This window comes from Pigmentiphaga sp. MLSB6-MA01 (assembly GCF_058793475.1).
The window spans coordinates 110,779-167,040 of the sequence record NZ_JBXAFV010000014.1; the positions used below are offsets into that span (position 1 = coordinate 110,779).

A 56,262-nucleotide genomic window follows, 5' to 3' on the forward strand; every position below is an offset into this window, starting at 1 on the left:
TGGTGCCGCCCGTGCCGCGTTCGATGAAGAGCTTGGCCGCGGCGTCCAGGATGGCGCCGCGCAGGACTTCCCCTTTCATCGTTGCCTTGGTGGGAAGCTCGTTCACGGATAGGGACTTTCCAGGATATGAGGCCGGAGCGGGTGCCGGCCCAGGAGCCGATTATGGCATGTCGAAACCCCGTCTTCCCAGGGAAAATGGGTATGTCCATGAACATTTTTGACACTGGTGTCTGAATTTCTACGCGTATTGACAGTTAAGTCAAAAAATAGTCGAATGTGACAAAAGACGGTTGCAGCAGCCGTCCGCGTCATCAGGAGACCCATCGTGAGCATCGGCGCCAACGCCCCCCAGCACGTCACCGCAGGCTTCTTGAACACCGACTGGAACCCCCGCGATCTTCCGGCCGGCGCCTCCACCCGCAACGTCGTCCTGCGCACCGACGACGATGCCGCCACCATCGGCTCGCTCTATCTGCCCGCAGGACCCCGGCCCCGCACCGTGGTGTGCGTGATGCACCCGCGGGAATTCATGGCCTGCCACTACCTCATCCCCGACATCGTCGGCGCCGGCTACGCCGCCTGGTCGCAGGGCGCGCGTTCGGTGGGCAACGACCTGCGCCTGGAGCACGAGACCGCGCTGCACGACGTGGCCGCCGGCCTTGCCTTCCTGCGCGGGCAGGGGTTCGACCACATCGTGCTGCTGGGCAACTCGGGCGGCGCCGGCCTGTACTCCTTCTATGTCCAGCAGTCGTCGCTGCTGGCCGCCGAGCGCATCGTCCGTACGCCGGGAGGCAAGCCTTCCGGCCTGGCCGGGCTGGCGATGCCCCAGGTCCAGGGATTGGTGCTGGTGGGACCGCATCCGGGGCAGGGCGCGCTGTTGATGAACTGCATCGATCCTTCGGTGCTGGATGAAGGCGACGCGCTGTCGGTCGATCCCACCCTGGATCCGCTGAATCCCGACAATGGCTACCGTCCCGGCGGGCAGGCGCGTTACGCGCCCGGATTCGTCGCGCGCTACCGGCAGGCCCAGCGCGCCCGCGTCGAGCGGCTGGACGCGCTGGCGCGCCAGTCGATCGCGCGGCGGCTGGACGCGCGCAAGGCGCTCAAGGGCCGCGAGGATGCCTCCCAGGCCGAGCGCCGCGTGGCCGCCCATACGCCGGTGATGACGGTCTGGCGCACCGATGCCGACCTGCGCTGCCTGGATCTCGGCCTGGATCCGTCGGATCGGCATCCTGGTTCGCTATGGGGCCGCGACCCCTATGCCTCGAACTACGGCGCCGTCGGCTTCGCGCGCTTCTGCACCCCCGAGAGCTGGCTGTCGACCTGGTCCGGCCTGTCGTCCAACGCCAGCCTGGCCGCCGCCGCGGGCGCCATCGCCCAGCCCACCCTGGTCATCGAATACACGGGCGACCAGGCCTGCTTCCCGGGCGACGTGCGTGCCATCCACGACGCCCTGGCCACCACCGACAAGCGCCATCTGCGGGTGCGCGGCGACCACCATGGCCGCGCGCTGGCCGAGGGCGAGGAGCCCGGGCGCCACGAGGCTGGCCGCCAACTGGCCGCCTGGCTGCGCGAGCGTTTCGCGCATTGACCATCATCCATATGCAAGGGGAAACGACATGAGCAGCAGCCCGAACGCCAGCGCCACGCTGGAAGGCAAGACCGCCGGGACCGCTTCCGCGACGCCGTCCGCCCACGGGCTCGCGCTGCGGGGCGTCGACCACACCGCGCGGCCCACCTGGAAACTGCGCGAGACCGTGGCGTTCTATCGGGACATCCTGGGCCTGCCGCTGATCCACGTGATCTCCGCGCGCGGCTGGGGGCCGGCCACGCACCCGGACTTCCTGCATTTTTTCTTCGATAGCGGGAAGGGCAGCACCATCGCCTTTTTCTATTACCTGGGCTCGGAGCCGCCCGCGGCCATGCGCGACCGCCCGGCCATGGCGCCCGTGCCCGACGACCACGTGTTCGACGCCACCCATACCGCGTGGCTGGTCGAGGGGCAGGACGAACTGCGCGCCTGGAAGAAGAAGCTGGAGGATGCCGGCCTGCAAGTGTCGGTCGAGACGACCCACGAGGTGATCGAGTCGATCTACGTGCGCGATCCCAACGGCTATTTCATCGAGTTCACCCACAAGCTTCGTCCGTTGACCGAGGTGGATGCCCTGGACGGGCGGTTGACGCTGCAGGCCGCGCTCGAAGCCGAGGACGCGGCCCGGGCCGGACAGCGGCGCGTGTCGGACATTGCCGAGATCTGGTCGCGCAAGGCCCGGCTGGTGGCCGGGCACGTGCGGTCCGGCGATGCGCGGCCATCGCCGGCGGTGCGCATCTACGTGCCCCGCGTGCGCGAGTTCGCCGCCATCGTCGACGATGCGCGCGGCCGCGTCGATTGCCGCGTCGAGACCCTGGGCGACTACGACCGCATCGAGAGCGACGGTCCCATCGAGTTTCGCCGCAGGACGCTGGGACTCAAGCCCGCCATCTGGTATGGCCTGTTCACCGGCGGCGTGCAGGGCCGCATAGAAACGCTGGACCGGGATTGCGTCCGTATCGTTCCGGAATGAATCCCACCCCCTACACCCTTCGGGCGCCCCCTCAAGGGGGCGGCGCTGGCGGACCGGCAAGGCCGGATCCGCGGCGCCCTGGATCGGAGCGCGGATCGAGCCGCGATGGAGATCTGGAGAGACTGACATATCGGAGGAGGAGACCACCATGCAAGACATACGGCACCCGATAGAAGGGGTCATCTACCATCCGGCCGAGCGTGCCGCGTCCTACCTGGACGGCGGGGCGTGGATGCGGTCTTCGGTGGGCGATGCCTTGCGCGCCACCGCGCGGCGCCTGCCAGGCAAGGCGGCGTTCATCACCGACGAAGGCAGCCTGAGCTTCCAGGAACTGGACGAGCAGTCCGAACGGCTGGGGGCGGCGCTGCTGGAGATCGGCCTGGCGCCCGGCGATCGCGCCATCTTCCAGATGGGCACCACGCTGGAGACGGTGCTGGCGCTGGCGGCCTGCTACAAGGCGGGGGTCGTGCCCGTCTGTTCGCTGCCCCAGCACCGCGAGCTGGAAATCGGCCAGTTGATCCGGCAGACGCAGGCGCGGGGATATTTCGTGCAGGCTGATTTCCATCCCAGCTTCGACCTGGCCGCCTTTGCCCGCAAGATGGCCGAGGGCAGCCAGACGCTGCGCCACCTGATCGTCGCCCGCGGCCCGGCGGGCGAGGGCGGGGCGTCGCTGCGCGGGCTGATCGAGGGCATGCCGCTGGAAGCCGCGCGCAAGCGCCTGGCCGAGGCGCCGCCGGGACTGGGCGACGTGCTCAGCTTCCAGCTGTCGGGCGGCACGACCGGCGTGCCCAAGGTCATTCCCCGCTTCCATGGCGAGTACCTCGGACATTCGCTGGCCTGCGCCGGCATGTACAAGCTGACCGAGGCCGACCGCTACATGTGGGCCTTGCCGCTGTTGCACAACGCAGCCCAGGTATACGTGCTGATGCCGGTGTTCGCCATGGGCGCGTCCGCCGTGCTCATGCCGCGCGTCGAGCTGGCCAGGATGCTGGAATTGATCGAACTGCACCGGGTCACCCATGCGGTGTCCATCGGTCCCATCGCGCCGCAGATGATGACCTACCCGGACCTGGCCCGCCACGACCTGGCATCGTTGCGCCTGTTCATCACCATGAGCCGCGCCGACCGCCTCGAGGCGCACCTGGGCGTGCCGTGCTCGAACCTGTTCGGTATCACCGAAGGCCTGCTGCTGGGATCGCCCGCCGACGCGCCGATCTCCCGGCGCCACCAGACCCAGGGCTGCTCCGGCTGCCCGCAGGACGAGCTGCGGCTGCTGGAGCCCGATTCGGAAAAGCCGGTGGCGCCTGGACAGATGGGCGAACTGTGTTTTCGCGGGCCCTCCACGCTGCCCGGCTTCTACAACGCGCCGGAGGCCAACACCCAGGCCTATACCTCGGACGGTTTCTATCGCACCGGCGACATGATGACCGCCCACGTGGTGGACGGCGTCACCTGCTATACCTTCGAAGGCCGGCTGCGCGACAACATCAACCGCGGCGGCGAGAAGATCGGCTGCGAAGAGGTGGAAGGGCTGGTGGGCGCGCATCCGGCCGTGGCCGAGGCGCGGCTGGTGGCCATGCCGGACCCCGTCTACGGCGAGAAGGGCTGCATCTACATCGTGCCGCGTCCCGGACAGGCCGCCCCGCGGGTCAGGGAGCTGGCGGACTTCCTGGTCGCCCAGGGCCTGGCCAAATACAAGTGTCCGGAGCGGGTCGAAGTGATCGACGCCTTTCCGGTGACCAAGGTCGGCAAGCTGGACAAGCCCGCGCTCAAGCGCATGATCGCCGAGAAGCTGGCGGCCGAGACCGGCGCGGACGGCCAGGATCCCGCAACCGGGAGGCCGGCATGACCAGCACCGAATACGTGCTCTCGACCACTCCCTTCGTCGTGCGCCGCCGCGTCAAATGGGGCGACTGCGACCCGGCCGGCGTGGTCTACACCGTGACCTTCGGCGAATACGTCATCTCCGCCGTCGAACTCTTCTACGGCATGCTGTTCGGTTCGACTCCCCAGCGTATCAAGGACGAGTTCGGCTTCGGTACGCCCAGCCGCGCGCTGTCCTTCGATTTCCGCACGTCGCTGTGGCCGGACGACGAGATCGACATCCGCGTCGCCGTCGCGGACATCCGCACGCAGACCTATGTGCTGGACCTGACCGCCACCACGGCCACCGGCCAGATTGCCTTCGTCTCCAGGCTGACCCCCATCTGCGTTCCGCGCGGCGAGCGCCGGGCCATTCCCGTGCCCGACGTGCTGCGCGACGCCTTGACCTCTTATCAGGCCGCCTGCGGCGCAGCCGCGACGGCAGGGAGCCTTGCATCATGAAAATCGCCGTCATCGGAGCCGGTCCCGCCGGCCTGTACTTCTCGCTGCTGGCCAAGAAGCACGATCCGTCCCACCAGATCCAGGTCTACGAACAGAACCCCGCCGGCGCCACCTACGGCTGGGGCGTCGTGTTCTCGGACGTCGGCCTGTCCTTCCTGCAAGAGGCCGATCCCGCGTTCTTCAAGGCCTTCGTGGCCCACCACGAACGCTGCGACTACATGGAGATCGTCCATCGCGGCACCCACGTCCAGGTCCATGGCAACCACTTCTCGCGCACCGCCCGCATCGACATGCTGCGCGTGCTGGAAGACGCCTGCCGGCGCGAGGGCGTCAAGATCGAATACAACCGCCGGATCGACGACGTGTCCGTGCTGGCCGGGGAAGTGGACCTGGTGGTGGCGGCCGACGGTGGCAACAGCGCCGTGCGCAGGCAATTCGCCGACCGGTTCCAGCCCAGCTTCGAGAAGCGGCGCAACAAATTCGCCTGGTACGGCACCCGCCAGCGCTTCCACCCGGTCTCGCTCATCTTCCGCGAAACGCCGCACGGCGTGTTCATCGCCCACAGCTACCAGTACAGCCCCGAGTTGAGCACCTTCCTGGTCGAGGTCGACCCCGACACCTGGCAGCGCGCCGGCCTGCACGAAGCGAGCGAGGACGATAGCCGCCGCTACTGCGCCGATGTCTTCCGCCCCGAGCTGGGCGGCAACGAGCTGCTGACCAACCGCTCGCTCTGGTTCGAGGCCAATATCGTCCGCAACGAACAATGGACCCACCGCAATATCGTCCTCCTGGGCGATGCGCTGCGCACCGTGCACTTTTCGCTGGGGTCGGGCACGCGCATGGCCATGCAGGACGCCATCGCCCTGCACCAGGGGCTGGTCCGCCATCCCGGCGACCTCCCGGCCGCCTTCGCCGCCTTCGAGACCCAGCGCCGGCCCGCCTCATCCAGCTTCCAGAGCGCCGCGGCGCGCAGCCTGGACTGGTACGAGAACGTCGCCGACAAGATGCACCTGGACCCGGTTTCGTTCGCCTACGACTACATGCGGCGCACCGGCCAGGTCAGCCACGACGACCTGAAACTGCGCGACCCGCATTTCGCGTCCGCGTGCGAGGCGCTGTCCTGCCACCAGCGCGCGCCCGCGCCCGCCTGATTTCCACGCCAACGAAACAAACCACGAGGAGACACCATGAAAACCATCCTGCGCGGCGCCGCCGCCCTGCTCCTGGTCCTGGGCGCCGGCCAAGCCGCTGCCCAGGCCCCCGCCTACCCCGCCAAGCCCGTGCGGGTCGTCCTGCCCTACTCGGTGGGCAGCGGTCCCGACGCCGTCACCCGCCTGGTCGGCGAAAAACTGTCCAAGACCTGGGGCCAGCCCCTCATCGTCGAGAACAAGCCCGGCGCCAACGGCTGGCTGGCCATCGGCGACGTCAAGCGCGCCGCGCCCGACGGCCTGTCCCTGGTCGTGGTCGACAACACGCACATGACGCTGCACCCGCACCTGTACAAGAAACTGCCCTTCGACCCGGTCGCCGACTTCGAGCCGGCCTCGCCCGTCTACACCACCAACTTCTTCATCGTCGTCTCGGCCAAGTCGCCCTGGAACAACGTCGCCGACCTCATCGCCGACGCCAAGGCCAAGGGCGGCAACCAGACCTACGGCACCTGGGGCCTGGGCAGCGTCGCCCACATCGGCGCCTCCATGTTCCAGACCCAGACCGGCACCCACATGACCCACGTGCCGTTCAAGGAACTGCCGCAGCTCTATACCGCCGTCGCCACCGGCGAAGTCGACTGGGCCTTCGGCACCGCCGCCACCGTGGCCCAGCTCTACCAGGCCAAGAAGGTCAAGCTGCTGGCCCTGGCCGCGCCCAGGCGCCTGGCCTTGTATGGCGGCATTCCCACCGTCTCGGAGGCCGGCGGCCCCGCCAACTTCGAACTCAAGACCTGGGTCGCCCTGTTCGCGCCCAAGGGCACCCCCAAGGCCGCCATCGACGCCATCAACAACGGCGTCGCCAAGGCCGTGGCCGAGCCCGACGTGCGCAAACAATTCGACACCTTCGGCTTCGAAGCCTGGCCCGCCTCGGCCGCCGACCTGGCCCAGGCCGTCAAGGCCGACACCCAGCGCTTCGAATCCGTCGTCAAGCTCGCCAACATCACCCTCGACTGAACCCGCGCAGGAAACGCCATGACATCCCGCCTCTATCGCATCGGCCAGATCGTCCCCAGCTCCAACACCACCATGGAGACGGAAATCCCCGCCATGCTGCGTGCCCGCGAGGCCATCCGGCCCGAACGCTTCACCTTCCATTCCAGCCGCATGCGCATGCACAAGGTCACCAAGGAAGAACTCGAGGCCATGAACCGCGAAGGCCTGCGCTGCGCCGCCGAACTGGCCGACGCCCGCGTGGATGTCATGAGCACCGCCTGCCTGGTGGCCATCATGGCCATGGGCCTGGGCTACCACCGCCAGACCGAACGCGAGCTGACCGAGGTCGCGCGCGCCAACCACTGCGACGCGCCCGTCATGACCTCGGCCGGCGCGCTGGTCGAGGGGCTGCACCGGCTGGGCGCCAAACGCATTTCGCTCATGGCTCCCTACATGCGCCCGCTGACCGACCTCGTCGTGAAGTACATCGAGAACGAGGGCATCGAGGTGATCGACGCCAAGTGCTTCGAAATCCCCGATAACCTGGAGGTCGGCCGGCGCGATCCCATGCGGCTGGTGGAGGACGTGAAGACGCTGAACACGCGCGGCGTCGACGCCGTGGTGCTGTCGGCGTGCGTGCAGATGCCGTCGCTGCCGGCGATCCAGGTGGTGCAGGACAGGCTGGAGGTGCCGGTGGTGTCGACGGCGGTGTGTACGGTCAGGGGGATGCTGGAGAGATTGGGGCTGGAGGCGGTGGCGCCGGGGGCGGGGGCGTTGCTGGCGGGGTAGGGGCGGTCAGGGCTCGTAGCCGTTCGGGTTCCGGGATTGCCAGCGCCAGCCGTCGGCGCACATGTCTTCGAGGGTGCGGGTGGCTTTCCAGCCGAGCAGGGTCTCGGCGGTGGAGGGGTCGGCCCAGCATTCGGCGATGTCGCCCGGGCGGCGGGGGTGGAATTCGTAGGGTATCTGCCGGCCGCAGATCGTACCGAAAGTGTGCAGCAGCTCCAGCACGCTGGTGCCACGGCCCGTACCCAGGTTGATCGCGACAAAGCCGCCGGTCGTTCCCTGTGCGTGCTCCAGCGCCTTGACGTGGCCGACGGCCAGGTCCACGACATGGATGTAGTCGCGTACCCCGGTTCCATCCGCAGTGGGGTAGTCCTTGCCGAAGATGTTCAGGTGCGGGCGCTTGCCGATGGCAACCTGGGTGATGAATGGAAAAAGATTGTTGGGTATGCCCTGGGGCGCCTCACCCAGCATTCCACTGGGATGGGCGCCGATGGGATTGAAATATCGCAGACAGATGGCTCGCCGCTCGGGATGCGCCACGCACCAGTCTCGCAGGATCTGTTCCACCATGGCCTTGGTCTGGCCATACGGATTCACCGGCGCGATCGGATGACCTTCGGTGTACGGCTGTTCGCGCGGAACACCGTAAACCGTCGCGGACGAACTGAAGACGATGGTGCGGACCTGCGCCCGGTCCATCGCCTGGAGCAGTGTCAGCGTGCCGGTGACATTGGTCTGGTAGTACGCTAGAGGCGCGGCGACGGACTCGCCCACGGCTTTCAGGCCGGCGAAGTGCACCACCCCCTGGATGGGGATTCCGCGTGCCGAGGCCTGGCGGAACACCGTATCCAGCAGGGCGCCATCCCTGACGTCACCTTCGACTACCTCGAGCGCATGGCCGGTCAGCGATTCGATGCGCTTGAGCGCATGTACCGAACCGTTCGAGAAATCATCGAGGACGATCGGGCGATAGCCCGCCTGGATGAGTTCGATCAGGGTATGGGGGCCGATGTAGCCGGCACCGCCTGTGACGAGCAGGGACGGGCTGGAAGCTCGCTGCAAGGAGTGACCTCGAAGGCTGGATGACATGACGCTCACCATACCGGACGGGCGCGTGGGCATTGTAACGAAAAGCGCGGGTATTCCCGTGGATGAGCGGGATAGCCGGGTTAAACTGCGGCTTCGCCGTTGGCCGGCACCGTGTCGGGCTTTTTCTTCGTCTTCTAGGACTACTGCCAGATGGGTCTTGTTCCAATCATCCTCTCCGGAGGCAAGGGTACGCGCCTGTGGCCGGTGTCTCGGGAACTGCATCCCAAGCCGTTCATTCGTCTGGCGGATGGCGAAAGCTTTCTCCAAAAGGCGTATCGGCGGGCCATCGGGCTGGACGGCGTTTCCCGGGTCGTCACGGTCACCAACCGGGTGCTGTCGTTCAAGACGATGGACGAATACCGGGCCCTGGGACAACCCCAGATCGAATGCGGGATGCTCCTCGAGCCCGAGGGGCGCAATACCGCGCCCGCCTTCGCGGCCGCGGTAGCCGCGGTCTCCCGGCGGTTCGGGGCGCAGGAAGTGTTGCTGTTCCTTACCGCTGATCACCTGATCCAGGATTTTCCCGCGTTCAAGCAAGCCGTTGAGCAAGCGACTCGATTGGCGGAAGCTGGCAGGATCGTGACCTTCGGGATTCGCCCCGAGTCTCCGGAGACCGGGTACGGCTATATCGAGGCCTCCGGGACGGATGTGCTGCGATTCGTGGAAAAACCGTCGCTCGACCGTGCGCAGGAGTTTCTCGCCAGCGGCCGTTATCTGTGGAACTCCGGCATGTTCTGTGTGCGCGCGGACGTGGCGGAGGAAGAATTGAAGCAGCATGCCCCCGATGCCTGGCAGGCCGCCGAGCAGAGCCTGGCGGCAGGGCGCACGCTGGAGGGCCAGCACGAATGGCAAATCATGCTGGACGAGAAGGCCTTTGCCCAGGCGCCCGACATTTCCGTGGACCATGCCCTCATGGAAAAGACGGGGCGGGCTTCGGTCGTGCCTTGCGACATCGGCTGGAGCGACATCGGTTCCTGGGCCGCGTTCGGCAATCTGTTCCCGAGTGATGGCAAGGGAAACCAGGTCGACGGCGACGTCATCGCGGTCGATACCGAGAACTGCTATGTCCATAGCGACGCCCGGGTGATCGGTGCGATAGGCCTCAAGGACCTCGTCATCGTCGATACGCCCGACGCCCTGCTGGTCGCCCGCAAGGACAAATTGCAGGACATCAAGAGCGTCGTGGCCCAGCTCAAGGAGCGGGGCGATGACGCCTACCAGATCCATCGTACCGTTCATCGACCCTGGGGCACCTATACGGTCCTGGAGGAGGCCGAGCGCTTCAAGATCAAGCGCATCGTCGTGCATGCCGGGCAATCGCTCTCGTTGCAGATGCACCATCATCGAAGCGAACACTGGATCGTGGTGAGCGGCGTTGCGCGCGTCACCAACGGCGATGACACATTCCTGGTGAACAGCAATGAATCCACCTATATTCCAGCCGGCCACAAGCATCGGCTGGAAAATCCGGGCATCATCGATCTCGTGATGATCGAGGTACAGAGCGGCGAATACCTGGGAGAGGACGATATCGTCCGGTTTGCCGACATCTACGGCCGCAATTGATTACTCGTTTATCTCGAATACTCGTCAAGGTTCCAAATGTTTTTTCATAGCATGCGGCATGAGCTCGTCGAGACGGTCCGCAAGCCTCACCTATGGGCGCTGCTCGCCTGGTACGACATCAAGCAGCGTTATCGACGCTCGGTGCTTGGCCCGTTCTGGTTCACGATCAGCACCGCGATCCTGATCGGTACGCTGGGCCTGTTGTGGGCCACGCTTTTCAAGATGAACCTGCACGAATATCTGCCGTATTTCGCGGCAGGCAACGTGATCTGGACTTTCATCGCCATGCAGTTGAACGAGGCGACGACGGGCTTCACCCAGTTCGAAAGCCTCATCAAGCAGACGCGGCTGCCCTATCCGTCCTATGTGTTGCGGCTGCTCTGCCGGAACTTCATCATCTTCCTCCACAACTTCATCATCGTCATCCTGGTGGTGACCTTCGTGGGCAATGGCTGGGGCTGGGTGTCCCTGCTTGCCATCCCGGGTTTTCTCTGTCTGGCCGCCATCACGCTGAATGTGTCGTTCATCTTCGCCATCATCTGCACCCGGTATCGGGACATGATTCCAGTCGTGCAGAATCTGGTCACGGTCGCCTACTTCCTGACGCCCATCATGTGGCAGTCCAGCACGCTTCCTCCCCAGCATCAATGGGTTGCCCAGCTCAATCCGGTCAGCCATCTGCTCGATGTGGCCCGCATGCCGCTGCTGGGCGAAGTCCCGTCCATGGTGAACTGGATGACGGCCCTGGGGCTGTGGTTGGTATCCGCGGGATGCGCGTGCTGGCTGTTTGCGCGTACGCGGCATCGTGTCGCTTATTGGATCTAGCATGTCAGTACATATTCGTGCCGAAAACCTGTCGGTCGAATTCCCGATCTACAACGCCTCGCACCGCTCGCTGAAGAAAGCGATCATCAGCGCGAGCACGGGGGGCCGGATTGCATCGGACGCCAGCCATCGGGTCTCCGTCCGCGCCATCGATGGCTTGAACCTCGACATTCGTCCGGGGGACCGGATCGGACTGCTCGGGCACAACGGCGCCGGCAAGACGACCTTGCTGCGGGTCCTGTCGGGGGTCTACCCGCCGTCATCCGGCTCGCTTTCCGTCCAGGGAAGAGTGGTGGCGCTTACCGATATCGCCTTGGGCATCGATGGCGAATCCACGGGGTTCGAGAACATCGTGCTGCGGGGCGTCATCATGGGGCTGACCCCTCGGGAAATCGCGGAAAAAATGGACGAGATCGCCGAGTTCAGCGAGCTTGGTGAATACCTCAACATGCCGGTCAGGACGTATTCCAGCGGCATGCAACTGCGGCTGGCCTTCTCGGTGTCGACCTGCATGAGCGCCGATATCGTTCTGATGGACGAGTGGCTGTCGGTGGGCGATGCGCAATTCAATGCCAAGGCCTCGCAGCGGCTGGAGTCCATCGTGGCGAAATCGTCCATCCTCGTGATCGCATCGCACGACCGTGGCACCGTCGAGCGGCTGTGCAATCGCACGCTTACGCTCGAACACGGCCGCGTCGTGGAACAGACCTAGGCGGACGGGCGCCCGCAGGTCTCAGGCGGGGGCTCGCATGTGCTCGAGGTAGTAGGCTTCCAGCCGTTCTACCATCAGGTCGGCGGTATAGTCGGTTTCGTATTTTCGCCGTGCGGCCCGGGACAGGGCCGCACGCAGCGGCGCATCCTCGATGGCGAGTTTCAGGGCCGCTGCCAGGGCCTGGGCGTTTCCGGGTGCGAAAAGCAGTCCGTTTTCGCCGTCGGTGATGATTTCCTTCACGCCACCCACGTCCGGCCCGATAACCGTCTTTGCGAAGACGGCCGCCTCGACAAAAATCAGGCCGAAAGATTCGTACCGGCTCGGTGCGACGAAGATATCGCAGGCTTGGTAGGCGCGTTCCAGTGCCTCGGCCGATATCGGGCCCGCGAAACGGATCCGATCCAGCCAGAGGGCGCCGGCATGCCGGGATTCGAAGTCGCCCTTGTAGTCTTTTTCCCCGGCAACGGGCCGGTTTTCGCCCACCAGGGTGAAAGTCAGCCCGGGATGGGCGGACGCCAGGCCTGGAATCGCTTCCAGCAGCAGGTCGATGCCCTTGCGGTACTCGAAGCGGCCGACATACAGCACGTTGAGCCGGTCCGTGGGAACGGTGGGGGCCGAAGCCTGGCAGGCATCGCCCAGGCCGTGCGGGACGACTGTCGCCCCGGTTGCCGCCAGGCCGTAGCAGTCCTGGATGTCCGCCAGCACGGAATGGCTGTTGGCCAGCAAGGGAATCCCGCTGCGCAGGACCTGTCGTTCGGCGGCGACCATCTTATCCACCAGCGTCGAGCGTATCGTCGCATTGCGCTGCCATTCCGGTTTGTGCGGCAGGGCCAGACCGTAGGTGGTATGCAGACTCATTACCGTCTTGAAACGGCCGCTCGTGGCGCAGGCCAAGCCTTCCACGTCCCAGATGGGGAAGGAGACCAGGTCGAGGCCGCGGTGCGCGGCAATGCGCAGCGCCTCGTTGTAGACCGCGTAGCAGCCTGCGCGGATGTCGTCGGGCAGGTCGGGCAGGGACGGGTTCGTCTGTGTCGTGAACCTTGGGGCCGAAATCCGGTGCACCCATACGTTGTTCACCACGTCCACGGTGGGATCCTGCCCCTCCGCCGCGCGAGTGATGACGGTCACCTCATGGCCGCGCCGGGCCAGGCCTTCGGCAACCAGCCGTGTCCAGACCGCGATGCCCCCCACGGCCTCACCCAGATACTCCCGGGAAACCAGCGCGAGCCTGAGCCTGTCCGTGGGTGGCAGCAGAGGTGGGAAGGCTTTGAACGGCAGAGGGGCGGGGGAACGGTATCGGGCCAGGGTATGCTGGCCGTCCGGGTGCTTCGCGGCATCTTCCATGCCGTCCGCCACCCCTTTCTCCAGTTCCTGGACGAGGCGGTCGCGGGTGGTCGCGTCGATCTTGCCTGCCAGGTGCAGCGTGCGCATGTCGCCGCTCGTCTCCGCCTGGTATGCCGCGACGCGCTGTCTGGCGGCGGCCTCTTCGCCAGGCAGCGCGAATTTCATGCAGAAATACGCCTTGCTCCGAGCGGGATAGTACAAGCTGGTCGGCAGCCGTTCTGCATTGCGCAAATGACTGGCTGCATACTTGTGCAGCACTTGTGCCGCGCCTGCCATCTCGAGGCCGTAGCCCGCTTCGACCACCCTCAGGCAGACGTCGGTTTCGTCCAGAAAATAGGCATATTCTTCATCGAAGCCACCGATTTCCTCCAGCACCGAGCGGCGGAAGCTGGAGTTGCAGCCGGTCAGGCTGAAATACCGGCGGGTGCCGGGGCGATGGACCGCACCCGCGGCCTCGGGACTGGGGAAGCCTTGGTTGTCGCCATAGCGGTCGCACACCACGACCTGGGCCTGGAACAGGAGGCCGGTGTGGTTGCGGATGAAACCGCCTACTCCGCCTACATCCGGCGCGCGGTATCCGCGCGCGAGCTTGTCCAGCCAGTCGGGTTCCGGGATGCCGTCGTCATCCAGGAATGCCACGATGTCGCCGGACGCCTGGGCGATGCCGATGTTCCGTGCCTTGGAAAGGTTGGTGATGTCGCAATGCGCCAGTTTGATGTCCGGCAGGTACGCGGCCAGCATCTCTTCCGAACCGTCGGTGCAAGGCCCCAGCACCACCACGACTTCGAAGTCGGGGTATCGCAGATACCTGAGAGCATCGAGGGTGACGCGTAACGCCTCTTTCCGGTTGTAGGTACAGATGACAACCGATGCTTTCACCGAGGGCGCTCCACGTCTTGTCGCCCGGAGCCGGTCTGCGCCGGCGCATCGTCGGTTTTCGAGGCAAGCTGCGCCTTCAGCTGGGCGAGCTGCGTGCGCAGGTCGTCCTGTTCGCGTTTCAGGTCGACGATGCCGGCTCGCAGGGAATTGATGTCTTCCAGCAGATACATCTGGCTGCGGCTATAACGCAACCATGAATGCATCCGCTTGGCCGTGCGGTGGATGCCGGGCGTGACCAGGCCCGAGCGCAGGCAGGCTCGATAGGTTTTTTCGAGGATCTGGATCATTTCGAGATTTATCTAAGACGCCTGAGCAGGCGAACCGCTTTTCCGGCGATCGTGCGCGCAGCCGTCAGGGCAGGGCCGGCGATGGGCAGATCATACAGGCGCAGGTACATTTTCCAAATGCGATAGCCCTTGGAGAGCTGGAAGTCCAGCGGCTCGAAGGGGGCCGTGCGCAAGGCGTCGAGACCGGCACGCTGGTCGGCTTCTTCGGCGTATTTGAGCAGCCGTTTTCGGAGATGCTGGATTTCCTCCTGCAGGGCCCGTATTTCTTCATCGCGGGGCGCAGGGCATGCGGACGGAGAGTGAGACATGGAATTGAGGATCATCGTTACGATAGCGTAAGTCCGTTCAACTACCCGTTGACGCAAAAATCGAAGCGACGCGTCGACGGTGCGTTTCCTCCGAATGCCGTTCTTCAATCAGGCGATGGGCATTGCGGATAAGAGGCAGCGGTTGGATGCTGCCGTTGGCAATGGCGGCCAGGGCATCGGCGTAGTGTGAGATCAGGACTTCATCGTCCGCGTCATGGGCAATGAGGACGCCGGTCTCGGAGCTGATGGCTTCCCGCAGGCCGCCCACGTCGGGCGCGACTACAAGCATGCTACAGGAAAGGGCCTCCAACACCACGTTGGGGAGCCCATCGTAGGACGATGTGTACAGGAACAGGTCATACTCGCCGTGGGGAAGGCTGCCGAATCCCCGGAATGGTCCTCGATGGCGGACAGGTCCGTCACGGCCTATTCCCGCAGGCATGGGGTAGCCGAATACCGAGCTTCCGTACATGTCTATGGATGCCTTCACCCCACGTTCCTCCAGCCTTTGCGAGATCCTGGGGACCAGGTCGGGCCGTTTCTGGGTATCGATGCGAGAAGCCCACAGGATCCGCAAAGGCCCGGAGCCGGGTGAGTACGGCAGCCGTGCGATTGATTCCGCCGGGGGCGGTACCGGGGCATAGATCGTTTCGGCCTTTGCCGGCGCCAGATGCATCATTTTTTCCAGATCGTGGAGGATCCGAGCATGGTCGGATATGACCCAGCTTATTCCGGGCAAAGCCTCCGAAAGGAAGTTTAGCGAACTGCCGTAGGTGAAGTGTAATTGCTGGTGGGATAGCGTTTCCGCACAGAAATAGTAGTAGGCAATGGGGTTGTCCGGAAGGGCACGGTAATAGCGGAGCAGGAAGTCGACGGCAAAGTCGGCGCCGCTTGTATGGAGCCGCGCGCGGGGGGCGGATGATTGGATGATGCGCAGCAGGAGCGTGCCGAGGTTCTGGACGCCATGCCTGTCCGCCAGTTTCCGCAGATCGAGGAAGTCGATATTGGCGGGTAGCTGGTCAACGCCCTCGTGGTTCTCGAAGTTCCCTCCCGTCATGATCAGAATACGTTTTGCCACGTTCGTGGCAAGCAGCGATTTCAGGACTTCCAAGAGGTACTTCTCGGCGCCGCCATTCGATAGGAAGGGCAGGAGGACGACATCGTCGTAAATGCCGCCGTTCAGTTTCTGGAGTGCTTCGAAATAAGCAGAAGCTAGATCAAGGGACTGTTGATAGGGCCAGCCGACGTTGGCTCCCATAGGCATGTACTTCAGATGTTCGTAATCGATGCCTGGTTCGATCCGGTTTGCCGCATACAGCAGTTCGAGAAAAATCCGGGAGTTCATGCAGTACAGCCGCGTGCCTTCCGGAGCATATTTCGGAGCCTTGGGCACTGGTTGGGCGGTGTTATGGACGGCCCGCAATCCCTTCAGGAAATGATCAGCTGAAAAATATCGGGAGTAAGGACACAGCTTGTCGTGTCCTTCCTGAGCCATGATGCTGGTCGAACGCTGGCGATAGAAAAGAATGGTGTTGGCCGCCGTGTGGAACTCATATCCGGCGGCAATGGCTTCGCAGTTGAAATGCCAATCTTCGTAGGCAAAAAAGCGAGTTTTCTTTGTGTCGACGTACTGGATGTCTCGTGCGAGTTCCCGGGGGAAAAAGACTCTGGAGCAAAATGGGTGGAGTCCGAAAAAAGCGAGCTTGGAAACCCGGTCCGTGCCAAAGTACTGCCACAGATGGTAGCGAGTGCCAAAGGCGTAAAGAAATTCAGGGACGATGATGGCCCGCGGATTCCGCTCTGCTTCCTCCATCATTGCCGAAAAAAAATTGAACGAAACAAGATCGTCGCCATCCGCGGTGGCAATGTATCGGCCTCGTGACGCCGCAATGCCTGAATTGCGTGCAGGGCCGAGCGAACCGTGCGATACCTCGATGAAGCAAACCTGGTCGATCCCGCTGAAATCCATGGCCGTGGTTCTGGCCGCGGTTTCCCGGGTAGCGTTGTCCAGCACGATGACGAGCTCAATGCTCAATCCGTCGGCGCGCGCGTAGGCCACGGCTTCGCGCAGGGACGCAACCGTCCGGTCAAGGAAGCGTGCCTCGTCATGAAGGTTGAGTACGATCGAGATGTCGATGCTGGGCAGGGCAGGGGAAGACAATGGGGATTCCCGCGAGTGGATTCGGCTTGTCGGAGACGGCGGCGGAGGAAGGACTCCCCCCGCCGCCGTCTCCTGCCGCGAGGCACATGAGTGTGATTATCCTGCATGTCGTGGACATGCCGCGGGCTTGGCTTCACTGCGATGAACGCCAAGCCTTGGCAAACCGGTGAATAGATCACTCGGTATCACGTGGATAGCAGGGATATTGTGAAGCGAACTGGCAATGGAGTCGATGCAGTGTGCGACAAAAGGTGAGCGTCATTTTGCCGGGAACCGGTTTCATCTGGAGGGATCACGGCTGACAACCCCTCATTGCAAGATGTGAGTGCTTACAAGATACCATCGGTTTCGATACGCATGCCAATGGGGAGATCGAGCGGGCCGGTTCTCATAGAAGACGCCTGATATTTCCGATGAGCCGTCCGGATCTTGTTCTGGCCCGGCGAAGCAAGCGGTATACGAAGTTTTCGGGTTGTCGGGGTTGGATGATGGTTTCGCCAACTTCCTGTGGCGGAGTGGTGACGAGTGCCTTGACGGGAAGCATCGTGCCGCTGTCTTCGATGCGCGCGGCCAAGCTGAACAATATGTTGGCATCGAGACGCGATATGCCATCGATACTGTGTACGAGGCGGCGGCGCTTCAGGAAAGAGCTTGTTGCCGTCGTCCCGTCGCCGCTGGGATCGGGAGCGAGGTGCCCCGGCAGGGGAATCAGCGAGAAGCGTTTCTCTTTCCATGCAAGCCGGGTATAGGCTGCCAATACTTCCCAGTTGTCCGGGTCCATGTCATTCCAGCCTCCCGAGTCCCGCAATGCCGACGTTCGAACCATCGCGCTGGCGGCCATGTACTGGTTTTCCTTGAGTGCCAGAACCCGCGCTTCCGGAATGCCCAAAGGCTTCCACGACCTGCTTTCCGCGGGCCGGCCGCCTGAACGGGGAAAGGCTGAGGTGTCGGCTGAGTTCACGGCGAAGCCGGTGGCGGCGATCAATGCCGGGTCGGTGGACAGCGCGTTCCAGCCATCCTCCAGCGTGCGGGGTAAAAGTGCCGCGCCGTCATCCAGAAAGAAGGCGAACTCGGTCTGGACCTGCCGCAGGCCGGTGTCGCGTGGTCCGAGCTTGCCGGCCGCGCGCAGATGCAGGCTGATGTTCAGATCTGCGTGCTTTTCGTCCCGTGCCCACGCATCCAGGGCTGCATCGGACGGCTCGTCGGACCTGCCGTCGATCAGGATGACCTGGGAGGGTTTCAGCCGCGAGCGGCGAACGGATCGTATGAATTCGTCCAACTGATCGAGTGACCGGTTGCCGGCGAAGGCCACCACGGCGACCGCCGGCGATGGCAGCGCTATCGAACGCGGCCACTCGAGGCTGTGTGGCGGAACATCCTTCCGCCCCCACCACGCATTGACTTCACGCTGCCGCCGCCGGAGACGGTCGCGCGTGCAGTCCACCTGGACCTGATGTTCAGCCGGTCGGAGCCGCAGGACATCTTCGATCTTGCGAGCCAGGGCATGGGGCGTCGGATCGCAGAAAAAGCGCGAGACATAGTCCGGGTTGTCCGCGACCTCGACCACTCCGCCCGTGTTGTAGGCGATGACACGCGCGCCAAGCAGCAACTGCTCCAGCACGACGTAGGAAAAACTCTCCCCCCGCGATGGAACGACGAACAAGGTGTCTTCGAGATGCCCGCTGATGTATTCCAGCAATCGCTGGTGCGAGAGGTGGGTCCAGCTGTAGCTGGCGAGGCTGCCCAAAGTCGCCGCGTCTTCGTCGGAGGGGGCGCCGGGTGCCAGCGAGACGATCTCCTGTATCTGCCCCGGGGCGAGGAGTGCCAGTGCCCGGACGAAATCAGGCCATCCTTTCAACTGTAGGTATTTGCCGATGAAAGCGATGCGTTTCACGGCCGAGAAGCCAACCTGACGAGCTTCCGGCAGCAACGATAGATCAAACGGCAGGCGGACGATGGTCTGGTTGGCGACCTGATAGCCGTACTCCTGCTGCATCAGATGCTGGCCCAGATACCTGGAAGGGGCGTAGCAGCTATCCGCATGCTTGAAGATATAACTGTCCCTGATCGCCAGCGATGCTTCGAAGGGGGTGTAGTTCATCGCGGCTTCATCGCGGAAGCCGTATTTCAGGTAGTCGATGGCGCCGTGCATGAAAATGCGCAAGTGCAGCCAGGACGGAAGCATGCCCGTGTGTTTGGCCTGCACGATGCGGAACAGGATGGACTGGTAGTCCTGGGCTTCCACCAGCGTCACGTTGGGCAGCAGGTACAAGGCGTTGCGCAACACTTCCAGCGAATCGTGCCCGATGTGAAAATCTTCGAACCTGACGTCCGCGAGCGATCGAGGGGCCAATGTCAGGCGGTCCAGATCGAGGGGCTCGGCCCTGGCGTCGCACATCAAGACGGCGACCCTTGGATCCAGGAGCTTGATGTTCCGGACATAGGTGCCGATTCCGCCGGCGGGCCCGAGTCCCGCATCCTCGGTGGTCAGGAGCAGCCAGTCCGCCCCGGCCAGCCGTCCGTCCCAACCGAGATCTTCCAGATAGGCGGCATAGCCTTCAAGAGTAAGTGTGGTGGCCATCCAGCCGCCGTCGCCGGGCTGGGCGGCAAGGCCGCTGGCAGCGAGAAAGCCGGAGAACGCGTCTCGCGACCAATGCCTGAATCGACCGGGGGCGTCGTCGTGGACGAACATGATCGTGCCGTTGCGCGAAAGGCAGACACGTTTCAGCGCCGCAAGAAGCGGCCGAGGGTCGGCAAGATCTGACAGGAACCGCGAACCGAGGACCCAAAGTGTGTCGTGTTGGTCGTATGCCCGGACGAACGCGTCGACCTGGCCACTCCAGTTGTCCACGAGCCAGTCGGCTGGCAGGGATCCTGTCGCGAAGGCCTCCAGGGGACGCTGAATGCCGGTCTGGTCGAGACATGGTTCAGACAAGGTGCCCAGGACGACGGCGGAGCGGCAGGTCGAACTGCGGAGTGTTTCTCGGAGCCGATCCGCATCGATGGGGCAGGAGTGGTCAGCGGAGACGTCCGGCGCCGATAGCGGGACGGGGCGTGCGCCAAACTCGGAAAACGCACTGGTCAGATGCAGATTCATCTTTCTTCCGCGGGTCCGTTCGATTCTTTGGCAAGCTGGCCGTGCCCCCAAGGTGCTCGCAGGGGGCTCGCGATCCGGGGATTGTAGGGGGAGTTCGGGACGAAACGATGGCGGCCACTACCCGAGTGACATTCGAGGAATCGGCGCAACGGCGATGAAGGTGTTGCGGGCCGTCCTTGTTGCCCTTCTTACCTCCCCCCGGCGACTGGCCTCCGTCCAAACAACCTCACCACCCACTGCCCGAAATCATCCACGAACAAAAACACCACCGGTATCACCAGCAAACTTAAGAACGTGGACGTGATCAACCCCCCCAGCACCGCGATCGCCATCGGCGACCGGAAGCTCGGATCCGCGGCTCCGTAGCCGATCGCGATCGGCAGCATCCCCGCGCCCATCGCCATGGTGGTCATGATGATGGGCCGCGCCCGCTTGTGGCAGGCGTCGATCAGGGCATCCCAGCGGCTCATGCCCGGCACCGCCGGCCGCACGTCGGTGGCGGGGTGGCCGCGCCGCGCCAGGATGGCGTATTCGACGAGCAGGATGGAGTTCTTGGTGGCGATGCCCATCAGCATGACCAGTCCGATCAGCGAGGGCATGGAGAAGCTCTTGTGCGCGATGAGCAGGCCGACGAAGGCGCCCCCCAGCGACAGCGGCAAGGCGGCCAGGATGGTGACGGGGTGCAGGAAGTGCTTGAACAGCAGTACCAGCACGACGTAGATGCAGAGCACGCCGGTCAGCATGGCCAGGCCGAAGCTCTGGAACAGTTCGCCCATGACTTCGGCGTCGCCCACGGTGGCCTGGCGCACGCCGGGCGGCAGGTTCTTGAGGGTGGGCAGGTCGGCCACGCGCTGCGCGACGTCGCCCAGGTCCATGCCGGCCAGCTCGATCTCGAAGTTGATGTTGCGCGAGCGGTCGTAGCGGTCGATGACGGACGGTCCGGCCGAGAAGTCCAGGGTGGCGACCTGTTCGAGCAGGACGGGGCCGCGGGTGCCGGGCACGGACAGGCGGCCGAGCAGGGACAGGTCTTCGCGCGCGGCTTCGTCCAGGCGCACGACGATGGGGACCTGGCGCTGCGACAGGTTGAGCTTGGGCAGCGAGATGTCGTAGTCGCCAACGGTGGCGATGCGCAGGGTGTCGGCGATGGCGCTGCTGGTGACGCCCAGGTCGGCGGCGCGGGCGAAGTCGGGGCGCACGGCGATTTCGGGGCGGATGAGGCTGGCGGTGGACGAGATGTTGCCCAGGCCCGGGATGGTGCGTAGTTCCTTGGAGACGGCCAGGGCTGCCTGGTTGAGCGCGTTGGGGTCGTCGCCGGTCAGCACGAGCACGTATTTGTTGTTGGAGCCGCCCAGGCCGACGCGGCTGCGCATGCCGGGGATCTCGTCCAGGGCTGCGCGCATGTCCTCTTCGATGCCTTGTTTCTTGGGCCGGTCTTCGCGCGGGTCGAGCTGGATGGTCAGGGTGGCCTTGCGGACTTCCGCCGCGCCGGCCATGGAGAAGGGGTCGCCGCCGGCGGTGCCGCCGCCGATGGTGGTGTAGACGCTGCGCACGTGCGGAACCTTGGCCAGCCGCAGGCGCGCGAGCTCGGCGGTGTCCAGGGTCTGGGCCAGGGTGGAGCCGGGCGGCAGTTCGACCATGACCTGGGTCTGGGAGTTGTCGTCGGCGGGCATGAAGCCGGCGGGCAGCAGCGGGATCATGCCTATCGACAGGATGAAGAACACGGCGGCGCCCAGCACGGTCAGCCAGCGGTGGCGCAGGCAGGCGGCGACCCAGCGCATGTAGGTCTGCAGCCAGCGGGGCTCCTTGCCCGCGTGCACGATGGGCTTGAGCAGGTAGGCGGCCATCATGGGCGTGAGCACGCGCGCGACGATGAGCGAGGCGAACACGGCCAGCGAGGCGGTCCAGCCGAATTGCTTGAAGAAGCGTCCGGCCACGCCGCTCATGAAGGCGGTGGGCAGGAAGACGGCGATCAGGGTGAAGGTGGTGGCGACCACGGCCAGTCCGATCTCGTCGGCGGCCTCCATGGCGGCCTGGTAGGGGGTCTTGCCCATGCGCAGGTGGCGCACGATGTTCTCGACCTCGACGATGGCGTCGTCCACCAGGATGCCGATGACCAGGGACAGCGCCAGCAGGGTGATGACGTTGATCGAGAATCCCAGGAGGTACATGCCGGCGAAGGCGGGAATGACCGACAGCGGCAGCGCGACGGCGGAGATGAGCGTGGCGCGCCAGTCGCGCAGGAACAGCCAGACGACCAGCACCGCCAGCAGCGCGCCTTCGTACAAGAGGCGCATGGAGCCGTCGTATTCTTCCTGGACCGGCGTGACGAAGTTGAAGGATTCGGTGATCCGCAGGTCGGCGTGCCGGGCCTTGAGTTCGTCCAGCGCGCGCTGCACGCCCGCGGCCACGTCGAGTTCGCTGGCGCCGCGGCTGCGGGCGACCTCGAAGCCGACGACGGGCTGGCCGTCGAGCAGGGCGGCGGAGCGGCGTTCGGCGATGGTGTCGGTCACGGTGGCGACGTCGGACAGCCGGATCGGCCGGCCGTCGCTCAGGACCAGCCGCAGGCCGGCGAGTTCTTCGGCGGTGCCCACGGTGGCCAGGGTGCGCACGGGCTGTTCGGCGTCGCCGATGTCGGTGCGGCCGCCGGAGCTTTCGCGCTGCACCTGGCGCAGTTGGCGCGAGATGTCGGCGGCGGAGGCGCCCAGGGCCTGCAGGCGCTGGGGATCGAGCGCGATGCGTATCTCGCGGGTCACGCCGCCCACGCGGTTGACCGCGCCCACGCCGGGCACGTTCAGCAGTCTGCGCGCGACGTCGTTGTCGACCAGCCACGACAGGGCTTCGTCGTCCATGCTGGCCGCGCGCACGGTGAAGGCCAGCACGGGCTGGCCGGCCAGGTCGACCTTGTTGATGATGGGGTCGCGCAGGTCGGCGGGCATGTCGGCGCGCACGCGCGAGACGGCCGAGCGCACGTCGTCCACCGCTTCCTGCAGGGGTTTCTCCAGTTCGAACTCGGCGGTCAGGCTGACGCTGCCGTCCTGGATCTTGGTGTAGACGTGCTTGAGGCCTTGCAAGGTGGCGATGGAGTTCTCCAGCTTGCGGGCGACGTCGTTTTCCAGTTGGCCGGGCGAGGCCCCGGGCAGCGAGGCCGTGACCATGACCATGGGCAGGTCGATGTCGGGGAAGTTCTGGACCTTCATGGCACTGAACGACAGCAGGCCGGCGAAGGTCAGCAGCACGAACAGCATGACCGACGGAATGGGGTTGCGTATGGACCAGGTCGAGACGTTCATCGCGTCGGCTCTCAGCGCGTCACGGCGGTGGCGGGGGTGGCGGCGGGAGCGGGCGTGTCGACCACGCGCACCACGTCGCCGTCGGTCAGGAAGCCGGCGCCGCGCACGGCGACGCGGTCGGTGGGCGCGAGGCCGTCCAGGACCTCGACCCGGTCGCCGTCCCGCCGGCCGACCTGGATCTTGCGCTGGGCCACCCGGTTGTCCGCGCCCACGACGAAGACGTAGTTGAAGGCTTCGCGCATGACCACGGCCTGCTGCGGCACGGTCAGGCCCTGCGCCGCGCCCAGTTCGAACTCGCCGCGCGCGAACATGCCGGCCTTGGCCGAGGAGCCTGGCGCGCCGGCGCCGGGCAGGTCGACGTAGACCAGGGTGTTGCGGGTCTGCGGATCGACGGTGGGACCGACGGTGCGGACCTTGCCCCGCAGGCGTTCGCCGCTGGCCGCGACGATGGTGACGGGGTCGCCCACGCGCACGCGGCCGACCTCGGCCGAGGTGACCTCGCCGCGCCATTCCAGGCGGCCCTTGCGGATCATGCGGAAGAGTTCCGTGCCGGCGCCGACGACGGCGCCCACCGTGGCGGTGCGCGACGAGATGATGCCGCTGTCGGGGGCGCGGACCTGGGTGAATCTAAGCCGCAGTTCTTGCGCGGCCAGGCTGGCGCGGGCGGATTCCACGCGTGCCTGGGCGGTCTGGCCGCCGGTCATGTACTGGTTGATCTGCGACTCGCTCAAGGCGCCGGAGGCTTTCAGGGATTGGGCCCGCTCGGCGTTGGCGCGCGCCTCGGCGGCGCTGGCCTCGGCCTCGGCCAGCGCGGCGCGGGCCTGGGCGATGTCCGCGCGCACGGTCTCCTGGGCGAAGGTGGCCAGTACCTGGCCGGCCTTGACGGTATCGCCCACGTTGACCAGCACGTCCTGCAGGCGCAGGCCGCCGATCTCGGCGCCCAGGCTGGCTTCCTGCCAGGCCATGATGTTGCCGTTGGCCTGCAGGGCCACGCGCAGGGATTGCATCCGCGGCTGGGCGACCGTGACGGTCAAGGCCGGCCGGACGGCCGGCGTGGCGCCGGAGTCGGCGGCCCGCAGGGTGGGGGCGAGGAAGGCGCCGGCCAGGATGGCGCCGAGCACGGCGGCGGCGATGAGAGGGCGTAGCGGCATGGACGGGATCATGGTTGGGGTGGGGCCGGGGCCTGGAGAGGCCCTGCGGCGATGCGGTTCGTGGGGCGTTCCGTCAGGAGGGATGGGTGGCCGGCGCGGTGGAGGCGGCTGGCGGCGCGTCCGGCGGCACGGGCGCTTCCTGCCGCCAGCCGCCGCCCGCCGCGCGGTAGAGCGCGATCCAGGCCGCCATGCGCTCGCGCTCCAGCGCGGACTGGGTGGTGCGCGCCGTCAGCAGCATGCGCCGCGACTCCTCCAGTTCCAGCAGGCTGGCCAGGCCGCCGCGATAGCGCTGCTCGGTGGCCTCGAACGAAGCCTGGTAGCCCTCGACCGCGGCGCGCGCGTCGGTGGTGCGCGCGGCCGTGCTTTCCAGGTTGACCAGGGCTTCTTCCACTTCGCGCACGGCTTGCCGGGCCGTGGCCCGGTACTGGGTGACGGCTTCGTCGTAGCGGGCCTGCGCGGCGTCGATATCGGCGCGGCGCCGGCCGCCGTCGAACAGCGGCAGCGTCACCGCCAGCGGACCGATGGACCAGGTCGAGACGTCGACGTTCGTGCCGCGCGCCCTGAACGTGGCCGCGCCCACGCTGCCGGCCAGGGTCAGGCGCGGGTAGCGCCTGGCCTGCGCGCTGCCGACCTCGGCGCTGGCCGCCGCCACGTTGCGGTCGGCGTTGAACAGGTCGGGGCGCTGCGCCAGCACGGCGGCGGGCAGGTGGTCGATGGCGAACAGGGTGTCGGACGGCGGTTGCGCCGGCGCGGCCAGGCGGGCGCGCAGCGCGGGCTCGTCCAGTGCCGTCAGCGCCACCAGGGCCTTGACGCTGATGTCGCACAAGGCGCGCTGCTGGCGGGCGCGGGCGGCGGCTTCGGCGCTGCTGGCGCGCGCCAGCGCGGCGTTGGCGGTGGACTGGAAGCCCGCGCGCATGGCGAGGTCGGTCAGGCGCGCGCTTTCCGCGCGCGAGGCCGCGTCCGATTCCTGGATGGCGAGTTCGCGGCGGCAGCTCCGGAAATTGTTCAATTCGTTGGCCACTTCGGCGGCAACCGAGATGCGCGCGTCGTGCCACTGCGCCTGCGCGCCTTCCAGGCGGGCCTGGGCGGCGTCGCGCGTGGCTGAATTGGCGCCGAACAGGTCGATCTCCCAGGACGCCTGCAGGCCGGCCTGGTTCTGCGTGGCGATACCGCCGGCGATCTGGGAAAAGCCCCGGCTGGTCTGGGCCGTGGCGTCCAGCGTGGGCCCCAGCGCGGCGCCGGCCGACATGCGGGTGGCCCGGGCCTGCAGGAAGCGCGAGCGCGCGGTGCCCACGGTCGGGCTGGCCGCCTGCGCGGCTTCGATCAGGCCGGGCAGGGCCGGGTCGCCGGCCTGCTGCCACCATTCCAGCAGGCGCTGCTGGCTGGAGTGGTGGGGCAGGGTGGGTTCGGCGGTGGCGGGCAGCGGCGCCTGCCACCCGCCCGGCGCGGCCAGCGGCACGGACGGCGCCGGCGGTTGCAGGCTGCAACCTGCCGCCAGCAGCAGCGGGGCCAGGCCCGGCAGGCGGGGGCGCGGGAATGAAAAATGGAAGGGTTTGATGCGAGCGAGAGACATGCCGGGAGGCGGATGCCGGCGGGATCGCCGTCGGTCCGCACAGTCAGGGTGCATGAACGACTCGATAGCGTAATCGAAAAGGTATTAGGAAATCGTGAATATCGAGAATATTTCTCGATACGGAAGGGGCTCGACGGCGCATCGCGGGGCGGGCGGGACGCCCGCCCCCGGGACCTACCGGGACAGCGATGCCAGGTCGTAGCCCGCCACGCGCTTGTAGCCGTTGGAGATGGCGGCCAGCTCTTCCTGGCTGATGACGTCGTCGATGTGCCGGAAGGGACGGTCGCCCGTGCGCTCGTAGACTTCCTTCAGGATGGCGTCGGGAGGCGTCTTGCGGTTGGTCAGCACGATGTCCGTCGTCGCGGGGCGGCGCAGGGCTTCGTACTGCGCCAACGCGGCCGGCACGTCCGGTTCCGCGGCCAGCGCGGCGGCCAGGGCGCGCGCGTCCAGGATGGCCTGGCCCGCGCCGTTCGAGCCGCGCGGCACCATCGGGTGCGCCGCGTCGCCCAGCAGGGTGACCCGGCCCTGCGTCCACCAGGGCAGCGGATCCTGGTCCACCATGGGGAATTCCAGCAGGGTATCCGCGGCCCGGATCATCGCCGGCACGTCCAGCCAGTCGAAGCGCCAGTCCTCGAAGACGCCGATGAAATCCTCCAGCCGTCCGCGCCGGTTCCAGTCGCGCCGCTCGTAGCGGGGCGTCGTCACCTCGGCCACCCAGTTGATCAACTGCAGTCCATCGCCGTCCAGGGCGTTGCGGATGGGGTAGATGACCATCTTGCCGGGCGTCAACCAGCCGCCCCGGACGTAGGTCGCGCCGTCGAAATAGGGCTTCCAGCGGGTGACGCCGCGCCACATGTTGACGCCGGAATAGACCGGCTCGCCTTCGCCGGGATGCAACTGCTTGCGGATCACCGAGTGCAGCCCGTCGCAGGCGATCAGCGCATCGGCCGTGCGGGGCGCCAGGGGATTGCCCACGGGATCGACGAACGAGGCGGTGACGCCGCCGGGCGTCTGCGTGAAGCCGGTGCAGCGATGGCCGGCGACGATGCGGTCCGGACCCAGGCGCTCGCGGCAGGCCTCCAGCAGGATCATCTGCAGGTCGCCGCGGTGGACCTGGAACTGCGGCCACGCGTAGCCCGCCTGCCTGCCGGTCGGCTCGGAATAGACATGCTGACCGAAGCGGTTGAAGAAGGTGGTGGCGGTGGTGGTGACGGCCACGCGCGCCAGGGCTTCGTTCAGGCCGAGCTCGCCCAGGACCCGGGTCGAGTGCGGCAGCAGGCTCACGCCCACGCCCAGCGCCTGGATTGCCGGCGCGGCTTCGAAGACCCGGGCGGCGATGCCCGCCTTGTGCAAGGACAGCGCCAGGGTCAGGCCGCCTATGCCGCCGCCCACGATCATGACTTCCATGAAGACTCCTCTTGGTGTTGTAGGGTATCCGTGTCTACTGGGACGAGAGGCCGGCCTGCCGGATGACGCCGGCCCAGCGCTTCAGGTCGTCGCGCGTCAGCCGGGCGAGATCGTCCGGCGTGCCGCCGCTGGGCTGCAGGCCTTGCATGGACAGGCTCTTGACGACGTCAGGCATCTTCAGGATCTGCGCGACTTCGGCGTTCACCTTGGCGACGATGGAAGGCGGGGTGCCGGCGGGCAGGTAGAGGCCGTACCACATGTCGACGTCGACATCGGCGATGCCGGAGGCCTCGGCCAGCGAGGGAATGTCGGGCGTGACGGCGGTGCGATGCGTCCCGCCGGCGGCAAGCATCTGCATCTTGCCGGCGCGGGCGAATTGCAGCGCCTGGTGGACGGGAACGAAGGCCAGGTCCACCTGGCCCGACAGCACGTCGTTGACCAGTCCCCCCGAGCCCTTGTAGGGCACGTGGACCACGTCGATGCCGGCGCGCTGCTTGACCAGCTCCATGGCCAGGTGATGCGGCGTGCCGGTGCCGGGCGAGCCGTAGTTGAGCTTGTGCGGTTGCTTCCTGGCCAGTTCGATCAACTGGGGCACCGATTTGGCGGGGAAATCCGGGCGGGTCACGAGGGCGAGGCTGCCGATGGCGATGGGCATCACCGGCGCGAAGTCCTTCACCGGGTCGAAGGTGACGCCCTGCATGAAGCTCGGCGTCATGATGATGGTGTTGGCCGTCATCAGGTAGGTGTAGCCGTCGGGCGCGGCCCGCGCGGCCATCTCGGTGCCGATGTTGCCGCTGGCGCCGGGACGGTTCTCGACCACCGCGGCGGACTGCCAGGCCTCGGACAGCTTCTGGCCGATGGTCCGGCCTAGCACGTCGATGCCGCCGCCGGCGGAGAAGGGCACGATGATGCGGATGGAGCGTGTGGGATAGGGCTCGTCCGCCTGGGCCGCGCAGGCGACCAGCGCCAGCAACCAGGCACTACAGAACGAACGAGGGGAGAAGCAGCGGCGGGTGGGCATATCGACCTCTCTGGTGGGACAGGAACGATCGCCATTCAATACGAGCTTTATACGCGAGTGAAATATGAATAAAGTATGAATTGATCAGGTATCTGCATCAATGCACCGATATGAACATCTCCCACCGCCAGCTCAAGGCCTTCCTGCTGCTGGCCCAGCAGCGGAATTTCTCCCGGGCGGCCGAACAACTGCACATCGCCCAGTCGGGCCTGAGCCTGATGATCCGGGAACTGGAGGGGCAACTGGGTTTCCGCCTGTTCGACCGCACCACGCGGCAGGTCACGCTCACGCAGTTCGGCGCCGAGTTCCGTACCGTGGCCGAGCAGAACGTCAAACGGATCGAAGAGATCGTGGAACAGGTGGGAAAGTCGGCGCAGCGCGCCAATACCACGCTGTCGGTCGGCGCGCCGCCGCTGACCTGTTCCTACCTGCTGCCTCCGGTCGTGGCGGCATTCGAGCAGCGCCACCCGGGCGTGCGGCTCACCATCGTGGACACCGACCTGTCTTCCGTGTCCAGCATGGTGCGCGCGGGGCACCTGGACATCGGACTGGGCATGTTCATCAAGGCGGCGCCGGGGCTGTTGCGGCAGCCGTTGTTCCATTTTTCGCTGGTGGCGGCCAGCGCCGCGCCCAAGTTCCAGCTGGCCCGGTCGCCCCGTCCGTGGAGCGCGCTGGCGGGTGGGCACTTCATCAACCTGCCGTTCGACAATCCCCTGCAGCAATTGATCGACAAGAACCTGACCCTGGCCGGCCACGATGGCCCGCCGCGCTTCGTGGTCAATTTCATCGAAACCCAGATCGGCCTGGCCGAGGCCGGGCGCGGTATCGCCATCCTGCCCTCGACCGCCGTTCCCGCCTGCCGGGGGCGCGGCATCCGGCTCGAACCCCTGGGGGCGCCGCTGATCGAGCTCGAGTTCTACGAGTTGCGCGACCGCGGGCGCGAGTTGCCGCCGTGCGCCGACGATTTCTGCGATTTGCTCAAGCGTTCCATTCCCCGCGCGGTGCGTGGCGGATAGGGCGGAGCGCGCAAAAGAAAACCCCGGGCCGTTTCCGGTCCGGGGTTTTTCCAGCATGCGCCCAGGGGGTTCTGGGCGCATGCGAGAGCGCCCGGGGGCGCTCCCGCTGCCGACTTAGAACATGTGACGCAGGCCGACGCCGAACTGGCGGGTGGTCTTGTCGCCGGTCGTGACGGCGCTGCCGTAGTGACCAACGTTGTCCATGTTGCTGAAGAAGGCGTAGGCGTTGGTGCGACGCGACAGCGGATAGGTGTAGCCGACGCTGAAGCCCTCGATGTCCCAGTCCTTGGCCTTCTGGTACGAACCGAACAGCGAGCCGGAGCCGACGGGCGCCGAGGCGCCGACCATGTACGACAGGGTCTTCTTGGCGAAGCGGCCGTTCCAGCCCGGGATGTCGCCAACGTTGACCGCGACGTTGCGCTGGTCGGCGATGGCAGCGTGCAGCTTGACCACGCCGAAGTCATAGGTACCGCCCAACTGGGTCGAGCGGCCGACGTTGCCGCCGGTCGCGGGTTCGACCTGGTCATAGGTCAGGGCGACTTCGACGGGGCCGTTGGCATAGCGCAGGCCCGAGGTGATGGCGCGGTTGTTGGTGCCGGAAACCGGGGTTTCGTTGGTCGAGCGGTTGAAGCTGTAACCGACGGCGGCCTGCAAGCCGTTCCAGGTCGGCGAGAAATACATCACGCTGTTGCTGTTGCGGATCTGGTTGGCGGCGATGAAGGTCGAGCCCATGCCGGCCTGACGGAAAGTCGTGCCGAACGGATCGATGTTGGTGAAGAATTGCGAGCCCAGGATGAACTGGCGGCCCAGGCGGATCTCGCCCAGCGTGTTGGACGACAGGCCCACCCACGATTGGCGGTTGAACAGGCCCGACTGCGACGAGGTGCCGTCGTCGGCGTTGATGCCGGCTTCCAGCAGGAAGTTGGCTTTCAGGCCGTTGCCCAGGTCTTCCGTGCCGCGCAGGCCGAAACGGGATTCGCTTTGCAGGCCGCTATCCAGCGCGTTGCGGGCCTTCAGGCCTTCGGTCTTGGAATACAGGTAGCCCATATCCATGATGCCGTACAGGGTGACCGAGCTTTGCGCGTGCGCGGTACCAGCCATGCCGGCCAGAACGGCGGCAGCGATCAACGTCTTTTTCATCGAAACATCTCCATGATTGATCTGGTTGTCGCGGCAGGCGGGGGGTGCGAGGCGCCGGATGGAATGCGCGGATCCATCGTCGGGTATCCGCTTGCTGCGGGAAAACCAGAGCTTCCCGATGGGAAGTTGGTCATATTGCAGCAAAGAATGCGGGTTACTACCAAGTTCGAAGGCTCATGAGGGCCGGGTTTTTACTTATTCTTACGGCTTTTGTTGTTTCCGCGCAAAAAAACCAACGAAAACGCCCGTCCCCAGGCGAGCCGGGGACGGGGAAACACTCACTGCTGAAGTAAGCACTTCGAAACATGGGCCGGAGTGCGCTCCGGGCCATGTTGGAACAGGGCTTAGAACTTGTGCTGCAGGCCGATGGCGATTTCGCGCTTGTCGCCCAGGGCCTTGTTGTCCGTGCGGACGATCACGTCGGTGTACTGGTTGAACAGGGCGTAGATCGTGGTGCGCTTGGACAGCGTGTAGTTGTAGCCGATGGCGTAGCCGTTGATGGCGGAGTCGGCGCGGCCGGCGTTGATGTTGGCCTTGTCGTTGCGCTGGTAGGTGGCGAACACGGAGTGCGCGCCGAACGGCACGGTCACGCCCAGCAGGTACGAGTTTTCCTTCTTGGCGCTCGACTTGTAGCCCGAGTTCTGCAGGCGGCCGTAGCCGGCGTGCAGTTTGGCCATGCCGAAGTCGTAGGTGGCGCCCAGCTGGATGTTCTTCAGGTCGGAACCGCCCACGCCCGAACCGGGGGCCAGGTCGGCGGCATTCTTTTGTTCGTAGGTCAGGACGGCCAGCAGGGGGCCGCTCTGGTAGCGCAGGCCCAGCGAGTAGACCGAGTTATCGGCATCGTTGCCGGCGGTTTCGCTGGCGTTGGCGTTGAAGCTGTAGCCGGCGCCGACCTGGAAGCCGCTGAACTTGGGCGACAGGTAGAACGCGCTGTTGCTGACGCGGTCATCCACGCCGTTCACGTTGAAGACGGTCTTGCTCTGGGCTTGCGAGTAGGCGTTGCCGAAGGGGTTGATGGCGCCGCGGAACCAGTTGAAGCCCAGGGTGTCCTGGCGGCCCAGGCGGACTTCACCGAAGTTGCCCGACACGCCCACCCAGGCGGCGCGGTCGAACAGCTGGCCGTTGGCGCTCTGGATGCCGGTGTCGGCCTTGAAGCCGCTTTCCAGCTGGAAGTTGGCCTTCAGGCCGTTGCCCAGGTCTTCCACGCCACGCAGGCCGAAGCGCGAGCTGCCGGCGATGCCGCTGTCCAGCCCGTTAACGGCGGATTGGCCGTCCTGCTTGCTGTTCATGAATCCCATGTCGACGATACCGTACAGCGTCACGCTCTGGGCTTGCGCGGTGCCGGCGAAGCCGGCCAGCAGCGCGGCGGCGATAAGGGTCTTTTTCAATTGAGAACTCCAGATGGATTTGTGATGGGGCACGAGGATGTTGCTCAGGTGCTCGGACGAGAGGATGACGACCCAACATGAGGCGAAAATGACAACGGGGTTGCCTCGCGTTCGATGTTGTCCGAGAACAACGAATCGGGGATTGCCTATACTGGAATCTGTTCGTGTCGCTGTCCGGCCGTGTCCGGACCGGAGGTCGCAAATGTCGGGAACCGCATCCTTTCGCCGTATTTCCCTGCTGGATCGGGTGCTATCCGAGGCGGATCGCGCCGTGCGCGTGCTGACGGGCTCGGTGTCGGCGCAGCGTCCGAATCCGGCGGGCCGCCTGTCCGCCGCTGCCGACGATTCGTCCGGAGAGGCCGGGGGCCCGGCATTGACGGAGTCCGAGCGCAAGCACGCCGCCGGCCTGATGCGGGTCAATCATGTGGGGGAAGTCTGCGCCCAGGCCCTGTACCGGGGGCAGGCGCTGGTCTGCGACCAGCCGGATACGCGCCAGGTGTTCCTGGACGCGGCGGCCGAGGAGACCGATCACCTGGCCTGGCTGGACGATCGTCTGCGTGAACTGCGGTCGCACACCAGCTTGTTGAATCCGTTCTGGTATGCGGGGGCCTTCGGCCTGGGCATGTTGGCGGGCAGGGCGGGCGATGCCTGGAACCTGGGCTTCATGGCGGAAACCGAGCGGCAGGTGGAGCGCCACCTGGACGGGCACCTGGGGACATTGCCGGCCAACGATGCGCGTTCGCGCGCCATCGTCGAACGCATGGCCGCCGACGAGCGCCAGCACCGGGTGGTGGCGGAGCAGCGGGGCGGGGCCGAGCTGCCCGCGCCGGTGCGGGCGGCGATGCGGTGCGGGTCGAAGGTCATGACCTCTACCGCCTACTATCTCTGAGCCCCTTCAGTCGGCTTCGACGATCTCCACCGACCAGGTCAGTTCCGCCGTCTTTTCCAGCATGGCCGAGGCCGAGCAATACTTTTCGTGGGAAAGCTGCACCGCCCGTTCCACCGCGGCGGACGGAAGGTTCTTGCCCGTGACCATGAAGGCGAAATGGATCTTGGTGAAGACCTTGGGGTCCGTGTCGGCCCGCTCGGCCTTGAGCGCCACCGTGCAGCCGCGCACGGCGTGCCGACCGCGCTTCAGGATCAGCACGACGTCGTAGGCCGTGCATCCGCCGGTGCCGGCCAGCACCAGCTCCATCGGCCGGGGCGCGAGGTTGTTGCCCCCGCCATCCGGCGCGCCGTCCATGACCGCGACGTGCCCGCTGCCCGTCTGGGCGGTGAACAGCATGCCCTGGGGGCCGCCCCAGCTTACGATGCATTCCATGATATTCCTCGTGCTGCGATAGAAAGTTGGCGTATGGGCACGATGATAGCGGGTGGGAGGCGGGTTTCGCGGCCATCCGGGAAGCTGGTCATGTTGCGGCGCAGCGAAAGCTGCGACAAATGGTCGCGCCCCCTGGGTGGGTGGTTCCTGGCCCCGGATTTTTGCCATCCGGATTGCGGAGCGCTTGAGTGGTTTGTATGTAAGTCTTTGATTTGAATGGATTTTTAAATCCGCGTTCACATGGGTTTTTGTACGTAAGCAACAACCCTTAGAGGTTCTTGCATCGCACAAAACATCTCTCTATAATTGACCCAACAGATGTCGCTTTGTATGTCGACACGGCCTCGGGCCCCTCGGCATCGTCGGATAGTCCCGCAAAGCCCATCTACCGGTGTCTCCTCCACCCTCCTCCTTTGGTGGATTAGCCCGAAGCCGCAAGGCTTCGGGCTTTTTTTTGCCTGTTGGAAGCGCGGGCCGGCATGTCCGCGGTTGCTGCCTTGCATCAAAATGCAGAGAAAATACGTAGCGATCTATGGCCGGGCAGGGGTGGTGGCGTCAGAAAAGACCTGGAGATGTGTATGAAGTTGCGGCTGAAATTCTTATAACCTATTGATGTATAAAGAATTTTTGCCTGTTGAAATTTGAAACCGTATTGTGGATGCAGGATGGAAAAAAATCTTGCAATGCACAAACCGCTTTCCTATAATGGATTCAACGGATGTCGCTTTGTATGCCGACACGGCCTCAGGCCCCTCGGCATCGTCGGATAGCCCCGCAAAGCCCATTCACCGGTGTCTCCTCCACCCTCCTCCTTTGGTGGATTAGCCCGAAGCCGCAAGGCTTCGGGCTTTTTTTTGCCTCGTGGCGCGGACGAGGTCAGCGCATCATGGTGCCGCCGCCTTGCATCAGCGCGCCATAGCGCTGCATCAGGGCGGGATCCTGCTGGACGGCGGCGTTGATGGCGTTGAATTCCCGGACGGTCAGGCCTTCGCTCCAGATTGCCTGGGCCTTGCGGCCGTTGGCCTCGTTGAAGGTGGCGTTGGTGGGCTCGCCTGCCGGCGTGGCGGCGGCCGCCCCGGTGTCCGGCGAGATCGCGTTGACTTTCCGGGCCGCGTTGGCGAAGCGTTGCAACTGGCTATCGGTGACCGACTGCGGCGACATCGCCGAGGCCTGCTGGGCGGGCATGTCACGCTGGGGCGCCGCGCATGCCGCCAGTCCCGCGGCCACGGCGCCAGCGGCCAGCATTGTCTGGATCGTTTTCATCGGACGGACCTCCATAGGGCTTTGTGAACGGACTAGTGTCCGCTCTTGCGCCGCGCCGGGGTCTTTTCTTATGTATGGATGTTTATCAAAGCATGAAGCGCGGACAGGGCATCACAGGGGAAGCGGGCGTTGGCGTCGGATATGGTTACAGGTGGTCCGGGTGGATTCTGGCGGCCTCGGCGCGAGGTCAGGTAGTCTTTGACTTGACGGGCTGATCCGCGTTATCATCTTCCTCTTGCCCTTTTTCCGTACCTGCAGCTCACAATGCCGGGGCGGGATCGGGGTGATGCGCCGTCAGGGAAGCCCACAGGGGGCTTCTACGGGCACCAGATATGTCACAGAGATCATCATGAAAACCTTCGTTGCGAAACCGCATGAAGTGACGCGTGACTGGTACGTGATTGACGCCAAGGGCAAAGTCCTAGGTCGTGTGGCCAGCGAAGTCGCACACCGTTTGCGCGGTAAACACAAGCCTGAATTCACGCCTCACGTCGATACCGGCGACTACATCGTCATCATCAACGCCGCCGATATCGTCGTCACCGGCAATAAGGCGCAAGACAAGCGCTACTACCGCCACTCGGGCTATCCCGGCGGTATCACCGAAACCACGTTCCTGAAGATGCAGCAGCGTTTTCCTGGTCGTGCGATCCAGAAGGCCGTCAAGGGCATGCTGCCCAAGGGTCCCCTGGGCTACGCCATGATCAAGAAGCTGAAGGTGTACGCAGGATCCGAACATCCGCACACCGCCCAGCAGCCCAAGCTGCTGGACATCTGAGGAGCCGCGCATGATCGGTAACTGGAATTATGGAACCGGCCGCCGCAAGACCTCGGTAGCGCGCGTGTTCCTGAAGAAGGGCTCGGGCAAGATCACCGTCAACGGCAAGCCCGTGGACGAGTACTTCGCTCGCGAGACCGGCCGCATGATCGTTCGCCAGCCGCTGGAACTGACCGGCCACCTGGAAAGCTTCGACTTCCACGTCAACGTCGACGGTGGCGGCGTGACCGGGCAGGCCGGCGCGGTGCGCCACGGCATCACCCGCGCGCTGATCGACTACGACGCGACGCTCAAGCCCGCGCTGTCGCAGGCCGGCTTCGTCACTCGCGATGCCCGCGAGGTCGAGCGCAAGAAGGTCGGTCTGCACAAGGCGCGACGTCGCAAGCAGTTCAGCAAGCGCTGATCGGCTTCGATCCCCCTCGTCCCGTTCCGGCCCCGGCCGGCGGGCGAGACAAGAAAGGCCGCAGCGATGCGGCCTTTTTTTTGCCTCGGGAGGCGCTCCTGCCAGCAGGCCGTCACATCGATGCCGGCGGGCGTGGGGTATTCTTACTCTCATCATCTGTCGTCGGGCACCGTCCCGCTTTCCCGGGCCGGGAGGCGCAAGGGACTCCAGGAGATTGCAATGGCCAAGATCAAAGTAGGTATCGTCGGCGGCACGGGCTACACCGGTGTCGAGCTGCTGCGCCTGTTGTCGCAGCATCCGCACGCGGAACTGACGGCGATCACCTCGCGCAAGGAAGATGGCATGCCGGTGGCCGACATGTACTCCAACCTGCGCGGCAAGGTGGACCTGGCGTTCTCGTCGCCCGACAAGGCGCGGCTGCCCGAATGCGACGTGGTGTTCTTCGCGACGCCCCATGGCGTGGCCATGGCGCAGGCGCAGGAACTACTGGCCGCGGGGGTCAAGATCATCGACCTGGCCGCCGATTTCCGGCTGCAGGATCTGGCTTCGTTCGAGAAGTGGTACAAGATGCCGCACGCCTGCCCCGACGTGCTGCGCGAATCGGTCTATGGCCTGGTCGAGCTGAACCGCGAGAAGATCCGCGGCGCGCGGGTCGTGGGCAATCCCGGCTGCTACCCGACCACCGTGCTGCTGGGCCTGGCGCCCTTGCTCGAAGGCCGGGCCGGCGCGTCGCCGCTGGTGGATGCGTCCACGCTCATCGCCGACTGCAAGTCGGGGGTCACCGGCGCCGGACGCAAGGCCGAGCTGCATATCCTGTTCTCGGAAGCCAGCGATAACTTCAAGGCCTATGGCGTGTCGGGCCACCGCCATCATCCCGAGATCGTCGAGCACCTGCAGTCCCTGCACGGCGGGCCTGTCGGACTGACCTTCGTGCCGCACCTGACGCCGATGGTGCGCGGCATGCACTCGACCATCTATGCCCGCATCGATTCCAGGGCGCGCGGCGTCGATTTCCAGAAGCTGTTCGAGCAGCGCTACGCCGATGAGCCGTTCGTCGATGTGATGCCCGCCGGCAGCACGCCCGAGACCCGTTCGGTGCGGGCCTCCAACATGATCCGGATCGCCGTGCACCGGCCGGGCAACGGCGACCAGCTGGTCGTGCTGGTGGTGCAGGACAACCTGGTGAAGGGTGCATCCGGCCAGGCCGTGCAGAACATGAACCTGATGTTCGGCTTGCCCGAGGATGCCGGGCTCGGCCAAGTGGCGGTGCTGCCCTGATGAAGCGGCGGCCGCTGTTTCCGGCGCTGGTGCCGCGCAGGTTGCGGCGCGGTGCGGCGCCGGGCGCGCGGACCGACGAGTCGGTGTTGCCGGCGGCTTCGCCGTGGCGGGTCGTGGTCCTGGTGCTGCTGCTGGCGCTGGGCGCGGCCCTGGGGACGGGGCTGTACGAGTCGGCGCGGCGGGTGTTCGGCGGGCCGCAGGTCTCGGCCTCCGAGCTGGCGCAGTTGCGCGCAGAAAACCAGCGCCTGATCGCCGACAACGAGCGTTTGCAGGGCAGTCTCGCGGCCTCGGAAAGCCGCCTGGAAATCGAACGCGCGGCCAAGGAGCAGTTCGCGGTCGATTTGCGGGCCGCGCAGAAGGAAATGGGCGACATGCGCAATGACCTGGCTTTTTTCGACCAGCTCATTCCCATGGATCCGCGCCAGGCACAGGTCAATATCCGGTCGGCGGAGCTGGAGCGGCAGGGTGAGTTGCTGCGCTATCGGGTCTTGCTGATGCGTGGCGGGCGGCCTTCGGGCGAATTCAGCGGGCGCTTGCAGTTCTCGGCGTCCGGCGTGCGCGCGGGCGCGGTGGCCACGGTGGAACTCCATCCGTTCTCGGTTCCGGCCGAGGCGGGCGACGGCGAAGCCGCCCCGGTGGTGGCCCCGCCGGTGGCCGATCCACTGGTATTGCGGTTCAGGCAGTATCAGCGGGCCGAGGGTTCGCTGGCGGTCCCGGCGGGTTTCGTGGTGCGCAGTGTTACCGTGCGGGTGGTCGAGGGAGGCGTGGTGCGTTCGCAAAGTACCGTCAACCTGCCGGCTTGAGGCGGCGGGCTTGAACCTTGGCGGTGTGCCCGCATCTAAGCGGTATGGCCGCCGACGGGGCGGGCAGGCGCCGTCTTGTAGTGTCCCTGGCGGCGCAAGGGTTGAAATCAGGCGCCAATAGCGGTTGAATTACCCATTAACCAGACGATTTACAGCGCATGCGCGGCACGGGCCGTGCCCACGCGCAGGCAAGGAGCAGTCATGAACGCAGCAGTGGAACAAGCCAGCCTCGAAGCCCCTCCGATGGGCCTCGTCTTCACCGATGCAGCGGCCGCCAAGGTCAAGGAGCTGATCGACGAAGAAGGCAATTCGGCGCTCAAGCTGCGCGTCTTCGTGCAGGGCGGCGGCTGTTCCGGCTTCCAGTACGGCTTCACTTTCGATGAAGACGTCAACGAGGACGACACGCAACTGGACAAGAACGGCGTGCAATTGCTGATCGACTCCATGAGCTTCCAGTACCTGGCCGGCGCCGAGATCGACTACAAGGAAGGCCTGGAAGGCGCGCAGTTCGTCATCAAGAACCCGAACGCAACCTCCACCTGCGGCTGCGGGTCGTCGTTTTCGGTCTAGGTCCAGGCGCCGGGGCCCCCGACACGGGGCCGCGGCCGCTTCGTCCTCTCCTCCAGGGCGCCCTCGCGCAAGCCAGGGCGCTTTTTGCCGCCGGGCCGCCCCAGGGCAAAAAGCGCCCCCTTGGGGGGCAGCGCCGCCGCGTAGCTGCAAGCGTGGGGGTCATTTCCGTTTCCGTTCCACCCCTTCCTTGACCGGCCCGCCCGGCGCGCTTCATGGCTCTCATCGCTCTGACCGACATCGAACTGGCCTATGGCCACGTCCCTCTCCTGCATCGCGCCAACTTTTCGGTGGAGGCCGGTGAGCGGGTGGGGCTGATCGGCCGCAACGGCACCGGCAAATCGTCGCTGCTCAAGTTGCTGGATGGCCGCTCCGTGCCGGATGACGGCTCGATCTCGCGCCAGGACGGACTGAAGGTCGCCACGGTGGAGCAGGAGCCGGTGTTCGACGAGTCGGGCACCGTGTTCGACGCCGTCAGCGAGGGCCTGGCGAAAGGGCGCGATCTGCTGCGTGCCTACCAGCGCCTGACCCACGACCTGGCGGAGGCGACCGGCGGGGCGGACCACGACGCGCTCCTGGCCCGGCTGCAATCCTTGCAGGCGGACCTGGAGGCCCACGATGGCTGGACGGTGCAGGCCCGTGTCGAGGCCACGCTGGTCCGGCTGAACCTGCCGGCCGATGCACCGGTGGCGGGATTGTCGGGCGGCACGCGCAAGCGGGTGGCGCTCGCCCGGGCGCTGCTGGGCGATCCCGACCTGTTGTTGCTGGATGAGCCGACCAACCACCTGGACTTCCAGGCCATCGCCTGGCTCGAGGAGTTGCTGAAGGCCTTTCCCGGCAGCATCGTCTTCATCACCCATGATCGCCGTTTCCTGGATGCGGTCGCCACCCGCATCGTCGAACTCGATCGCGGCGAGCTCGCCAGCTTCCCGGGTGCGTTCTCCACCTACCAGGCGCGCAAGGCCGAGATGCTGGAGGCCGAACGGCTGGAGCAGGCGCGCTTCGACAAGCTCCTGGCCCAGGAAGAGGTATGGATACGCAAGGGCGTCGAGGCGCGCCGCACCCGCAGCGTCGGGCGGGTCAAGCGGCTGGAGCAGTTGCGCGTGCAGCGGGCCGAGCGGCGCGAGCGCATGGGCAAGGTCACGATCGACGTGGCCGAGGGGCAGCGTTCGGGCAAGCTGGTGGCCGAACTGACCGAGGTGTCGAAGTCGTTCGGCGACAGGGCGGTCATCCGGTCGTTCTCGACCACGGTCATGCGCGGCGACCGCATCGGCCTGATCGGACCCAACGGCGCGGGCAAGACCACGCTGCTCAAGCTCATCCTGGGCGAATTGGCGCCCGACACCGGCTCGGTCCGGCAGGGCACGAACCTGTCCGTGGCCTACTTCGACCAGATGCGCAGCCAACTGGACGAGGACATGGCCCTGGCCGATGTCATCAGCCCGGGCAGCGAGTGGATAGAGATCAACGGCCAGCGCAAGCACGTGATGAGCTACCTGGGCGACTTCCTGTTCGCGCCCGAGCGGGCGCGTTCGCCGGTCAAGAGCCTGTCGGGAGGGGAGCGCGCCCGGTTGCTGCTGGCGCGGCTGTTCGCGCGGCCGGCCAACGTGCTGGTGCTGGACGAACCCACCAACGATCTCGACATCGAGACGCTGGAGCTGCTGGAGGAGCTGTTGCAGGACTACTCGGGGACGGTTTTTCTCGTCAGCCACGATCGTATGTTCCTGGACAACGTCGTGACGCAGACCATCGCCTACGAGGGCGACGCGCGCTGGCGCGACTACGTGGGCGGCTACGACGACTGGGCAACGCAGCGGGCCAGGGCCGATGAAGCGAAGCCGGCCGTGGCCAGGCCCGTGCGTGAAGCCGTTCGCGACGCGCCCCCCGTTCCCGCGCCTGCGATGTCGGTGCCGGCCAAGCCCGGCCGCTCGCGGCTGAGCTCCTGGGAAGCGAAGGAACTGGACGGCCTGCCCGAGGCCATCGCCGCCCTGGAGGCCGAGCAGCAGGAGCTGACGGGCAAGCTGGCCGACGGATCGATCTACCGCGACGATCCGGCCGGCGCGGCCGCGATCCAGCAGCGCCTGACGGAGATCGAGGACGAGCTCATGGCCAGGCTCGAACGCTGGGAACTGCTCGAAAGCAAGCGGGGCTGATTCCGCGGGGCGGTCAGCGGCCCGTGGCCGTGCCCGCGGGCCGCGCGACCAGTTTCATGGCCTGCCGGATCGCCGTGGGTTCGTAGGTGGGGTCGATGTTTCCCATCACCGTCAGCGCGATGCGGGACAACTGCCGGCTCATGATCTGGATCGCCCGGTCCTGGTCCCGCGCCGCGTAGGCGTCGACCAGGGCGCTGTGTTCTTCTTCCGACGCCAGCCAGGAATACGGCTGCTGCCGCCCCATGAACGACTTGCGGGCGCGTTCGGAGTTGGTGCGGCAATTCTCGTAGGCGGTAACGATGTGGTCGCCCGCGTGCATGATCAGCAACTTGTGGAACTCGATGTGCCGGTGTGCCCAGTCGCCCGCCGGCTGGCTGCCGTTCATGGCCTCGAGCGCCGCGCGGATGCGCGCGATGTCTTCCGCGTCCAGGCGCGGCACGGTCAGAGAGATGCCCAGGCAGGCCATCAGCAGCCACATGGCGTAGACCGAATCGATTTCCTCGGGCGTGATGGGGACGACCCGGATCCTGTGCTGGAAATTGACCTCGACCAGGCCTTCCGCCTGGAGCATGCGCAGCGCCTCCCGCACCGGGGTGCGGCTGACGTTCAACCGCTTGGCGATATGCACCTGGTTCAGCATGGATCCGGCCGGGATGCTGCCGTTCAGGATGTCGTGGCGCAGACGTTCGTAGACGTCGTGCAGGTCCCCGCGCGAGGCGCGAGGCTGGGCGGGCGGCGGCTGGGGCGGTCCGGCAAGGGGGCCGTCCTGGCTGCTCTGGTGCAGCGCCGCGTCGCTGCCGGTCGAGTCGTGGGTCACTGAGTCACCCTGTGAGTCCGATGATGCCTGGAGAAAGTCTTGATGCGCTTGTGCCTCAGACAGTATCACATCTGTAAAATCGCAAAAATGTATTCATTTTTATAATCGAGCGGACTTTAAATGCTCGGATAACGCCGTTTTACGTAGGATTTTTCGGTGTTAACCCTATATTACTGATAAAAATGTATCCTTTTTTTGAAGTTGATGTAATCTTAGTGCATCCATTTCAAGGGGGTGGCGATGAGCGCAGCGGGGGTCTTACGCGAAGCGTGGCGGGCCGGGAAACCGGTGTTCGGCGGCTGGGCGGTCCTGCCTACGCCGTTTTCCGTGGAGTTGATCGCGCAACAAGGCGTGGGTTATGTCTGCGTCGACCAGCAGCATGGCCTGATCGACTATGCACAGACGCTGGACATGTATCGCGCCGCCGAAGGGCGGGGCGTCGTGCCGTTCACGCGCGTGCCGGCCAACGAGGGCTGGATGATCGGCAAGGCGCTGGACGCGGGCGCCCAGGGCGTCATCGTGCCGCTGGTCAACTCCCGCGAGGAAGCCGCCGCGGCCGTCCGGGCCTGCCGCTATCCGCCCACGGGAATACGGTCCTATGGCCCCATCCGCGCCGCGCTGGTCAGTGCCACGCGCGACACGCAGGCCCTGGGCAACGCCGTGCTGTGCTTCGTCATGGTGGAGACCCGCGAGGCGCTGGACAACATTGACGAGATCGCTTCCACGCCGGGCCTGGACGGCATCTACATCGGCCCCGCCGACCTGGCTCTGGGGCTGGGCCTGCCGCCGGACCTGGACAAGACCGAAGCAGAGCATGTCGCCGCGGTCGAGCGGATCTTCCAGGCCTGCCGCCGGCACGGCATCGTCGCCGGGATCCAGTGCGCCACGGGGGTGTCCGGGCGCGCCTATGCCGAACGTGGCTTTGGCCTGATCACCGTCATCAAGGACTCCGCCTTGCTGCAGGCCGGCGCGCGCCAGGAAATCCGCGCGGCGCTGGGCGAGGCGCAAGGGGCCGCCAAGGCCCAGGGCTACACCTGACCCCGGCATTGGTCCGGATTCTTGGAGAAAGGCAGTGACAACGACTTCCGATCGCATGCTGCAGGCCCTGGCCGCGTTTTCCCGGCACGCGGCGCTGGACTGTGGCGCACCGGTGGAGCGCGCGGTGAAGGCCGCGCTGCTGGATACGCTGGCCGTCGCGCTGGGCGCGCTGATGCATCCCGCCGCGGTGGCGGCCCGGCGATACGCGCGCCATGCCATCGTGGCCCGGGGGGCGACGATATGGGGAACGGGCGAATGCGTCACCGCCGAGGCCGCGGCGCTGGTGAACGGCGTGCCGTTGCGGGCCTATGACTACAACGACCTGTACATCGGTAAATCGGGCGGCCATCCCAGCGACATGATCCCGGGGCTGATGGCCCTGGCGCAGTGGCGGGGCATCGACGGCAAACGGCTGATCGGCGCCATCGCGCTGGGCTACGAGGTCGCGGTGGCGTTGTTCGACAACCTGCGCCTGCGCAACGGCGGCCTGGACTATCCGAATATCGTGGCCATTGCCTGCACGTGCGCGGCGGCCCGCATGCTGGATCTGTCGGAAGAGCAGACCGCCGATGCCTTGGCGATCACCGTGATTCCCCATGCCGCCAGCCTGGAGGTCGAGTCCAACGACCTGAACCGGCGCGGCGACCTGACCATGTGGAAGCGGTTCAACGGCAGCGACGCCGTCAGGCAGTCGGTGTATGCCTGCCTGCTGGCGGAGGCGGGCGCGGAAGGCGCGGTCCGGCCGTTCGAGGGCAAATACGGTTTCCTGGCCCGACTCGAACTGGCCGACGAAGACCGCGAGGCGCTGCTGCGCCGCCTCGACCCCTCGCAGCCCCTGTCGGCCGTCGAACGGGTGACCTACAAGCTGTGGCCGGTCGGATCGCGCGGGCAGAGCGCCATCCAGGCCGCGCTGGAGGCGCGCCGCCGGATTCCCGATCCCGCGCGGATCGCCGGCATCCGCGTGCGGGCGGACGAGGGCGTGTACGACCACCTGGTCAGCCAGCGTGCGGACCCGTGGCATCCCGTGTCGCGCGAGACGGCCGACCATTCGCTGCCTTGCATCGTCGCGATGGCGTTGCTCGACGGCCGGGTGGACACGGGCACTTTCGACAAGGAGCGGGTCATGCGCCCCGACGTGCGGACGTTGCTCAACGACCGGCTCGTGGCCGAACCGGCCGCCGAACTGAGCGGCGGGGCGGCCGCGGGATTCCTGGCCCGGGTGGAAGTCACGCTCGACAACGGCGAGGTGATCGTCGGCGAGGCGGGCCCGCCGCCTGGGCACCGGCTCAAGCCTTTCTCCGACGCCGACTTCGAGGAAAAACTGCGTGTCAACGTCGAGCCTGTCATGGGCGCGCAGCGCACGCGGGACATCCTGGAAGCGGTCCGGACGCTGGATGCGGCGGCCAGCCTCCAGCCCCTGTGCGGCCTGTTGGGCGCCGGTGCGAAGGGGGTGGAGGCGCCATGATGTCTGGCGTGGTCATCGTCGGTGGCGGCCATGCGGGCGCACGCTGCGCCCATGCCCTGCGCCAGGCGGGATATGCCGGACCGGTCACGCTGTTGGGCGACGAGGGCGTCGAGCCCTATGAGCGGCCGCCGCTGTCCAAGTCGTTCCTGCTGGATGATGGCCGTCTGGCGCCGATCGCCCAGGCGGCCAGCTATGCGGCCGCCGGCATCGCCCTGCGGCCGTCGGCGCGGGCGATCGCCATCGATCCGGCAAAGCAAAGCGTGGATCTCGCCGACGGTGCGTCCATCGGCTATCGCCACCTGGTGCTGGCGACCGGTTCCGTGGCGCGGATGCCGGCCTTCGCCGGCCTGGAGCGGGGTGACGTGCTGGCCCTGCGCAACGCGGCGGACGCCGCGCGTCTCAGGGAAGTGCTGCGCCCCGGGCGGCGCGTGCTGCTGATCGGAGGCGGCTTCGTGGGGTTGGAAGTCGCCGCGTCCGCGACCCGCCTGGGGTGCCGCGTGACGGTGGTGGAAAAACAGCCGAGGCTGTTGCCGCGCGCCGTCAGCGCATGGGCGGCCGAACGCGTGCTTGCGTTGCATGCGGGGCAGGGCGTGGCGGTGCAACTGGGCCGGGCGCCCGTGGACATCGTTCGCGCGGGGGCGGCCTTCCGGTACGTATTGGACGATGGCTCGCAGGGCGAGGCGGACGTCGTGCTGGCCGGCATGGGGGCGATGCCCGACGTGGCGCTGGCCGAGCGCGCGGGCCTGGCCATGAATCCGCCGCCCGTGCATGGCGTCCTGGTGGACGCGGCGTGCCGGACGTCGGCGGAAGGCATCTATGCGATCGGCGACATCGCCGCGCCGCGCGATGCGAGCGGCGCGGGCCGGGTCCGCCTGGAGTCCTGGGAGAACGCCGAGCGCCAGGCCGCGCGGGCAGCCGCCGCCATCGCGCGGGCCGAGCAGGGGGACGGGCCGTTGCCGGCAGCGTCCGCCGCCGACGAGGCGCCGTGGTTCTGGACGGACCAGTTCGACATGAATCTGCAAATCGTGGGCTGGCCGGCGGGCGCCGCCACGCACGTCGCGCGAGAGACCGGCGCGGGCAGGGCGGTGTGTTTCCATTTCGACGCGGCGGGCGTGCTGGTCGGCGCGGAGCTGTTCAACAGCGGCCGGGACCGCCGCATCGTGCGACAGCTCGTGGCCGCCGGCGGGGGGGTGAACGCCGCGGACCTGGCGGACCCGGCGGTGCCGCTGGCAACGGCGCTGCGCAGTGCCCAGCAGCGCAGTCCGGCCGCGGCGCCGGGCAACCCGTAATCATCGACGGAGCTTTCATGGTCTGGTACCAGACGATCAAGTTCGAGGACGTACCCGAGGGCGATGCCGTCCCGGTGTGCGTCGAGGGCGAGCCCCTCGCGCTGTACAAGCTGGACGGCCGCGTGCACGCCACGCACGACATCTGCACGCACGCGAAAGCGCACCTGTCGGAAGGATTCGTCAGCGGCGATTGCGTGGAGTGCCCCTTGCACGAGGGCGTGTTCCATATTCCCACCGGCCGCCCGGTTTCGGGCCCGGTCAGCATTCCGATCCAGGTGTATCCGGTACGTATCGAGGAAGGCATGGTGCTGGTCGACGTGCCTCCCTCGGGCTGACGCCCGGGCCGGCGTTCTGCAGCAAGGCGCCCCGGCCCCCCGGGGGGCGCCGCCGCGTGGCGGCAAGCGCGGGGGAGCATCCTCGGTGTTCGTCCATATCTTGGGAGAATCAAATGCGTATCACGTCGTGTGCTGTGCTCCTGGCCTTTGGCTGCGTATCGACCGCCGCGGCAGCGGCCGACGCGGCGGTCGATTTCCCGTCCAAACCCCTGCGCTTCATCGTTCCCTTCACCCCGGGAACCGGCATGGACAACATCGCCAGGCTGGTCGGCGAAAAGTTGTTCGAAAGCTGGAAGCAACCCGTCATCGTGGAAAACAAGACCGGCCTGGCCGGCCACCTGGGGGCTGAACAGGTGGCGCGCGCGGCGCCGGACGGCTACACGCTGGTGGTGACCGCCAGCAATCTCGTCATCACTTCGATCCTGTATCCCTCGCCGACCTTCAATCCGATGAAGGATTTGACACCGGTGATGATCGCGGCGCGCGGCACCAATTCGCTGGCGGTGAATCCCGGCAAGGGCTACCGGACGATGGCCGACCTGGTGGCCGCGGCCAAGGCCAATCCCGGCAAGATCAATTTCGCGTCCGCGGGCGTGGGGTCGCCGTCGCACATCCTGCTGGCCGAGTTCGAGGACGCCACGAACACCTCGTTCCTGCACGTGCCCTACAAAGGCACGGCGCCCGGCGTCAACGATGTGATCGCGGGACACGTGGACGCCATGTTCGTCGCCACCCATACGCTGCGGCCCTTCATCGAGTCCGGCCAGTTGCGCAACCTGGGCGTGTCGAGTTCCGAGCGCCAGCGCAGCGCGCCCGGCGTGCCGTCGTTCGCCGAACTGGGGATCACCCCGGGCATGCCGGCCTGGTACGGCTTCCTGGCGCCCAAGGGAACGCCGGCCGCCGTCATCGACAAGCTCAACAAGGAGATGACGCGCATCCTGGAGCTGCCCGACGTCAAGTCGGCCCTGGAGAAGACCGGGCTGGACGTGAAGCCGTCCTCGCCCCAGGCGCTGCAGGAGCTGATGAACATGCAGCTCGCCCGTTTCACCGACATCATCCGTAAGAACAACATCACGGCCAACTGAGCCGGACGGCAGGAGACTGTGATGGATGAGACGTTCAAGTCCGACCCGCCCGGCGATGCCGCGGAGTTCGCCGGCTCCGCCGTCGTCCTGGTGGGCGGCGCCCTGGGGTCGGGCCCCGAACTGCTGCGGGCGTTCGCCGCGCGCGGCGCCAAGGTCGTGGTCGGCGTGACGCCGGCCGAGGACGCCGCCCATGCGGCGGCGGTGGCGCGCGCCTACGGCGTGGCATGCGTGCCCGTGGACACGGACGACGAGACCGAGGTCGAGCGCTTCTTCGACGCCTGCATGTCGCAATTGGGCGGGTTGGACATTCTCGTGAACGTGGCCGCGCCGGTCAGCACCGCGGATGCGCTGGATATCCACGCGGCCCGCTACCGGGACGTGATCGCGCGGGAACTGGTGGGCCCCATCCTGTGCATCCAGGCCGCGGCGCGCCGCATGAAGGAACGCGGCGGCGGGCGCATCGTGTCGTTCTCCTCGATGTCCGGCAAGACCGGCGTGCATCGGCACGTGGCTCCCTATGCGGCGGCGAAGGGCGGGTTGATCGCCTATTCGCGGGTGATGGCGGCGGAACTGGCGCCATACGGCGTGACGGTCAATGTGATCGCCACGTCCCTGTTCGACGTGCAGGTGGCGGGAGCGAGCGAGTCGCGCATGCAGGAAGTGATCAAGGGCATTCCCGTCGGCCGCGTGGGCCGGTCCATCGAGGCGGCGCACGCGGTGTTCTACCTGGCTTCGCGCCATGGCGCGTATGTGACGGGCGAAACGCTGAACCTGTCGGGTGGCAGGTTCATGGATTAGTGGTTGGAGGATAGGAATCGATATGTCTGCGATGTTTGCAAGAGAGCATGGAGGCGAGGAGGCCGGCCTGGATCCGTCGTCGCTGATCTGGCAGGACGAACGCCATTTTCGCGTTCACACGCGCGCCTATACCGATCAGGCGGTATTCGACGCCGAGATGGCGCGCATCTTCTCCAAGGTCTGGGTCTATGTCGGCCACGAAAGCGAGATCCCCAACCCGGGCGATTTCAAGACGGCCTACATCGGGACGCAGCCCGTCATCGTCTCGCGGGCGGCCGATGGCAGCGTGCACGTGCTGGTCAATCGCTGCGTGCACCGCGGCGCGGTGATCGCGCGCGAGAGCCGCGGCACGGTCCGCGATTTCACCTGCCCCTACCACGGCTGGGTCTTCGGTCTGGATGGCAAGCTGCTGGCGGTGTCCGAGCGCAACGATTCGGGCGGCTATGCCCCTGATTTCGACGCCCCCGAGGGCCTGCACCGGGTACCGAAGGTCGATGCCTATCGCGGGCTGATCTTCGCCAACCTGGATCCGGATGCCGTCGACCTGGACACCTATCTGGGGCGGGCCAAGAAGACCATCGACCGAAAATTCGGCCGCTCGCCGGCGGGGCGCATCGCGTTGCGCGGCAAGCCGTTCGTCATGCGCTACCAGGGAAACTGGAAATTCCAGATCGAGAACATCGTCGACGCCTACCACTTCCTGCATACGCACAAGGGCTTCGTGGCCCTGCAGGCCAAGTACGGCGAAAGCACCGGCGACTATGGCGCGCACAAGGGCGGGTCGGCCAAGGCCATGCGCCAGATCCGTTTCAAGGGAGCAAGCTGGGCGCTGCGCCACGGCCATGCCCAACTGGAGAATTCCGGCACGGCCGATCCCGAGGCCTTGCTGAGCGGGCCGCACAGCGCCTACTACGAAGCCCTGCGGGACATTCATGGCGAGGAGGAGTTCGCGTTCGTGGTCGGACGCATGTCGGGCACGATCTTCCCCAACCTCGGCCTCATCCACCAGCAGATCCGCACCTGGCGACCCATCGCGCCGGACCTGACCGAGGTCACCATCTATTTCTACGATCTGGTCGATGCGCCGCGCGAATTCAACGACGGCTGGATGCGCAGCCAGGAACGCTTCTACGGACCGGCGGGCCACGGCATGGCCGATGACGTGGACATCTTCGCGCGCAACCAGCAGGGGCTGGCCGGGAGCGCGGTCGACTGGCTGGTGCTGGAGCGCGGCCTGCAAACGGACGAAAAACTGGCCAGCGGCGACATCAAGGGCCTGCCGGCCAGCGAGGCGCCCCAGCGTGCGCTGTGGCTGGCGTGGAAGCAACTGATGGCGCGACGCTGAGGAGACCCGCCGCATGCATTTCCCCACTACATTGAACCGCACGGATGCGGAAACCCTGCTGATACACGAAGCGGACCTGCTCGACACCCGCCAACTCGACGACTGGCTCAAGCTCTTCACCGAGGATGGCCTGTACTGGATCCCGCTCGATCCGACCGAAGAGCCGGGCCAGAACGCGGCCATCGTCCACGACGACACGCTGCGGCGGGAAGAGCGGGTCTATCACCTGCTGAACGTGGAGTTTCCCGCGCAGTCACCGCCGTCGCGCACCCTGCATCTGATCGGCAACGTGCGCGTGCAGGAGCACGAAGAAGGCTTTCTGGTGAAGTCCAACCAGGTGGTCTACGAGATGCGCACCGGCGACAGCGCGCAGGTCGGCATCGGCGAGGTCCAGCCGCTGGTGACGATGATGGAGCACATCTGCCGTCCGACCGCCGAGGGTATGCGGATCGTCCGCAAGACCATCACGTTGATGAACCACGATGCGTGGCTGGGCAATCTGACCTTCCTGCTTTGACGCGGGCGCCTACCCGCCGCCGTCCCGCTGCTGGCGGGCGGCCGGCGCGGCGGGACCATCGTCCAGGCCCAATTCACTGAGTATCTCCGCCGTGTGCTGTCCGAGTCCCGGCGCGCCCCGCCGGTACGACGGCGGCGTGGCGCTCCAGCGCGCGGGAAAGCCCGGCATGCGCAGATTGCCTTGCGTGGGGTGTGGCGCGGAGATGAAGAAATCCACCGCAGCCAGATGCGGATCGTTCATCAGGCCGGCAATGTCGCGCACCGGAGCCGCCGGCACTTCCGCCTCTTCCAGCAGCGCCAGCCAGCGCGCGGTGGTGTCGCTGGCGAACAGCTCCCGCAACTGGAGGTCGACGGCCCGCGTCTCGCGGGCGCGCGCGGCGCGGGTGGCGAACGAAGGGTGGGCCAGCAGATCGGCCCGGCCCGCCGCCTCGAGGAACTTGCGCCACTGGCGATCGGTGTTGATGGCGGCGCACAGATGGCCGTCCGCCGTGCGGAAGTAGGTGCGCTGGCCATTCAGGTAACGGTCGTATCCGGGCGCCGACTCCGGCGGATCGAAGACGCTGCCTATCATGTGGTCGGCCAGCACCAGTTGCGCGATCACTTCGAACATCGGGATTTCGAGCTTCTGCCCCGTGCCGTCCCGGGCGACGGCGGCCAGCGCGGCGCTGACGCAGAACGCGGCATACAGCCCGGCGTAACGGTCGGCCAGAGGAAACGGACACGACTGCGGCATGCCGTCGCGTTCCCGCGCCCGGGCGGAGGCCAGGCCGGTCATCGCCTGGATCACTTCGTCGAACGCCGGCCGTCCGGCGTAGGGGCCGTCCTCGCCGAAGCCGGTGCAGCTCACGTAGACCGCCCGGGGATTCACACGCCTGACGCTGTCGTAGTCCAGGCCCAGGCGTTCCAGCGCCTGCGGACGCATGTTGCTGACGAAGACGTCGCACCAGGCGATCAGCCGCTCCAGCACCTGACGTGTTGCCTCCTGCTTCAGGTCCAGCGCCATGCTGCGTTTGTTGCGGTTCAACTGCAGGAAGGACGGACCCATGTCGTTCGTGCGGCGCGGCCCCACGGCCCGCATGGGGTCGCCTTCCGGCGATTCCAGCTTGATGACGTCGGCGCCGTGGTCGGCCAGCATCTGGGTGCAGAAGGGGCCCAGGATGACCCAGGTCAGGTCCAGGACCTTGACGCCGGCCAGCGGGCCGCTGCGCGGCGTATCTGCGAGTGTCACGAATGTCTCCTGCGTCGGATGCGGGGTCAGGGTCTGCCCAAGGTGAGGAAGCGCGTGCGCGCCGCCTGGAACTCGTCTTCCAGCCAATCCACGACCTGCGCGACCGGTGCGATATCCCGCACGGCACCCAGCCCCTGGCCTGCCGACCAGACGTCCTTCCACCGCCGGGTTTCCTTGCTGCGGCCGCTGTCGTAGACGCGCTCCCTGGGCGAGGGCAGGTTGGCCGGATCCAGGCCGCACTGCACCAGCGAGGGCACCAGCCAGGAAGCCGGCGTGCCGGTGATGGCGTCGCTGACGAGCAGGTCGCCGATGCCGCAGGCGGCGACCATGCGCTTGTGCGCCTCGGCGGCGATGCTTTCCTCGGTCGCCAGGAAGCGGGTGCCCATGTAGACGAAGTCCGCGCCGGCGGCCAGCGCTCCGGCGATGCCCCAGCCGTCCGCGATGCCGCCGCCGGCGACGATGTAGCCGTCGAAGCAGGCGCGGACCGCGGACACGAAGGCGAACGGCGACAGTTGGCCAGTATGTCCGCCCGCGCCGGCGCAGACGCAGACCAGCCCGTCCACCCCGGCGTCGGCGGCCTTGCGCGCCAGCCGCAGGTCGATGACGTCGGCGAACACCAGGCCGCCGTAGCCGTGCACGGTTTCCATGACCGGACGCGGGCTGCCCAGCGAGGTGATGACGATGGGCGGGCGGAAGCGGCGGACCTGTTCCAGGTCGCCGGGCAGCCGGGTATTGGTCGAGTGCGTGATCAGGTTCGCCGCCCAGGGCAGCGCGCCGGACGCGCCATGGGAACCCAGGGCGTCGCTGATCTGGCGCAGCCAGTCGCCGTAGTCCTCGCTGGTACGGACGTTGTTGTTGGGAAAGGCGCCGATGATGCCGGCCCGGGCGGCGGCGATGACCAGTTCCGGGCCGGACACCAGGAACATGGGGGCGGCGAATACCGGCAGACGTAGACCTGCGAGGAAGCTCATGGTGCTCCTGGACTGGTGCGCCCGGGCCGTGGATCGCCCCGGTCTGGTCAGGGTGGGTGGCGATAAAAATGTATGTATTTTATTGTTGTAGGTCAAGATTTATCGGGAGATTCTAGGTTATTCACCTAGAGTCCGGTTCAAAATATAAAAATAAGTGTATGCATTTTTAGGGATGCACGCAGATCGTCCAAGGACGGTACCGTCAGCAGGAGGGAGCCAGGGGGAAGGAGCCGCCAAGGGGCGGCGGGAGGCGGACGCCTACGCGGGGTAGTAGGCGCCCAGCACGCGGGGGCCGGCCGCGCCGGTCACGGCGGGCAGGTTGCCGGGCAGGCCCGCGACATGGCGATGCGCCAGCCAGGCGAAGGCCAGCGCTTCCATCTGCTGGGCCGGCACGCCCGCGTCGTCGCTGGGCGCCACGGGGCAGGGCAACGCGGCGGCCAGGGCCCGCATCAGGCCGCCGTTGCGCGCGCCGCCGCCGCAGACCCAGACCTGTTCGCAGGCGGGCAGTCGGAGGCGGATTTCCCGTGCCACCGTTTCGACAGTCAGGGCCTGCAGCGTGGCCTGTACGTCGGCCGCGGCCGGCGCGCCGTGGCGGGCCTGCCAGGCCTGCAGGCGCTGGTCCAGCCACGCGGCGTTGAACAGGTCGCGTCCCGTGGACTTGGGCGGCGGCGCCGCCAGCCACGGTTCGGAGGCGACCAGCTCCGCCAGCAGGTCCGGCCGCGGTGTGCCGGAGGCCGCGTAGCGGCCGTCTTCATCGTAGTCCCGGCCGGTGTGACGGGCGCACCAGGCGTCCAGCAGCAGGTTGGCGGGACCGGTGTCGTAGCCTACGACGCCACCGGGCGACAGCAGCGTGACGTTGGCGATGCCGCCCAGGTTGACCACGGCACGTGGCCGGTCGGTGCCGAACACCGCCGCGTGGAAGGCCGGCGCGAGTGGGGCGCCATGGCCGCCGGCGGCCAGGTCGCGGCTGCGCAGGTCGGCCACGACCGCGATGCCGGTCAGCTCGGCCAGCCGGGCCGGCGCGTTCAATTGCACGGTGTAGCAGGCATCGGGGCGGTGGCGGATGGTCTGCCCGTGGGCGCCGATGGCGCGGACCTGCGCGGCTTCCAGGCCGGTTCGCGCCCGCAGCGCGGCGACGACCCGGGCATAGAGATCCGCCAGGGCCAGGGCGGCCTGCGACATCCGGTGGATTTCGTCCGGGCCCGGTGTGTTCAGGGCAAGCAGTTCGGCCCGCAGGTCCGGCGGCATGGCGGCGTCGGCGTGCGCGAGGATGCGGGGCCGGCCGTCGGTGAACACGGCGGCCACGCCATCGACGCCGTCCAGGCTGGTTCCCGACATCAGGCCGATGTACGGTTCCGCTCCGGACATGGCGGGCGCCTTACTGGCTGGCCAGCGACGTGTCGCCCGCCGGCATGCTGTAGTCCTTCAACTGGGCGAGCAGCGACATCTGGTGGCGCAGGGGATCGGTCTGCTGGTTGAACAGGGCCAGGCCGCGGGCAGTGAGTTCGGGGGCCTGGGGCAGGGCGACCGTGAGCGGATCGACCGGCTTGCCGGCGATGCGGAACTCGTAGTGCAGGTGCGGGCCGGTGGCCCAGCCGGTGGAGCCGACGCGGCCGATGAACTGGCCCTGGCCGACCCGGGAGCCCTTGGACAGGCCCGGCGCGAATGCGCTCATGTGGGCGTACAGCGTGGAGTACTGGCCGTGGTGGCGGACGACGACCACGTTGCCGTAGCCGTTCTGCTTGCCGATGAAGTCGATGGTGCCGTCGGCGGTGCTGCGGATGGGCGTGCCGGTGGGCGCGCCGTAGTCCACGCCCTTGTGCTCGCGCCAGGTCTTCAGGATCGGGTGGAAGCGGCGGGAGAAACCCGATGTGACACGGGTGAACTCCATGGGCGTGCGCAGGAAGGCCTTGCGCAGGCTCTTGCCGTCGAAGGAGTAGTAGCCGCCGCTGACGCCGGGCTGCTGGTCGAACCAGATGGCTTGGTGGGGCGTGCCCTTGTTGACGAATTCGAGCGCGATGACCTTGCCGGCCCGCACGTAGTTGCCCTGGTGCGTATAGGTTTCATAGACCACGTTGAAGTGGTCGCCGCGGCGCAGGTCGCGGTGGAAGTCGATGTCGCCCGACAGGATCTCGGCGATCTGGGTGGCGACGCTGTCGGGGATGTCGGCGGCGTCGGTGGCGCCGAACAGCGAGCTGTAGATCTCGCCGTGGGCGATGCGGGTCTCGCGTTCGGTGTCGAGTTGCACGTCGCGGGCCGACAGGCCCTGCGCCGAGCGTTCGATCTGCAGCATGCGCGAGACGACCTTGTCCCCGGATTCGGCGCCCGGCGTGTGGACGTAGCGCAGCCAGCGGACCTCGCCCAGCGCGTCGGTGGACGCCTGGACCACGCGGCCGGGATAGAGCTGGTAGAAGCTGCGGGCCTCGGGCGAGGTGCGGATGAAGCGTTCGAGCTCGGGGTCGTCCACGCCCAGGCGGTTCAGCAGCGTGGCGACCGAGTCGCCGCGCTGGACGCGTTCCTCGCGGATGAAGTCCGGCGCCCTGGCTTCCTGCTGCGCGACCTGTTCGGACAGGTCCGGCAGGGCCAGGGACTCGATGATGCGGGTCGTGGGCAGGGTGGAGGCGTCCGGCGCCAGCGGCGCGACGCCGATGGCGGCGGCGGTGACGAACAGGCCGGCGGCGCCGGTGCCGACGACGATGCGGCGTTTCAGCGGCGACGAGGTGATGGTGAGGGTGGCGGGGTGGGAGGTGATGCGGGAGAGGGTTTGTCGCACCGCTGCGGCGATGCGCTTGAGCATCGCGCCGGCGATGCCGGAAAACTGACGATTCATGCGGCCTGGCCCCTGGGGTCGGTTGGGCTAGAATTGCTCCGGAGTGCGGGTCCGGAACGCGGCGTGTCTCGGATTCCGTTGTATTGACGCAACTTCGTTGCGATGCACAAATAGCGTCGCTGGGCTCGATTCATGAACCGAACCCGCGCCTTCATATTTGTAACAACGGGATATCACCGAAACGGGCCGAGTATATAGAAACTCCCCGGGGCCTGCCAATACGATTGTTTACACTTGACACACTTTCCAGAGCAGTTCGCGCCATGACCGAAACGAAACCCGACTCGTCCGTATCTCTTCCCTCTGGCACGCCCGGGGCGGCGGCGACATATCCGGTTACACCGGAGGTCGAACGGGACCTGGCGATCGTCCGGCGCGGCTGCGACGAACTGCTGGTCGAGGCGGAGTTCGCGCGCAAGCTGGCCCGCAGCCGGGCCACGGGCGTGCCGCTGCGCATCAAGCTCGGCCTGGATCCCACCGCGCCCGACATCCACCTGGGCCACACGGTCGTCCTGAACAAGATGCGCCAGTTGCAGGAGCTCGGCCACACGGTCATTTTCCTGATCGGCGACTTCACGTCGATGATCGGCGACCCCAGCGGCCGCAACGCCACCCGCCCGCCGCTGACGCGCGAGCAGATCGAGGCCAACGCCAAGACCTACTACGCCCAGGCCAGCCTGGTGCTCGACCCCGCCCGCACCGAAGTCCGCTACAACTCGGAATGGTGCGACCCGCTGGGCGCGCGCGGCATGATCCAGCTGGCCTCGCGCTACACCGTGGCCCGCATGCTGGAGCGCGAGGACTTCACCAAGCGCTTCAAGGGCGGCGTGCCCATCTCGGTCCACGAGTTCCTGTACCCCCTGATGCAGGGCTACGACTCGGTGGCGCTGAAATCGGATCTGGAACTGGGCGGCACCGACCAGAAATTCAACTTGCTGGTGGGACGCGAGCTGCAGAAGGAATATGGCCAGGAGCCCCAGTGCATCCTGACCATGCCGCTTCTTGAAGGGACGGACGGCGTCGAGAAGATGTCCAAGTCCAAGAACAACTACATCGGTATCTCCGAGACGCCCGAGTCGATGTTCGGCAAGCTCATGTCGATCTCCGACACGCTGATGTGGCGCTACTACGAGCTGCTGTCGTTCCGGTCGCTGGAGGAGATCGCCGGCCTGAGGCGCGAGGCCGAGGCCGGCCGCAACCCGCGCGATATCAAGGTGCTGCTGGCCCAGGAAATCGTTACGCGTTTTCATTCCGCCGCCGCGGCCGAACAGGCCCTGGCCGACTTCGAGGCCCGTTTCAAGCAAAAGGCCATCCCCGACCAGATGCCCGAGGTTGCGCTCGCGGGGGCGCCCCTGGGCATCCTGCAGGTGCTGCGCGAAGCGGGGCTGTGCGCCTCGGCCTCCGAGGCGCAGCGCAACATCGAGCAGGGGGGCGTGCGCATCGATTCGGCCAAGGTCGAGGACAAGGGCCTGAAGCTGGATGCGGGCACCTACGTCATACAAGTTGGTAAACGAAAGTTCGCCCGCGTCACGGTACGATGAAGGGGCAGGCCGGGTAGACGATTTTTAGGAGTATCGCGATGAAGCTCTGGAGCAATTCCTTCATGGATGGCGAACCCATCCCCATGCGTTATGCCTTCGGCAAGATCGACCCCAAGACCCAGGTGACGCTGTCCGACAACGTCAATCCCCACCTGGCCTGGGGCGACGTACCCGCGGGCACGCAATCGTTCGCGATCACCTGCCATGACTACGATGTGCCCAGTAAGGGCGATGACGTCAACCAGGCCGGCAAGCAGGTGCCGGCCAGCCTGCCGCGCGTGGACTTTTTCCATTGGGTGCTGGTGGACGTGCCCGCCGCCAAGACCGAGATCGAGGAAGGCGAGTTCTGCAACGGCGTGACGCCGCGC

General features: G+C 66.5%; 49 protein-coding genes (2 of these 49 cut by a window edge). 28 read left to right on the forward strand and 21 right to left on the reverse strand.

Annotated elements, in window-relative coordinates; genetic code table 11:
- Nucleotides 1–106, reverse strand: partial view of a TetR/AcrR family transcriptional regulator gene (locus AC1Q6E_RS21625; RefSeq protein WP_492573495.1) — the start only. The gene continues 620 nt to the left of window position 1, outside the view; the window shows 106 of its 726 coding nt (coding positions 1–106); its start codon is at nucleotides 104–106; the stop codon falls past the left edge of the window.
- A 219-nt stretch (nucleotides 107–325) separates the two neighbouring features.
- On the opposite strand from AC1Q6E_RS21625, the gene AC1Q6E_RS21630 reads away from it, so the two are divergent.
- The 7 genes from AC1Q6E_RS21630 to AC1Q6E_RS21660 all read left to right on the forward strand — a co-directional run bounded on the left by AC1Q6E_RS21630 (nucleotide 326) and on the right by AC1Q6E_RS21660 (nucleotide 7,822).
- Nucleotides 326–1,591, forward strand: coding sequence for an alpha/beta fold hydrolase (locus tag AC1Q6E_RS21630; protein WP_296556930.1), 1,266 nt, complete (start codon nucleotides 326–328; stop codon nucleotides 1,589–1,591).
- Nucleotides 1,592–1,619: 28 nt separating this feature from the next.
- Entirely contained in the window at nucleotides 1,620–2,564 is a 945-nt protein-coding gene (locus tag AC1Q6E_RS21635; protein WP_492573496.1) for a VOC family protein, read from the forward strand.
- Between the two features lie 148 nt (nucleotides 2,565–2,712).
- Entirely contained in the window at nucleotides 2,713–4,413 is a 1,701-nt protein-coding gene (locus tag AC1Q6E_RS21640; protein ID WP_492573497.1) for an AMP-binding protein, read from the forward strand.
- Nucleotides 4,410–4,889 carry an acyl-CoA thioesterase gene (locus AC1Q6E_RS21645; RefSeq protein WP_492573498.1) on the forward strand — a complete coding sequence of 160 codons (480 nt, stop codon included), beginning with the start codon at nucleotides 4,410–4,412 and terminating at the stop codon, nucleotides 4,887–4,889. Before AC1Q6E_RS21640 ends, AC1Q6E_RS21645 begins: the two co-directional genes overlap by 4 nt.
- Complete coding sequence (locus tag AC1Q6E_RS21650) at nucleotides 4,886–6,040, forward strand: FAD-dependent monooxygenase (protein WP_492573499.1); 1,155 nt, start codon at nucleotides 4,886–4,888, stop codon at nucleotides 6,038–6,040. The genes AC1Q6E_RS21645 and AC1Q6E_RS21650 overlap by 4 nt, the downstream gene beginning before the upstream one ends.
- Nucleotides 6,041–6,076: 36 nt before the next feature.
- Nucleotides 6,077–7,054, forward strand: coding sequence for a tripartite tricarboxylate transporter substrate binding protein (locus tag AC1Q6E_RS21655; RefSeq protein WP_152793867.1), 978 nt, complete (start codon nucleotides 6,077–6,079; stop codon nucleotides 7,052–7,054).
- An 18-nt stretch (nucleotides 7,055–7,072) separates the two neighbouring features.
- Nucleotides 7,073–7,822, forward strand: a complete 750-nt coding sequence (locus tag AC1Q6E_RS21660) for a maleate cis-trans isomerase family protein (protein ID WP_492573500.1) — start codon at nucleotides 7,073–7,075, stop codon at nucleotides 7,820–7,822.
- Between the two features lie 6 nt (nucleotides 7,823–7,828).
- Here AC1Q6E_RS21660 and galE read toward each other — a convergent pair whose 3' ends face one another.
- Nucleotides 7,829–8,905 (reverse strand): UDP-glucose 4-epimerase GalE, encoded by a 1,077-nt coding sequence (gene galE / locus AC1Q6E_RS21665; RefSeq protein ID WP_152793869.1) that lies wholly within the window; start codon nucleotides 8,903–8,905, stop codon nucleotides 7,829–7,831.
- Nucleotides 8,906–9,055: 150 nt separating this feature from the next.
- Between galE and AC1Q6E_RS21670 the strand changes: the two genes are divergently transcribed.
- Genes AC1Q6E_RS21670 through AC1Q6E_RS21680 form a run of 3 tightly spaced genes read left to right on the forward strand, consistent with a single transcriptional unit; the run spans nucleotide 9,056 to nucleotide 12,008 of the window.
- Complete coding sequence (locus AC1Q6E_RS21670; protein ID WP_152793871.1) at nucleotides 9,056–10,471, forward strand: mannose-1-phosphate guanylyltransferase/mannose-6-phosphate isomerase; 1,416 nt, start codon at nucleotides 9,056–9,058, stop codon at nucleotides 10,469–10,471.
- A 36-nt stretch (nucleotides 10,472–10,507) separates the two neighbouring features.
- A complete protein-coding gene (locus AC1Q6E_RS21675) occupies nucleotides 10,508–11,296 on the forward strand; it encodes an ABC transporter permease (protein WP_152793873.1) in 789 nt (262 codons plus the stop codon).
- Between the two features lies 1 nt (nucleotide 11,297).
- Nucleotides 11,298–12,008 (forward strand): ABC transporter ATP-binding protein, encoded by a 711-nt coding sequence (locus AC1Q6E_RS21680; RefSeq protein WP_152793875.1) that lies wholly within the window; start codon nucleotides 11,298–11,300, stop codon nucleotides 12,006–12,008.
- A 21-nt stretch (nucleotides 12,009–12,029) separates the two neighbouring features.
- Here the strand turns inward: AC1Q6E_RS21680 and AC1Q6E_RS21685 are convergent, their stop codons facing one another.
- From AC1Q6E_RS21685 to AC1Q6E_RS21730, 10 genes are all read right to left on the reverse strand, one after another.
- Complete coding sequence (locus AC1Q6E_RS21685; protein ID WP_152793877.1) at nucleotides 12,030–14,231, reverse strand: glycosyltransferase; 2,202 nt, start codon at nucleotides 14,229–14,231, stop codon at nucleotides 12,030–12,032.
- Entirely contained in the window at nucleotides 14,228–14,518 is a 291-nt protein-coding gene (locus AC1Q6E_RS21690) for a hypothetical protein (RefSeq protein ID WP_152793879.1), read from the reverse strand. Before AC1Q6E_RS21690 ends, AC1Q6E_RS21685 begins: the two co-directional genes overlap by 4 nt.
- Nucleotides 14,519–14,526: 8 nt before the next feature.
- A complete protein-coding gene (locus tag AC1Q6E_RS21695; protein WP_152793881.1) occupies nucleotides 14,527–14,841 on the reverse strand; it encodes a hypothetical protein in 315 nt (104 codons plus the stop codon).
- A gap of 22 nt (nucleotides 14,842–14,863) precedes the next feature.
- The gene (locus tag AC1Q6E_RS21700; RefSeq protein ID WP_492573501.1) at nucleotides 14,864–16,987 is read right to left on the reverse strand and encodes a glycosyltransferase; all 2,124 of its coding nucleotides are present in this window, start codon (nucleotides 16,985–16,987) and stop codon (nucleotides 14,864–14,866) included.
- A gap of 388 nt (nucleotides 16,988–17,375) precedes the next feature.
- Nucleotides 17,376–20,084 carry a glycosyltransferase gene (locus AC1Q6E_RS21705; protein WP_492573502.1) on the reverse strand — a complete coding sequence of 903 codons (2,709 nt, stop codon included), beginning with the start codon at nucleotides 20,082–20,084 and terminating at the stop codon, nucleotides 17,376–17,378.
- A gap of 188 nt (nucleotides 20,085–20,272) precedes the next feature.
- A complete protein-coding gene (locus AC1Q6E_RS21710; protein WP_492573503.1) occupies nucleotides 20,273–23,374 on the reverse strand; it encodes an efflux RND transporter permease subunit in 3,102 nt (1,033 codons plus the stop codon).
- Between the two features lie 11 nt (nucleotides 23,375–23,385).
- Entirely contained in the window at nucleotides 23,386–24,525 is a 1,140-nt protein-coding gene (locus tag AC1Q6E_RS21715) for an efflux RND transporter periplasmic adaptor subunit (protein ID WP_492573504.1), read from the reverse strand.
- 73 nt (nucleotides 24,526–24,598) lie between these two features.
- Nucleotides 24,599–26,098, reverse strand: coding sequence for an efflux transporter outer membrane subunit (locus AC1Q6E_RS21720; protein WP_492573505.1), 1,500 nt, complete (start codon nucleotides 26,096–26,098; stop codon nucleotides 24,599–24,601).
- Nucleotides 26,099–26,272: 174 nt separating this feature from the next.
- Nucleotides 26,273–27,505: a flavin-dependent oxidoreductase gene (locus tag AC1Q6E_RS21725; protein ID WP_492573506.1), complete on the reverse strand. Its 1,233-nt coding sequence runs from the start codon at nucleotides 27,503–27,505 to the stop codon at nucleotides 26,273–26,275.
- A 34-nt stretch (nucleotides 27,506–27,539) separates the two neighbouring features.
- Nucleotides 27,540–28,526 (reverse strand): tripartite tricarboxylate transporter substrate binding protein, encoded by a 987-nt coding sequence (locus AC1Q6E_RS21730; RefSeq protein WP_152792520.1) that lies wholly within the window; start codon nucleotides 28,524–28,526, stop codon nucleotides 27,540–27,542.
- A 110-nt stretch (nucleotides 28,527–28,636) separates the two neighbouring features.
- Here AC1Q6E_RS21730 and AC1Q6E_RS21735 point away from each other — a divergent pair, with 110 nt between their 5' ends.
- Nucleotides 28,637–29,542 (forward strand): LysR family transcriptional regulator, encoded by a 906-nt coding sequence (locus AC1Q6E_RS21735; protein WP_152792519.1) that lies wholly within the window; start codon nucleotides 28,637–28,639, stop codon nucleotides 29,540–29,542.
- Nucleotides 29,543–29,656: 114 nt separating this feature from the next.
- On the opposite strand, the gene AC1Q6E_RS21740 is transcribed toward AC1Q6E_RS21735, so the two are convergent.
- Together AC1Q6E_RS21740 and AC1Q6E_RS21745 are read right to left on the reverse strand one after the other, a co-directional pair.
- Nucleotides 29,657–30,682 carry a porin gene (locus AC1Q6E_RS21740; RefSeq protein WP_492573507.1) on the reverse strand — a complete coding sequence of 342 codons (1,026 nt, stop codon included), beginning with the start codon at nucleotides 30,680–30,682 and terminating at the stop codon, nucleotides 29,657–29,659.
- 344 nt (nucleotides 30,683–31,026) lie between these two features.
- A complete protein-coding gene (locus AC1Q6E_RS21745; protein WP_296559649.1) occupies nucleotides 31,027–32,070 on the reverse strand; it encodes a porin in 1,044 nt (347 codons plus the stop codon).
- A 202-nt stretch (nucleotides 32,071–32,272) separates the two neighbouring features.
- On the opposite strand from AC1Q6E_RS21745, the gene coq7 reads away from it, so the two are divergent.
- Complete coding sequence (coq7, locus tag AC1Q6E_RS21750; RefSeq protein WP_296559647.1) at nucleotides 32,273–32,959, forward strand: 2-polyprenyl-3-methyl-6-methoxy-1,4-benzoquinone monooxygenase; 687 nt, start codon at nucleotides 32,273–32,275, stop codon at nucleotides 32,957–32,959.
- Between the two features lie 6 nt (nucleotides 32,960–32,965).
- Here the strand turns inward: coq7 and AC1Q6E_RS21755 are convergent, their stop codons facing one another.
- On the reverse strand, nucleotides 32,966–33,391 hold the full coding sequence (locus AC1Q6E_RS21755; RefSeq protein ID WP_492573508.1) for an OsmC family protein: 426 nt from the start codon (nucleotides 33,389–33,391) through the stop codon (nucleotides 32,966–32,968).
- 876 nt (nucleotides 33,392–34,267) lie between these two features.
- A complete protein-coding gene (locus AC1Q6E_RS21760; protein ID WP_296559644.1) occupies nucleotides 34,268–34,654 on the reverse strand; it encodes a DUF4168 domain-containing protein in 387 nt (128 codons plus the stop codon).
- A 349-nt stretch (nucleotides 34,655–35,003) separates the two neighbouring features.
- Between AC1Q6E_RS21760 and rplM the strand changes: the two genes are divergently transcribed.
- The 6 genes from rplM to AC1Q6E_RS21790 all read left to right on the forward strand — a co-directional run bounded on the left by rplM (nucleotide 35,004) and on the right by AC1Q6E_RS21790 (nucleotide 40,636).
- Nucleotides 35,004–35,432 carry a 50S ribosomal protein L13 gene (rplM, locus tag AC1Q6E_RS21765; protein ID WP_130362116.1) on the forward strand — a complete coding sequence of 143 codons (429 nt, stop codon included), beginning with the start codon at nucleotides 35,004–35,006 and terminating at the stop codon, nucleotides 35,430–35,432.
- Between the two features lie 10 nt (nucleotides 35,433–35,442).
- A complete protein-coding gene (gene rpsI, locus AC1Q6E_RS21770; protein WP_152792513.1) occupies nucleotides 35,443–35,835 on the forward strand; it encodes a 30S ribosomal protein S9 in 393 nt (130 codons plus the stop codon).
- Between the two features lie 219 nt (nucleotides 35,836–36,054).
- On the forward strand, nucleotides 36,055–37,113 hold the full coding sequence (gene argC / locus AC1Q6E_RS21775) for an N-acetyl-gamma-glutamyl-phosphate reductase (RefSeq protein ID WP_152792512.1): 1,059 nt from the start codon (nucleotides 36,055–36,057) through the stop codon (nucleotides 37,111–37,113).
- Nucleotides 37,113–37,916, forward strand: coding sequence for a DUF6776 family protein (locus tag AC1Q6E_RS21780; RefSeq protein WP_152792511.1), 804 nt, complete (start codon nucleotides 37,113–37,115; stop codon nucleotides 37,914–37,916). The genes argC and AC1Q6E_RS21780 overlap by 1 nt, the downstream gene beginning before the upstream one ends.
- Nucleotides 37,917–38,117: 201 nt before the next feature.
- Nucleotides 38,118–38,486, forward strand: coding sequence for an iron-sulfur cluster insertion protein ErpA (gene erpA, locus AC1Q6E_RS21785; RefSeq protein ID WP_152792510.1), 369 nt, complete (start codon nucleotides 38,118–38,120; stop codon nucleotides 38,484–38,486).
- 212 nt (nucleotides 38,487–38,698) lie between these two features.
- Nucleotides 38,699–40,636, forward strand: a complete 1,938-nt coding sequence (locus AC1Q6E_RS21790) for an ATP-binding cassette domain-containing protein (protein WP_152792509.1) — start codon at nucleotides 38,699–38,701, stop codon at nucleotides 40,634–40,636.
- A gap of 13 nt (nucleotides 40,637–40,649) precedes the next feature.
- Here AC1Q6E_RS21790 and AC1Q6E_RS21795 read toward each other — a convergent pair whose 3' ends face one another.
- Nucleotides 40,650–41,453, reverse strand: coding sequence for a GntR family transcriptional regulator (locus AC1Q6E_RS21795; RefSeq protein WP_296559638.1), 804 nt, complete (start codon nucleotides 41,451–41,453; stop codon nucleotides 40,650–40,652).
- Between the two features lie 240 nt (nucleotides 41,454–41,693).
- On the opposite strand from AC1Q6E_RS21795, the gene AC1Q6E_RS21800 reads away from it, so the two are divergent.
- From AC1Q6E_RS21800 to AC1Q6E_RS21835, 8 genes are all read left to right on the forward strand, one after another.
- On the forward strand, nucleotides 41,694–42,491 hold the full coding sequence (locus AC1Q6E_RS21800; RefSeq protein WP_152792507.1) for an aldolase/citrate lyase family protein: 798 nt from the start codon (nucleotides 41,694–41,696) through the stop codon (nucleotides 42,489–42,491).
- 34 nt (nucleotides 42,492–42,525) lie between these two features.
- Nucleotides 42,526–43,956: an MmgE/PrpD family protein gene (locus AC1Q6E_RS21805; protein WP_492573509.1), complete on the forward strand. Its 1,431-nt coding sequence runs from the start codon at nucleotides 42,526–42,528 to the stop codon at nucleotides 43,954–43,956.
- The gene (locus AC1Q6E_RS21810) at nucleotides 43,953–45,245 is read left to right on the forward strand and encodes an NAD(P)/FAD-dependent oxidoreductase (RefSeq protein ID WP_492573510.1); all 1,293 of its coding nucleotides are present in this window, start codon (nucleotides 43,953–43,955) and stop codon (nucleotides 45,243–45,245) included. Before AC1Q6E_RS21805 ends, AC1Q6E_RS21810 begins: the two co-directional genes overlap by 4 nt.
- A gap of 17 nt (nucleotides 45,246–45,262) precedes the next feature.
- The gene (locus AC1Q6E_RS21815; protein ID WP_152792504.1) at nucleotides 45,263–45,580 is read left to right on the forward strand and encodes a non-heme iron oxygenase ferredoxin subunit; all 318 of its coding nucleotides are present in this window, start codon (nucleotides 45,263–45,265) and stop codon (nucleotides 45,578–45,580) included.
- A gap of 113 nt (nucleotides 45,581–45,693) precedes the next feature.
- Nucleotides 45,694–46,665, forward strand: a complete 972-nt coding sequence (locus AC1Q6E_RS21820) for a Bug family tripartite tricarboxylate transporter substrate binding protein (protein ID WP_152792503.1) — start codon at nucleotides 45,694–45,696, stop codon at nucleotides 46,663–46,665.
- Between the two features lie 21 nt (nucleotides 46,666–46,686).
- Nucleotides 46,687–47,463: an SDR family oxidoreductase gene (locus AC1Q6E_RS21825; RefSeq protein ID WP_152792502.1), complete on the forward strand. Its 777-nt coding sequence runs from the start codon at nucleotides 46,687–46,689 to the stop codon at nucleotides 47,461–47,463.
- 22 nt (nucleotides 47,464–47,485) lie between these two features.
- On the forward strand, nucleotides 47,486–48,808 hold the full coding sequence (locus tag AC1Q6E_RS21830) for an aromatic ring-hydroxylating oxygenase subunit alpha (protein WP_152792501.1): 1,323 nt from the start codon (nucleotides 47,486–47,488) through the stop codon (nucleotides 48,806–48,808).
- A gap of 13 nt (nucleotides 48,809–48,821) precedes the next feature.
- On the forward strand, nucleotides 48,822–49,325 hold the full coding sequence (locus tag AC1Q6E_RS21835; RefSeq protein ID WP_492573511.1) for an aromatic-ring-hydroxylating dioxygenase subunit beta: 504 nt from the start codon (nucleotides 48,822–48,824) through the stop codon (nucleotides 49,323–49,325).
- 9 nt (nucleotides 49,326–49,334) lie between these two features.
- On the opposite strand, the gene AC1Q6E_RS21840 is transcribed toward AC1Q6E_RS21835, so the two are convergent.
- From AC1Q6E_RS21840 to AC1Q6E_RS21855, 4 genes are all read right to left on the reverse strand, one after another.
- The gene (locus tag AC1Q6E_RS21840; RefSeq protein WP_492573512.1) at nucleotides 49,335–50,552 is read right to left on the reverse strand and encodes a CaiB/BaiF CoA transferase family protein; all 1,218 of its coding nucleotides are present in this window, start codon (nucleotides 50,550–50,552) and stop codon (nucleotides 49,335–49,337) included.
- Between the two features lie 26 nt (nucleotides 50,553–50,578).
- Entirely contained in the window at nucleotides 50,579–51,523 is a 945-nt protein-coding gene (locus AC1Q6E_RS21845; RefSeq protein ID WP_152792498.1) for an NAD(P)H-dependent flavin oxidoreductase, read from the reverse strand.
- A 258-nt stretch (nucleotides 51,524–51,781) separates the two neighbouring features.
- Entirely contained in the window at nucleotides 51,782–52,891 is a 1,110-nt protein-coding gene (locus AC1Q6E_RS21850) for an anhydro-N-acetylmuramic acid kinase (RefSeq protein WP_296559626.1), read from the reverse strand.
- 10 nt (nucleotides 52,892–52,901) lie between these two features.
- On the reverse strand, nucleotides 52,902–54,353 hold the full coding sequence (locus AC1Q6E_RS21855; protein WP_492573513.1) for a peptidoglycan DD-metalloendopeptidase family protein: 1,452 nt from the start codon (nucleotides 54,351–54,353) through the stop codon (nucleotides 52,902–52,904).
- Nucleotides 54,354–54,616: 263 nt separating this feature from the next.
- Here AC1Q6E_RS21855 and tyrS point away from each other — a divergent pair, with 263 nt between their 5' ends.
- Nucleotides 54,617–55,894 carry a tyrosine--tRNA ligase gene (gene tyrS / locus AC1Q6E_RS21860; RefSeq protein WP_296559623.1) on the forward strand — a complete coding sequence of 426 codons (1,278 nt, stop codon included), beginning with the start codon at nucleotides 54,617–54,619 and terminating at the stop codon, nucleotides 55,892–55,894.
- A gap of 38 nt (nucleotides 55,895–55,932) precedes the next feature.
- A protein-coding gene (locus AC1Q6E_RS21865; protein ID WP_152792494.1) for a YbhB/YbcL family Raf kinase inhibitor-like protein crosses the window boundary here: on the forward strand, nucleotides 55,933–56,262 show its 5' portion. It continues 321 nt past the right edge of the window; 330 of the gene's 651 nt are visible here — the first part of the coding sequence; it begins with the start codon at nucleotides 55,933–55,935; its stop codon lies beyond the right edge, outside the window.

What these genes read in the sequence shown, in the direction of transcription:
- AC1Q6E_RS21675 (WP_152793873.1), top strand. Translation starts at nt 10,508, where the DNA reads ATGTTTTTTCATAGCATGCGGCATGAGCTCGTCGAGACGGTCCGCAAG.
- rplM (WP_130362116.1), top strand. Translation starts at nt 35,004, where the DNA reads ATGAAAACCTTCGTTGCGAAACCGCATGAAGTGACGCGTGACTGGTAC.
- coq7 (WP_296559647.1), top strand. Translation starts at nt 32,273, where the DNA reads ATGTCGGGAACCGCATCCTTTCGCCGTATTTCCCTGCTGGATCGGGTG.
- AC1Q6E_RS21780 (WP_152792511.1), top strand. Translation starts at nt 37,113, where the DNA reads ATGAAGCGGCGGCCGCTGTTTCCGGCGCTGGTGCCGCGCAGGTTGCGG.
- AC1Q6E_RS21830 (WP_152792501.1), top strand. Translation starts at nt 47,486, where the DNA reads ATGTCTGCGATGTTTGCAAGAGAGCATGGAGGCGAGGAGGCCGGCCTG.
- AC1Q6E_RS21710 (WP_492573503.1), bottom strand. Translation starts at nt 23,374, where the DNA reads ATGAACGTCTCGACCTGGTCCATACGCAACCCCATTCCGTCGGTCATG.
- AC1Q6E_RS21715 (WP_492573504.1), bottom strand. Translation starts at nt 24,525, where the DNA reads ATGCCGCTACGCCCTCTCATCGCCGCCGCCGTGCTCGGCGCCATCCTG.
- AC1Q6E_RS21825 (WP_152792502.1), top strand. Translation starts at nt 46,687, where the DNA reads ATGGATGAGACGTTCAAGTCCGACCCGCCCGGCGATGCCGCGGAGTTC.
- AC1Q6E_RS21835 (WP_492573511.1), top strand. Translation starts at nt 48,822, where the DNA reads ATGCATTTCCCCACTACATTGAACCGCACGGATGCGGAAACCCTGCTG.
- tyrS (WP_296559623.1), top strand. Translation starts at nt 54,617, where the DNA reads ATGACCGAAACGAAACCCGACTCGTCCGTATCTCTTCCCTCTGGCACG.
- AC1Q6E_RS21760 (WP_296559644.1), bottom strand. Translation starts at nt 34,654, where the DNA reads ATGAAAACGATCCAGACAATGCTGGCCGCTGGCGCCGTGGCCGCGGGA.
- AC1Q6E_RS21670 (WP_152793871.1), top strand. Translation starts at nt 9,056, where the DNA reads ATGGGTCTTGTTCCAATCATCCTCTCCGGAGGCAAGGGTACGCGCCTG.
- AC1Q6E_RS21820 (WP_152792503.1), top strand. Translation starts at nt 45,694, where the DNA reads ATGCGTATCACGTCGTGTGCTGTGCTCCTGGCCTTTGGCTGCGTATCG.
- AC1Q6E_RS21690 (WP_152793879.1), bottom strand. Translation starts at nt 14,518, where the DNA reads ATGATCCAGATCCTCGAAAAAACCTATCGAGCCTGCCTGCGCTCGGGC.
- AC1Q6E_RS21650 (WP_492573499.1), top strand. Translation starts at nt 4,886, where the DNA reads ATGAAAATCGCCGTCATCGGAGCCGGTCCCGCCGGCCTGTACTTCTCG.
- AC1Q6E_RS21655 (WP_152793867.1), top strand. Translation starts at nt 6,077, where the DNA reads ATGAAAACCATCCTGCGCGGCGCCGCCGCCCTGCTCCTGGTCCTGGGC.
- AC1Q6E_RS21800 (WP_152792507.1), top strand. Translation starts at nt 41,694, where the DNA reads ATGAGCGCAGCGGGGGTCTTACGCGAAGCGTGGCGGGCCGGGAAACCG.
- AC1Q6E_RS21695 (WP_152793881.1), bottom strand. Translation starts at nt 14,841, where the DNA reads ATGATCCTCAATTCCATGTCTCACTCTCCGTCCGCATGCCCTGCGCCC.
- AC1Q6E_RS21635 (WP_492573496.1), top strand. Translation starts at nt 1,620, where the DNA reads ATGAGCAGCAGCCCGAACGCCAGCGCCACGCTGGAAGGCAAGACCGCC.
- AC1Q6E_RS21645 (WP_492573498.1), top strand. Translation starts at nt 4,410, where the DNA reads ATGACCAGCACCGAATACGTGCTCTCGACCACTCCCTTCGTCGTGCGC.
- AC1Q6E_RS21790 (WP_152792509.1), top strand. Translation starts at nt 38,699, where the DNA reads ATGGCTCTCATCGCTCTGACCGACATCGAACTGGCCTATGGCCACGTC.
- AC1Q6E_RS21850 (WP_296559626.1), bottom strand. Translation starts at nt 52,891, where the DNA reads ATGTCCGGAGCGGAACCGTACATCGGCCTGATGTCGGGAACCAGCCTG.
- AC1Q6E_RS21845 (WP_152792498.1), bottom strand. Translation starts at nt 51,523, where the DNA reads ATGAGCTTCCTCGCAGGTCTACGTCTGCCGGTATTCGCCGCCCCCATG.
- AC1Q6E_RS21735 (WP_152792519.1), top strand. Translation starts at nt 28,637, where the DNA reads ATGAACATCTCCCACCGCCAGCTCAAGGCCTTCCTGCTGCTGGCCCAG.
- AC1Q6E_RS21810 (WP_492573510.1), top strand. Translation starts at nt 43,953, where the DNA reads ATGATGTCTGGCGTGGTCATCGTCGGTGGCGGCCATGCGGGCGCACGC.
- AC1Q6E_RS21730 (WP_152792520.1), bottom strand. Translation starts at nt 28,526, where the DNA reads ATGCCCACCCGCCGCTGCTTCTCCCCTCGTTCGTTCTGTAGTGCCTGG.
- erpA (WP_152792510.1), top strand. Translation starts at nt 38,118, where the DNA reads ATGAACGCAGCAGTGGAACAAGCCAGCCTCGAAGCCCCTCCGATGGGC.
- AC1Q6E_RS21680 (WP_152793875.1), top strand. Translation starts at nt 11,298, where the DNA reads ATGTCAGTACATATTCGTGCCGAAAACCTGTCGGTCGAATTCCCGATC.
- AC1Q6E_RS21660 (WP_492573500.1), top strand. Translation starts at nt 7,073, where the DNA reads ATGACATCCCGCCTCTATCGCATCGGCCAGATCGTCCCCAGCTCCAAC.
- AC1Q6E_RS21855 (WP_492573513.1), bottom strand. Translation starts at nt 54,353, where the DNA reads ATGAATCGTCAGTTTTCCGGCATCGCCGGCGCGATGCTCAAGCGCATC.
- rpsI (WP_152792513.1), top strand. Translation starts at nt 35,443, where the DNA reads ATGATCGGTAACTGGAATTATGGAACCGGCCGCCGCAAGACCTCGGTA.
- AC1Q6E_RS21705 (WP_492573502.1), bottom strand. Translation starts at nt 20,084, where the DNA reads ATGAATCTGCATCTGACCAGTGCGTTTTCCGAGTTTGGCGCACGCCCC.
- AC1Q6E_RS21720 (WP_492573505.1), bottom strand. Translation starts at nt 26,098, where the DNA reads ATGTCTCTCGCTCGCATCAAACCCTTCCATTTTTCATTCCCGCGCCCC.
- AC1Q6E_RS21755 (WP_492573508.1), bottom strand. Translation starts at nt 33,391, where the DNA reads ATGGAATGCATCGTAAGCTGGGGCGGCCCCCAGGGCATGCTGTTCACC.
- AC1Q6E_RS21725 (WP_492573506.1), bottom strand. Translation starts at nt 27,505, where the DNA reads ATGGAAGTCATGATCGTGGGCGGCGGCATAGGCGGCCTGACCCTGGCG.
- galE (WP_152793869.1), bottom strand. Translation starts at nt 8,905, where the DNA reads ATGTCATCCAGCCTTCGAGGTCACTCCTTGCAGCGAGCTTCCAGCCCG.
- argC (WP_152792512.1), top strand. Translation starts at nt 36,055, where the DNA reads ATGGCCAAGATCAAAGTAGGTATCGTCGGCGGCACGGGCTACACCGGT.
- AC1Q6E_RS21640 (WP_492573497.1), top strand. Translation starts at nt 2,713, where the DNA reads ATGCAAGACATACGGCACCCGATAGAAGGGGTCATCTACCATCCGGCC.
- AC1Q6E_RS21815 (WP_152792504.1), top strand. Translation starts at nt 45,263, where the DNA reads ATGGTCTGGTACCAGACGATCAAGTTCGAGGACGTACCCGAGGGCGAT.
- AC1Q6E_RS21740 (WP_492573507.1), bottom strand. Translation starts at nt 30,682, where the DNA reads ATGAAAAAGACGTTGATCGCTGCCGCCGTTCTGGCCGGCATGGCTGGT.